We start from the raw sequence: 54,441 nt of genomic DNA, 5'->3' as shown, positions 1-54,441 counted from the left end.
TGGCTGATAACTTTGCCATAGGATTGTCCGTACGACCCACGGATTCACAGCCATTCTGTAGCGAATTTTCCGCTTATTGTGGTCGTAACCTGCAGTTCGCGTCTTTGAGGTTCTCGGCGCACTCAACTTCTAGCGCCCCCTCAGACATCCATCTGCGCTCTCCATCGAGATTACTCGTCACACTTCAGCAGGAAGGTGAAGCAGAGGTCTCCCAAGGTGGAAGGACAAGCTATATCCAGGCCGGGCAAATTTTCATAGTGGATCCCAGCCGAGCTTTTCACATAAAAACTGGGCAAATCCATACGCGCTCAGTGTATCTGCCCATCGCACCATTACGCGCTTTAGTACCGATAATTGATGACCTTACAGCAGTTGCCATAGACGCAAGACAGGGCGTGGGAACGCTGTTCGGTAGAGTTCTCGACCAGTTGTTTGAGTTAGCACCAACACTGAGTGAAGGCGTCGCGGATCGAATTGCTGGAACCTTACCGCACCTATTATCGACAGCGTTGCTGTCACTGGAACAAAGCCATGACCTATCTCCAGATCGACTGAAGGAAATGCATCGGCAGCGTATCCATCAGTTCATCGATGCTCACGTTGATGACCCTGAATTAGACGCCGAAGCAATTGCGAGAGGAATCGGCCTGTCCACCCGGTACGTGTATGAGCTCTATTCGAAAGAACCGGAAACCCTCATGAGAACAGTTTGGCGCCTAAGACTTGATAGATGTGGAGCAGATCTGAACAACGATCAGCTCCGTAATCGATCTATCGGCGAAATCGCCTTTCGCTGGGGATTCAGCGATGTCGCACATTTTAGCCGAGCCTTTCGTGAGAAATTCAACTGCACTCCACGGGATTGGCGCAAGCGTTTCATAGCAAGCTAGGTCATCCACCGTCATTGCTGAAAATCAATGACGGTGCTTTATTACCTCAACACCTCGAGTAAAAATTCAGCGGTTTTTTCAGCGAACGCTATCGGAGTTTCGACACAACTTAGATGCGCAGAATCAGCGAGCGTCAGCAATTGGCCCCGTGGCAGCCCCTCAACCATGGTCTCCACCACCGATACGGGAACAGCAAGATCGTGCAGACCAGCGACTGCTAATACTGGCAGCTCCAAAGACTTAAGCGATTGTCGATGATCCAATGCTTGTATCGCACGAATGGCGTCGGCATACCCCTCGGTGGAAGTGTTACTTATCAGACTGCTAATCCACCGCATGCACAGTGGCGACCGGGAAGAAAATCCTGGTGTGAACCAGCGCTCCAACGTCGCTTCAACCTGTCCCTCCATACCACTGCGCTCAGCACTCGCTAAACGTTGATCCCAAAGCCGCTTCACGAGTTCGGGGGTATAGTTCGAACAGTTTGCCAAGACCACAGCCTGCAAACTCTCTGACGTAGCGGCAAAAGCTTGGGCGATCATTCCGCCTAGAGAAATTCCGAGCATCGCCTGAGGACGCAACCGCAAGGTCTCAAGTACCTCATGTACGTAATCGGCATAGTGTTTCATATCGGCGGCTACTTTGAGCCGTGGCGCGTCTCCGTGCCCCGGAATATCAATACAGACTACATGAAAAGCACTTGTATAGAGTGACGTCAGCGGCTTCCAAATCTCGCTGCTGGTAGCGATTGAATGCAGAAGAACCAATGTCGGTTTAGAAGCATCCCCCTTGATGAACACTCCCGGAAAGGGCCTACTTGTCATTGATATTCCTCGCAAGCCCACTCCATCAAGCCGATTCCTGTGTACCAATTGGCAACGGCTTGGTAGAACTTCCGCACCCCTGGTATTCCTTGCGCCGCACCGTGAGCTATAAGCCAAGTCCTGATTTCTTCAGCCCCGTTACCTGCGGTATGCACTTCTTCGGTTGCATGCTTGAGCAACGCATCATTATCGTTACCCTCTAATAATTCGAGAAACCTGCGATCAAACGCTTCGTTCACCAGGCCCATACGTGGTGTCGCGATATCGTGGCTAATGCCTCCTGTCGCTAAGATCGCCACGCGCACAGGCACTTGGTAGCTGTCGATGGACTGCCTGAGTAACCCGCCCCATTGTAAGCAACGCGTCATGGTCGGTAAGGGTGGCTGTACACAATTTACCAGTAGTGGAACGATGGAAACCTCGCCAGACAGCCCTGACAGCTCAAGCGGTGTGAGTACACCGTGATCCAGCGTGAGATCCATCGACAGAGACGGATCGAAGCCGTTTTCGAAAGCGGTCGAGATCAAATGGGCACTAAATTGAGGTGCGCCACGCAATTGGCGCTTTGGTGCCTTTAACCAATGCTCGATCGGAGTGGCGTAGCTATCCGCTGCCCCAACACAAAATGGAGGCAGGTTATCAAGAAAAAAGTTGTGAAGGTGATCGTCCGAAATGACTACCAGAATATCCGGACGAGCCTCCCGAATGCGCCGACCAAGTGACTTGAAAGCGTCGAAGATCTCCAGTCGTTGATCGTCTGGAATAGCCTCGGGAAAGTTGAGCATCACGGGTGTATGACTCGCCGCGAATATACCTACGAGCTCAGCCATTGTTGACTTCCCCTTTGATTTTTCGCAGTGATGCCAGAAATTCATGCTCTGGAATATGTAAGCCCAGGCAATGGGCACGCAACAGATAAGGGTTGACGCCCGCGAGATACATTGCTCCGATATCGTTATCACGAATTGCGTCGCGTTGCTCCACGCCAAGATTGATATCGGCCATGTACAAGTCAGGACTCTGTAAATAACGCTCCAAATGATCGGGCTTGTGATGCACGTCGAACAACACTCGGTTCATCCAGTAAGCTTCGGGGGTTGGCATATTTTGTTGCCAGTTGCTCGCGCTCATTTCGTCACCCCCAGGTGCTTTACGACCCAGTCCACAATGGTTGGCAATGTCTGCGGTGTATTGCCCATATGTCCGCCAGGAAACAGACGAACGCTTTTTGGTGAACCATGTTCGAGGAGCAGTTGGATATCTTCAATTGGGCATTGACGGTCATGTTTCCCGTTGACCAGCAACAAAGGAGCACTCGAAAGATCGAGGAGGCCTTGATCTAGAAGTGACAGTTGCTTGAAACCTGCGATGTACTCTTCATCACTATTGGCTCCCAGCATGCGGCAGCGGGTCTCAACCAGCTCCATCAAATAGCTGTCTGGGTATCGCGAAGCTTCAACCCATGAGCGCTCGAACATATGATGCGCACCACCTCCCCAGTTTACGGCAGCCGCTATTTTGGAGGCGGCAGTGTGCGCGAGCTTCGTGGCCCAATATCCACCAAACGAACGACCCAGCAAGGCAACTCGATCACCTTGCAAATCTTCCTGCTCTGCAGCCCAATCCAATGCCGCTATAAATTGTCGCTCAGCATCGACAACACCTTTTACGGGGGACTCGCCAGTACCCGCATTATCGAGCGCCAGAGTGGCCACGCCTCGTGCGAGAAAGGCGTTACAAGCGGCTGTCATTTGCTCTTTCCATGCATCGACACCTCCCCACATCACAATCAAGGGTGGTGACTTGATACCTAGAGGTTTTCTCAGATAGCCAATGACTTCCGCTCCTTCCTCCGCTCGACCTGCAAATGGAATAGCGATTCGTTGAATCGGCTCTTTCCAACTACGACTGGCCGCCAGATAAGTCTCACGCTCCAGGCTAGCGCAGCGTTCTTTATCAGGATGGTTTGGGCATGGGAAGCGACCGAGGAAATACAAACCGCTGGCCTTCATGTAAAGAGCACTTGCCAGCTCTGTATCGCCCGAAGCTTCTGCACGCTTGGCTTGTTCACCGACAGTATTGCCCGCCCCTAACCAGACGGCAGCCCAAGCGGCGCCATCAAGCCCAGTGAGGCTATCGATCAATAGCGGCCCTTCATCGGAGTCGAGCATGTTCATGGGGTGCACGCGTTTTTGAAGGCGATCCTTCATCCAAAGTTTGACTTCGGCCAATGTCTTCGGACGCCCTTGTACATCGAAGTCAGTAAGCGGCAGGTTGCTCATTACTATCTTTCCAATTCAAAAGTGAGCCCCCATGGTATTAACTGTGATACACGTAATCTTTGCCCTGACCGCATTGCTTTTTGACTCGATCAGCGCAATTCGACTCCGCGCATGCCGAAACAATTTCGACTGCTAAGTGAATCAATTTGCCATGACATCCTCGCGGTAATCTCGCCCTATCTTTATAGGAGCAGGTTCATGAGCGCGATACAAAAAGCACTTGTCGTAGGAGGAGGTATTGGTGGAATGGCGAGCGCAATATCGCTAGCTCGTCTTGGTATCGTAGTCGATCTGGTGGAAATAGATCCCAATTGGCGAGTCTATGGCGCGGGCATTACAATTACCGGCCCTACCCTGCGCGCTTTCCAAGAGCTAGGTATCTACGAGAAAGTGAAAGCCATTGCATACACGGGTCACGGCATTCGAGTTTGCGATATTGCAGGCAAGCAGCTAGCTGAATTGCCAACCCCAATGCCTGCGGATTCTAGCGTATGTGGAAGTGGAGGCATCATGCGTCCAGACCTACATCGAATACTTGCCGACCTCACTCTCTCCAGTGGCGTGAATGTTCAACTGGGCATCACAGTAAATTCACTCGATCAGGAGTTAAATCATGTCAATGTACTGTTTAGCGATAACCGCACTGAGCAGTACGACTTAGTCGTAGGGGCTGACGGCATCAATTCCAAAGTCAGAAAGTTGATTTTCCCGCAAGCACCCGAAGTATTTTTCACGGGGCAGAATGCGTGGCGACTTGTAGCACCTCGCCCCTCAGAGATTGACTGCAGACATTATTTTCTTGGGGGCCCCGTAAAAGTTGGACTGAGTCCAGTTTCCGACAAGAACATGTACATGTTCCTCTTGGAGAACTCGTCCTCTGCAAATCGATTTAGCGAACCAGAACTTCACTCTCGACTACGTGAATTGTTAATCCCCTATGGTGGGGTGATAGGCGCCTTACGCGAAGAACTTAGTGTCGAGTCTGCAATCATTATGCGACCACTGCAGGGATTAGTCTTGCCGGCGCCTTGGTATCTTGGAAGAGTCCTGTTGATCGGTGATGCTGCACATCCAACTACACCTCAACTGGCCTCTGGCGCAGGCATGGCGGTTGAAGATGGAATCGTTTTGAGCCAGGAAATAGCCAAAGGCGACGCCATTGAGCTCGTGTTGCAGCGCTACATGGAGCGCCGTTATCCACGTTGCCGGCTAGTCGTGGATAACTCCTTGGAAATTGGCCGCCGAGAGCAAGCTGGTGCACCCATCAGCGCGCAAACCGAACTGGTAGAAAGCACCCTCAGAATGCTGGCAGAACCTGCCTGAAAATCACCCGGAGGAAAGTATGAGTAATGGATCTAGGCTGCCCGTCCTGCCTGAGGCAGACCTCAACGAAAAGCAAAAGCAGATATTGCAAGAAATCCTGCAAGGGCCCAGGGGGAACCTTGACGGGCCGTTTTTAGCCTGGATTCATAGCCCTGAACTGGCAAATCGAGCACAACATTTAGGTGCCTTTTGTCGCTACGACACGCAATTACCCACGCGCTTGACAGAACTTGCAATATTAACGACCGCGGCGTGGTGGCGATCGCAGGCGGAATGGCAGATTCATGAGCCCATCGCCAGAGAAAATGGTATTTCCAGTGATGTGATCGATGCGATCCTAGCCGGGACACCACCTCCTTTCGTGGAGCCGGATGAAGAGCTGGTGTACCGCTTCACTCAACGCCTGTACAGCACCCGCAGAGTTGATGCCGCGCTTTATAGGGATGTGGAAATGCGCTTTGGCACGGCAGGAGTCGTCGAGCTAACGGGGCTATTAGGTTATTACGCTTTGGTGGCAATGACCCTGAACGTATTTAATATTCATCTTGATCATAATTACGATAAACGCCCATTTGAAGAGATTGTCGATACCAATTAAAAAGAAAATAGTCACAAGCAATCCTTAGTAAATTACAAGCTATCGACCCCCGATATCTGCCATCCACCAAGCGTGCCCGCATTAACTACTTGCAAACTATAAAAACAATAGGAATTTTAAGGTGAAAACCAATCCTGCGACAAGACCACAAAAAATACAGCTAATCAATAGCGCCGTAGTACTTGGAATGTTGTCGTTGATTCAATCTTCGTATGCAACCGAAGGAGGAGGCACGGTCTATCCCCTGGGGGTTAACACAGTGCTCGCCGGCAGAATGCCACCGCCGGGCCTGACCGGGTTTCTATACTTATCCGATTATCAAGCTAACAAGACCATGGATGATTCGGGTAATCGCAAAGCCGGCGTTCATGATTTTGAAATCAATGTTCAAGCCATTTCTGCTCGGTTGGACTACGTTTATACAGACTACACACTCCTGGGAGCGAAGCTTGCCAGTCGCATTGCCCTGCCCATGATTAAAGGCGACATCAGCTTCGATGTGAATACCTCAGCGGGCAGAGTGCATCGTAGTGATAATCAACAAGGAATCGGCGATTTGACAATCGTACCGATAATTCTGGGTTGGAGCTCACCCCTTGTCCAACAAATGACGGGAGTTGAGATCTATGCTCCGATAGGCGCTTACGATAAGGAGCATCTATTCAATCCGGGCCGAAACACATGGTCATATGCACCGTGGTACTCATTTACAGCCTATCCTGTCGAGGATATTGAAATCAGCTCGAAGATTGCATACGTCGTCAACACTGAAAACTCGGCCACCCATTACAAATCTGGCCAGGAATTTATTGCTGACTACAATATTGGTTACAATATCGACAAGCAATGGCAGATTGGCTTGAACGGCTACATTTATAAGCAGCTGACTGACGATGAGCAACATGGTGAGTCCGTCTCTCCAAATGGAAACCGCGGCCAGGTGCTCGCCGTGGGCCCGTCGGTCAAATACCAGAGCTCGGGAGTCGGTTTCGTTCTGAAATGGCAACACGAAACTAAAGTCGAAAATCGAGCCGCAGGTGATCGCCTCTGGTTGCAAGCTGCCTATCATTTTTAAGCTCCTAATAAATTAGCGCAGAGCACTAAGCTTACTTATCAGGCCTCCGACTCAAGCCCAAAACAATAAAGAGATAAACACCATGGCTAAAATTTCAAAATGGCACGTACTGATCGGTGGTTTCATTGCCTATCTGTTCGATGCCATGGAAATTATTTTATTATCACTCTCATTGTCCGTCATCAGCAAAGACCTTGGTTTTAGTATCAACGAAGCAGCGATGCTCGCCACAGCAACACTACTAGGCATTGGCGTGAGCAGCATCACCACTGGTTGGTATTCTGACAACTTCGGACGACGTAACGCTTTACTCGCCTCGTTGATCACGTTTGGTGTTCTTACCGCGGTGATCAGCAACATGCACAATCTCTACGTATTGATCGCTCTGCGGTTTCTTTCAGGATTAGGACTAGGTGGGGTATGGAGCATCGTATCCACTTACGTAGTGGAAACTTGGCCACCGTACCAGCGCGCACGCGCTACCTCTTTTGTTGTCAGCGCATTTCCGATTGGGGCTATGGTTGCAGCTTTCGGCGCCAAATTCCTACTACCCGAATGGAGAACGATGTTCTTATGGTCGGGTGTAGCGGTAATTTTGCCGGTGTTGTACATCTATTTCTGGGTACCTGAATCTCCGACCTGGATCGCTCAGAAAGCACAACGCTGCGAGAAAACCGAAAGAGTATCGATAAAGGAAATTTTTGTCGGAGAACTTCGACACTCGACAATATTTGGTACGTTGGCTGCGAGCCTTGCTCTGATCGGTTACTGGGGCAGTAGTACATGGCTTCCTACTTATCTTGTTCAAGACCGTGGTTTGAGTCTGAGCGCAATGGCAGGCTTTATGGCAATGCTGAATCTCGGAAATTTCTTTGGTCTGAATTTTTTTGGGTACGTTGGAGATAAGCTTGGTAAGCGCAGGAGCATTATACTTTCATTGCTACTTACAGCGATGCTAGTGCCTATCTACCTCTTCACCTCAAACAGCGAATACCTTTTCTGGATTGGGCCAGTGTACGCTTTCTTCCTAGCCTTCCCCGGTATTTTCGGTGCCTATTTCAGCGAGCTCTATCCCACTCGAGTCCGCACCATGGGTGCAGGCTTCTGCTTTAACGCCGGAAGAGGGGTCGCAGCACTCGCTCCTATCCTGCTCAGCGGCATTGCAACTTATTACAGCCTGGCAGCAGGGCTTCTTGTTTGCGCGGGCTTTTTCGTCCTATCGGCTCTGGTCATATTGACTCTGCCTGAAAGCGGTAAAACTCAGCAGCAATTCAAAAAACCGGTCGCTCTGTGACGTTATAGGTTCTGTACGAAAAGTCGGTGCGGGTTGGATTGTTGCCGTGACTGGCTGCAGGCCCGCATGGCAAAGCGTTACGAAGTCTCCGACGCACCGTAGGAATTGATCAAGGATCTGGTCTCTCCAGAGCAGAAATGGGTCGCCCCCGCAGAGATGATCGCCTGGTTTTCCATGGAATCCTGTGCTCGGGAGCCGCCTGGTGTGCTCTGCCGATCGCTTTCGGAGCGTCTGCACATTCGACTGAACCGGGAAGGTCTGATCGATCTAGACACATGGATGATCGATTGCACTGCGGTACGTGCAACACGAGCCTCTTCAGGTGCCGGGAAAAAAGGGAGCCTGCAGTTTTCCTCCTTCCTCACCTTCACCGAGGGCGGAAAGGGTGTGACTGATACACACCGTTTCTTGCAGGTAGCTCTCGCGCTCCCCCAGTGTCAGTACATCCTGGGCCGTCGGGTAGTGTTCCAACAGCCGCAGCACGGTCTCCCTGAAATCATCAGGAACACGCGAGTCTCGGGTAAGGTTTTTCAGTAACTGGCGAGTAGCAACTGTGGCGATTGGACGGTGTATAGGCATGACGCGCTCCAGTAGCCAGAGGGCGCGACCCCGCATGCCACCCTCTGCTGACGGGGCGCTATCTACCCGACCTTCACGATGACAACGTTGCACTCAAGCATGATAAGCGCACCACCTTCAATCTTGCAGGGCACGCTTTCGAGACGCGCCCCGGCGCAGGGGCCATCCACACACAGGCCATCCTCGAATCGGAACATCGCCGAGTGGTGCGCGCACATGATGAACTGGTTCTTGTAGGTGCAAAACTCACCAGGATTGTAATCCAGCGGCACAGAGAAATGAGGGCAGCAGTTGCGGTACAGCCAAACCTGCTCACCTCGCCTCATCGCTACCAGGGGCTGCTGCTTTCCATTGATAACTGCCCCCAACGCTTTCGCCCCACCCTCAGGAATTTCATCCAGCCGGCAGAGAATCATCTGAACGTCCGTCATCAAGATAACTCCGGGTTGCCCAGACCCCAGCTCCAGGGTCTCACCACCACCTGTTCAAAGATGCCAGCCTGCATGTAGGGATCATCCGCCAGGAAGGCTTGAACATCCTCAACCGAGTTGGCTTCGACTACCAGCAGCGTGCCATTCATCTTCCCGCCCGTGCATTCCAAGGTTGGCCCGCCAAGCCTGACCACGACAAAATGCGGTGAAGGGTTGCGCAGGTAGTGCCGATGGGCTGCACGTACGCGCTCTCGAACTTGCCGCTGTTCAGGTTTGTCAGTGGCGAAAACGGCGAAGTACTGACTCACGATGACACCCGGGGCAAGATAAAATCATAGGTGGCGTGTTGGAACGCCTCTTTGAAGCCAAACGTCTTGGCCAGGGGGTTGTTGTACTCGCACGGCTGATAGGCCACCCGCAGCGAATCTTTAACGCCGAACACGGCATCGGAATCCAAATAAGGGTCGTCGTGATTAAACAGGTGCGTCACCAAGGTTCGATACCCCGGTGCCTCAATCATGAAGTGCAGGTGAGCAGGACGCCATGGATGCCGGCCAGTGGCCGACAACAGTTGCCCCACCGGGCCATCGGTGGGAATCGGGTAACTCACCGGTACTACGGTACGGATGGCGTAACGACCTTGCTCATCGGTGTGGTAGCGCCCGCGCAGATTTCCCACCGGCTGCTCGATGTCCTGACCGGAGTACATACCATTGGTAGCGGTCTGCCAGATATCGAGGGTCGCATTCGCCAAAGGGCATCCGTCAGCGTCGGTGACCTTGCCCGTCACCAGTGCGGGAACACCTGGTGTGAAGGCCATGTTCTCGCCAAACTCACGATCAGGCATGCCCTCGATGTAGAACGGCCCGAACACGGTACTTTCAGTAACCGTGTGCTGAGCTCGGTGGTTGATAGCGTCGACCAGCATCGACACCCCGAGCACATCCGACAGGAGAATGAATTCTTGGCGCACCAGGCCATCGCACATCTGGCCAGTTGCGGTTAGAAAGCGAACACCCGCCAGCCACTCCTCCTCGCTCAGTTCCACCTCTTGGGTAAACGCATGAACGTGGCGAACGAGACTTTGCACTATTTCGCGGAGCCTGGCATCTGGTGTCGTACTGAAGCTGGCGACCGCCTTTTCGGTGATCGTCGCTTCTGCAGGGGTCTGTTTCATTGTTATTGGCTCCCTGATAAAAAAGACGCAGGCTCTCCGCATGGAAGCCTGCGCCAAAAGGTGAATACGTTAGGCTGGTGCCATACCCAACCTTGCCCGCTGCAGCATCTGCTCAATCGCCGCACGCTCAAATGGTCGAGGGTTGTAGTAAGGACTTTCGCACGCAATCCGCGCCGTTTCAGCCGGCCCCTCGACTGGGAAGCCAACGGCCTCCAATGCCAATAGGATTCCCAGCTTGCGGTTCAGCTCGTAGATCAGAGGCCCGACCTCCTCCGCCTCCACGCCGCCCAATGCGCGGGCAGCGCGCCTGAGCTGGGAGGCTGCTGCATCTCGGTTGTAGTGGGCCGAGTGCGGCAACATGATCGCGTGAGCTTGGGCATGGGGCAGATTGAAGGTGCCACCCAGGGTATGGCAGAGCTTGTGGTGGATCGCCATCCCAACCGCCCCCAGGCAGATGCCCGCCAGCCAAGCGCCGTAAAGTGCCTCCTCGCGCGCCGATGCATCATGAGGATTAGCCACTACCGCAGGTAGCGCATTGGCCAGGGCCCGAATGGACTCTTCAGCCATCAGACTGATCACAGGATTCGCATCCTGGGCATACAGTGCCTCCACTGCATGGGCCATCGCATTCATGCCCGAGCAGGCTGAGATTTCAGCCGGCAAGGTGTGGGTGAGTCGAGGATCGTAAATCACCGTCTTTGGCAGGACGCGGCTGTCGCGCCCGGTTTTCTTCAGGCGGTTTTCCGTCAGGCCCCAGATGGGCGTCATTTCCGAGCCAGCGTACGTCGTGGGCACCGCGACAATCGGCAGACCGGAGTCCAGCGCGATGGCTTTGCCCAGGCCAATGGTGGAGCCGCCACCGACCGCCACGCAGCAATCTGCTCCATGCTTGGCAGCTTCCGCGCGAGCCGCTTGTGCAACCTCCAATGGCACATGCATGACCGCTTCTGCATATACACCAGCACTGCGTTGACCAATCAGTTCGGCAATTTCCTCGCCCAAGTCCCGTTGCTCTGGAGTGGTGAGAATGAGTGCGCGCTCAGCACCCAGGCGCTCGATTTCTTCCGCCAATTTCTCCAGCGCACCCGTGCCAAACACAACGCGACTGGGGTTACCTTGATACGTGAAAGACTTCATGGCGACCTCAGCGTTTAAAATGCGGCGGGATGGTGGCATCCACGTTGACCCAGACCGAGTGCGCCTCGGTGTAGTCATGGATGGCCTCAAAGCCCATCTCACGGCCATAGCCGGATTGCCCCACGCCGCCGAATGGGCTACCTGGGCTAACACGCTTGTAGCAATTGATCCAGCACATGCCGGCGCGGATCTTGGACGCCATCTTGTGGGCGCGCTGCAGGTTCTGCGTCCACAGACCGCTGCCCAAGCCGTAGGCAGTGCCGTTGGCAATGGCCAGTGCTTCTTCGTCAGTGGAGAACCGCATCACCGTCACGAACGGCCCGAACACTTCCTCCTGCGATACACGGTGGTGCGGCAGGGCCTCAACGACAGTCGGTTCGACATAGTATCCATCTACCAGACCAGGTGCGGTTGGCGCGCGGCCTCCGGTGAGGATCTTCCCGCCTTCCTCCTGGGCTACAGCCACAAAGGAAAGGACGCGATCACGGTGCAGGGCCGACGTCAGCGGGCCCATCTCGGTGTTCGGATCCATAGGGTCACCCAAGCGGATGGATTCGGCCAGCTTGATGAATTTTGCCAGGAACTCATCGGCGATGCTTTCGTGCAGCATCAGACGAGAACCCGCAATACAGGCTTGGCCCTGGTTGTGGAAAATGGCCCAGGCTGCCCCGTTCACTGCCGCGTCGATATTGGCATCTTCGAAGACGATATTTGCGCCTTTGCCGCCCAGTTCGAGCTGAACACGCTTGAGGTTTGCCTTGGACGCCTCAACGATCCTTTTACCAGTGGCCGTCGAACCGGTGAAGGCAATCTTGCCCACGTCGGGATGATCAGCCAGCCGTTGGCCAGCTGTATGACCGAAACCCGGCACCACGTTAACGACACCGTCTGGGAAGCCGACTTCTTTCATGAGCTCGGCGATGCGAAGCGTGGACAGCGGTGTGATCTCGGACGGCTTGATTACAACGGTATTACCCGCTGCCAAGGCCGGGCCCATTTTCCAGCTGGTGAACATAAGCGGGAAGTTCCAAGGCACGATCTGCCCCACCACCCCGATCGGTTTACGCTGGACATAGTTTAGGAAGCCCGCCTCGACAGGAATCACCGAACCTTCGATCTTGTCCGCCATGCCGCCGAAGTAACGGAAGCATGCGGCAGTGCGTGGCACATCCAGGTTACGCGAGTCGCGGATAGGGTGACCGGTGTCACGCGACTCAAGCTGTGCCAGCTCTTCGGCATTAGCTTCAATGGCATCAGCTAGCTTGAGCAGCAAACGACCGCGTTCAGCCGGCGAGAGCGCTGCCCAGGCAGGGAAGGCACGCTGCGCAGCAGCAACAGCCAGATCAACATCTTCCGCTTCGGCGGCAGCGATCCGAGTGAGCAGCGAGCCGTCGACGGGGCTCATCACATCGATTTCGCCGCCTTTGATGGCAGGTACAAAACGTCCATCGATGAAAAGTTGGTTTTGCATGGCAATAACTCTCCCTACGCCGCAAGGGCTGCGGCGTGGTTCAAAAAGTTCGGCGGAACGAAAAAATCAGAAGTCGACGGGATATGGCTTGAGCTCGCCACTCTCGTAGCGCTGAGGCAGATTCGGGGTGGCGTTCTCCCACACCATCAACATCGAACGTTTGGTGGAGTAGCCTTGGTGACGGATGTCGGCAGGCATGGCGGCGATGTCGCCGGCTCGCATGGTCAAACGAGCGCGCGGATTACCATCGTCCTTGTCACACACATCCCAGATGATTTCGTCCGACATCTGCAGGAACCACTCAACGCGGTCGTTACCGTGGAAGATCGGCAGGATGTATTCCTCGGTGGTTGGACAGAACAAGCTGGCCTTGCAGACCGAGCTGACCGATGGGTTCCAAGTAACGTCTGAGCGCGACAGGTATTTGAACAGGTTGAAGGCATGCAGCTGGCCTTCAAAACCGGCGGCGACGTGCACCTCAGGTTCATCTTGGACGACATCTTCAAAATGGCGGTTGACCGGCAGGTCGTTACGCAGCGGCGAATCGCCGGGCAGACCAGGCATGCGCTTGGTAGCAATGCGGAAGCGCTCGATGGCCTCAATGTTGTCGCCGTGCTTACGCCCGAATGCACTACCGGTTTCCTCCGGCGCGGCAAATGGATCGAAGCCTTCGTTCGTCCAGTCACGCAGGATAGCCTTGAAGGTTGCCATGATCTTCGGCGTTTCGAACTGCTCGACGTAGTCAACGCCGGCATCGCGCAGCACGCCGTTGAAGGTGCCGGCGTACAGGTCGACTTTGCCGTAGTGGTTCTGGGTGCCAATCACGGAGTCAAAGTTGACCCAGCCGTAGAAGAAGCCCCAAGCAACGTCACGCATCAGCGCACGCAGGAATGCATCTGCCGGGATCAAGTGCGAACGGGCTTGGCCCTTAGCCGGCCACTCGATACGCGCGAAGTATTCATCGCGGGAGATGGTGAAAGCGCCCAGGCGGAAGGTTCGATAGCCGGTAACAGCGTCGGGCGCACTGGCATCAACTTCTTCGAGCAGTGGAAGCGTGTGTTCTGCAGTCTCAAGCATGGCCATGTTGCGTTCTCCTTAGTCATTAAAAGTCGGATTACTTCAGGCAGATTTCTGCCCACTTCTCGACGGAGAGAGAGCCTTGAATAGTCTGCTGGAGGATCACGCCTGGGCGTGGACTTTCAAAACGGTAGGCACAGCCTGCTGGCAGCAGGGCTTGGTGGCCACGGCGCAGAATGACGTAGCCCATGGGGCGACCTTTGGGCTCACTACCCGCCAGTTGAGTGCCTTCGGCACCTTCGAATGGCTGATCAAGTTTGAGGAAGTCGATGCGCACATCGCCGTCCATGCAGATCGCGAATTCATCATGTGCACAGGTGAACCACGGCGAGCGCCCCTCTGCCCGGAGCACCTCCATCACATAGCCAAGGTTCAGGCCAACGATGACTTTTTCATATGGGGCCGACTTATCGGCGACCTCAAAGACGTTGGAAAATGCGTAATGACGGGCATCACCCTTAATCAGTTCGATGGTGCCCTTGCGGTAGTTCGCCAGAGAACCGAAGACAGTGCGATAGGCAGCACTCATGTCGGATTACCTTTGTTGTTGTATTCGTGAGTCAAAGGTAAATCCCATAAGGATCACCAACAATCCCATATCCACCGACCTCAGTGTTTGCGAAATCCAAACAACCGAGACGCGCGCGCATCAGGCCTAATGGCTGGCCCTAAGTCCTAGCGAATCCAGCCTTTTTCAAGCAAAGGCTTATCCCAGAAAGGTTCGTCCGCCATGCGCTCAAGCAAAAAATCAATGAGCGTGCGCACCTTTAGAGCGTTGCGCTGGGTTGCCGGGAACACCGCCGAGAAGTTGAAAGACGTAAGCGGGTAATCCGTGAGCAAGGGCACCATGCGCTCGCTGAGCAAATCGGGGCTGGCAACCAGCGTGGGCAGGCAAACCAGCGCCTCGCCGGTTAGGGCGTAATCCCTGAGCAGGTGCACGGAATTGGAACGGATGTGGCCAGGCAGGCTGAGTTCGATCACGCCCGTGCTGTGATGGAAGTGCCAGCGGTTGCGGGTCGGGTAACCCTCATACAACGCGATACAGTGATTCAAAAGGTCTTCGGGGTGCTTTGGAACACCGTTCAGCTCAAGGTAGCCAGGTGTGGCGAGGAACAATCTGCGTACGCTGAAGAGCTTACGCTCGATGAGTGTTTCGGATTGGGGCGGGAACATCTGGAAGGCGACATCAACCCCCTCCTCGATCGGGTCTACGACGCGGTCATTGACGATGACGTCGAGTTCGATATCGGGATAGAGCTTAGTGAACTCCGCAAGCAATTTGCCGAAATGGTTAATGGCAAAACCGGGCAGCATCTGCACCCGAAGTTTGCCGGTAGGCTTGGCGCGCTGATCGCGCATCTGCTCGGTCAGGGCATTGAACCCTGCAACCATATCCGCACATTCGCGGTAGTAATTGGTACCAATCTCGGACAACCGGACATGGCGTGTGCTGCGGTGAAACAGCGGAGCTTTTATGAACGCTTCCAGCTGTTGAATACGGTGCGTGACCACGGAGCGGGTCACACCAAGCTGCTGCGCAGCACGGGCGAAATTGCCGGTCTCAGCGACACGAACAAATGCCTCAATGCTCAGTAGTCGATCCATTGGACAACTCCATGCTTTTATTCTTATGAGTGCAGCGAAGCCAGCGAGACCGTATGCATGTATAAGCCAAGGCCGATCAGACCTAATATCATGACGGCGATAGTCCGTTGCAAGGCGTTAGCAGTTTTCGTGTAATGCGTGTTCACGGTACAGGCTCTCTCTACAGCCGAGCTTTACAGCTGTCGATTCAGGAGCCACTCTACCGCCAATGATTGGTGCTAAAAAGTAGACAATGCGGAAATGTCTGTTCACTTCGGAGTAAACAATGAACCGCATTGAGGCCATGAATGTCTTTGCCCGGGTAGCCGAACTCGGAAGCTTCTCTGCTGCTGCTTCGCAGCTCGGCATTGCACGCTCTATGGTCACTCGCCAAATCGCCAACTTAGAGAAATTCCTCAGTGCCAAACTCTTGGTGCGTACGACCCGACACGTCTCGCTCACCTCTGCGGGACTGGTTTACCTGGAGAAATGTCGGGAGATTCTGTCGTTGCTGGAAGAGGCAGAATCCGGGGTTATGGAAGAGCGGCACACACCCAGTGGACGCCTGCGAATCAGCCTGCCATTGAGCTTCGGCCTCAGTACGTTGCTACCGCTGCTGATGGATTTTCAACGGGAGTATCCCGACATCCGTCTTGCCTTGGACTTCAGCGATCGGACGGTCAATCTGGCTGAAGAAGGCATCGACCTTTCGATCCGGATCACCAGCTACCTCGATCCCATTATGATCGTTCGCAAGCTCGGTGAAGCGCGTCTGCTCACTGTCGCCTCGCCCTCCTACCTGCTTGAGCACGGAGCACCCGAGCACCCGGCCGACTTGAGCCGTCATGCGTGCCTGGGTTATTCCCCCCAAGTGAACAATCGCCCGTGGGCGTATTCCATAGATGGCAAGCCGGAGCTGTTCTACCCCACCTTCGTGCTGCAGGCGAACAATGGCGATGCCATGGCCCAGGCAGCGGTAAAAGGCTTGGGTATCACACTGCTCCCGGATTTCATCGTCGCACCACACATCCTGAACCAGGAACTCAAGGCCGTGCTGGAAGCCTTCGAGCCCTCGCCTCTTGGAATTTATGCTGTACTGCCCAGCAACAGTTACGTGCCATTGCGTGTGCGAGTGCTAGTGGAGTACATGTCGGAGAAAATAGGCAAAATTATGCCTGCACTGAACCGCTCAGTCAGTGGATGAACGGCGGCACACCTGTCGGGCGCCGCCGAGGATCAAGCTCTGATCGGCGTGGCCTGATAGGCGGCCAACTTCCAATGCCCGTCCAGCTTCACCCATACGGCAAGACTTTTGTTGCGCATCGAACGCGCCGCACCGTTGATGATCATCTCGGTGTTCATTTCCCCGATGACCAGCACGGATTCGCCATACACGCGGATTTCATCGACTGGGTGATCGATGGACTTGTACACATACCAGCCGCTGTGGCATTTTTTCAGGTAACTACTCAGCGTGTCGACTGTGCCGCTCGAATGCACGTAGGCGAGCTCTGGGTGCGCTAGAGCCGCAAATTGATCAAAGTCGCCGTCAATGACCGCCTGGAACCGCTGATTCTCAAGACTGCGGATGAGCTGCCCGCAGGTTTGTTCTTTGTCTTGTTGCACTATTGCCTTCCTCTTACAGTGTGGGATCAATGGGCTCGTGGCCCGGCAGCCAGATACCTCTCTGGGGCGCGCTTGCCGTCCTTGTTCTTGGTCGAACTGGGCGCATGAGTCAACGTGGCATCGACGATGGTGCCCTAGCGCAGCGACAGACCCCGGTCGCCCAGGTAACCGTTCATCACGCCAAAGTTCCCGCCCCGCCAGTTCATGTATTTCCTGTAGGCGACGGAAGTTGAGCATGGTGGATTCGTCAGGGCTTCGTTCCAGGCTCAAACCTGCAAACTGACGCAGGATCGTCGTCTCATACTGCGCTTCTCCCATTGCAAGATCGATGTCATCGACCTGAATGTGTGGTTAGATGCCCTTGAGCCCGAATGGGCTCATGACGTCGACGTTTCAGCTCGTCCCGAATGGCCAGCAGCGTCGCACACATTCACTTCTTGACCGTCAGTCGCAGTATTTGAAAGCCCCCCGTTTCTGTTGGTACTACACGGTGTGTGAAGCCCAGGAAGTCAAAGGCGGTTTACCAAAACCTCGCTTCCTACGATTTCTCGCAGCAAACCGAGCGAACTCGATCAGTCGTGTTTTCGAGGCATTGAGCGATGAACCGAACCTGGCTAACCGTTCCTGCACCAGAAACTGCTAAGCCTGCACTTTTGTCCTGAAACCCACCACGCTGTCGTCCGCGTAACGCACAATTACATCACCACAGGCTTGCCGCTGGCGCTATTCCGAAGGATATGCAATCGAAGCGTACGTGCCTTCGGGAATAGGTGCCGTTACACCTGCCAGACCAATCCATAAAAAATGCTACTCAGCTCGTAACGCTCGATGGGCCAGCCGCGTCAAAGATCGACGCGGCCTCTAGGTGTTTTGGATAAAGAACAGGCAAATATCACCGCACTTTTAGACAAAAACATATCTCAGGCTCAACTATTATCATGTAGAAACTGACAATAGGAAGATATCGTGAAAACTACAAAATCCGATTTGCTCTTCGAAACGCCTACCCAAAATCAGCAGCGTCATATGGAAAGCTCTGCCAAAGAGACAGCTTTGCCTACGGCAATGAGCACTGATTCTGAAAATAACGGACACGTAGCTAGTTCGAGACCACTCAAGGTCATCTTGTCTTCGACCAAGCACCCATCTATGTCCCGGGCACAGTTTTTCAACCACCTCTCTAACGTCCATGCTCCCCTGGTGCAAAGTATTCCTGGAATCAAACAATATGTCCGTAAGTACGTTCAGAATCACACTCGCTTAAAAGAAGATCTCGCCCCAAACAATACCGTTTATCCGCACCTCGAGACACGTGATTCAGTAATCGAACTGTGGTTTGATAGTAATGAAATGTTTTGGAATCTAATGTCTGCACCCAGCTATGCGGACGTAGTTCGTCCTGACGAAGCGCGTTTCAACGATTTGAGCAAGCTTATCATTCTAGCAACTCATGAAGGGCACAAACACCTTAATGCATTGATTGCAGTTACCAACGAACCAGCGAAGGTCAAAACGTTCGACTTTGTAAAACGCAAACAGGGGATATCTCCGGAAGAGTTCTCATCAGGATTACAAAATTACGAAAAAGCACTCGTCGCCAGCCAAGCTTATGAAAAAAATGTCACAGCTCATGTGTGGAATGGTGCGTTGCCTACGGGCAGCAACCCTTTTGGAGTCGCGTCGGACTACGATGGTGTCGTCGAAACTTGGTTCCAGAGCTACGAGGCTTTAGTAAAATTCCAGCGAGAATACTCTGCGACAGAGAATATTTTAGAATTCGGATTACAGTTCGTGGATCGAATTAATTCGTTTTCAGTTATCGCTGAAGAAAAGCCTATATACGACGACTTTCAGCAATAGCTCATTACGCGCCTGAACCATTAATGAAAGTTATTTAGCGAGAAGTCCCTCTTCGCTGGTAAAAATAGATGCAACAAGTCCGTGACTTCGACCGCATTGTGCTGGTTAAGCAAATGTTGGAGGTCACCGCACGCCCTGTTTGATACCGCGGCGGTGCGCCGAGCCTTTGGCGCACCCGTTCGCAAACCAACACTGACCTAAAAAAACAATAATGAGGTGACTTAAATGCTTTCTCGCAAGCGCGCACCCACTCGACCGTTTCCACCACTCAAACCTCTTGCATTCGCTATTACTATGTTAGCGATCACCGCAGGATTACCTGATGCTCACGCATTCGAATTCGATACGGGGAGTCCCGATCTTCGAGCGCGCTGGGATAACACCCTGAAATACAGCGCGGCGTGGCGCACAACAGGTCAGAGTGACAAGTTGATCAAAGGCCAAACAGCGCTCAATCTGGATGACGGTGATCGTAACTTCGATAAGGGGCTTATATCCAATCGTCTGGATTTGCTCTCGGAAATGGACATCTCGTACAAAAACGTCGGAGCTCGCCTGAGCGGTGCCGCATGGTACGACGACGTCTACAATCGCGGAACGGACAATAACGATCCAACCCGTGCTAACAGCTACTCCGTAAGTTATGACGAGTTCACCGATGATACCCGCACTCTGCATGGCAGTAAGGGTGAACTGCTGGATGCATTTCTTTTCGGCAAAACCGATATCGGGGACATGCAAGCCTCAGGTCGTGTTGGTCAGTACGCAATGCAGTGGGGTGAAAGTCTCTTCTACGGGATGAATGGTATCGCCGGTGGCATGGCGCCCATCGATGTAGTCAAGGCCTTGTCGGTACCCAATACCCAGTTCAAGGAACTGATCCGTCCAGTCCAACAGATCTCGGGCCAGCTCCAACTGACGCCGGATGTATCCATCGGCGCGTATTACCAATTCGAGTGGGAAGCTAACCGCCTGCCGGCCGCCGGCAGCTACTTCTCAACCATTGACACTTTCGGAGACGGCAACGAACGTCTGTTCATTGGCGCACCGCTGTTTCCGGGTGCCCAACCGCTGGCTCTCTATCACGGCAACGACAAAGAGGCGAAAGACTCCGGACAAGGCGGCGTTCAACTTCGCTGGCGTACCGAATCGGTGGACTGGGGCCTCTATGCCATCCGCTTCCATGATAAGAACCCTCAGCTAAACGTCCGTCCGGATTTCGCTAATCTGAACCCTCAGTCGGGTAAAGCCGGCGAGTACTACTGGGTCTATCCGGAAGGTATTGAGTCTCTGGGCGCAAGCTTCTCGACCACTGTTGGCAACTATAACATTGCTGGCGAAGTCTCCACGCGCTGGAACCAGCCTCTGGCATCAACCAATCAACACGCCCTTGCCCCAGGCGAGTCGATCAACAACGACGATGCCCCCCTGTATGCGACAGGGAAAACTTTGCACGCGAACATATCCTGGCTGTCCAGCCTCGAGCCAAACTTCATCGTCCCGGAAGCCAACTTCCTCGGTGAAATTGCTTGGAACAGGGTCATGAGCGTCAGCAAAAATAGCGACGCTATTGACCCGAATGCAGACCGCGATGCAACCAGTCTTCGTCTCGTTTACGAGCCTATGTATCGCCAGTTCCTGCCAGGTCTGGATTTGTCTGTTCCGATCGGAGCTAGCTACACAAACGGCGCTTCCGAAGCCTTAGGTTCCGGTTTCGGTGCTGATCATGGCGGTGACCTCAATATCGGACTTAAAGGCAATTACCTGAATACTTGGAATTTGGGACTGACATACACGCATTACTACGGCCCAGAAAATACCTTCCTGGACGCCAACAATAACTACACCTTCGAACAGTCGCTTAAAGACCGCGACTTCCTTGCCTTCACTGTCGGCCGCACCTTCTGACTGAGGATTATTCGATGATAAACAATAAGAAATTTGTATCCCTGCTTACTACCTTGAGTGCCTCGCTGTTTTTTGCACACGGGGTAATGGCTGCAGTCTCCGCCGATGAAGCGGCAAAATTGAAGTCGACGCTAACTCCGTTCGGCGCGGAACGCGCAGGAAATGCCGACGGTAGCATTCCCGAGTGGAAAGGCGGCCTCACTAAAGCCGATCCCTCATTCAAGGATGGCGGTAAACGCAGCGATCCATTCGCGGCCGACCAGGCACAGCTGACCATTACGGCCCAGAATATGGCTCAGCACGCAGATAAGTTGTCGCCCGGCATCCAGGCCATGCTGAAAAAGTACCCGGACAGCTACAAAGTCGTGGTGTACCCCACCCACCGAAGTGCCGCTGCCCCACAGTCGGTTTACGATGCAACTTTCGCGAATGCCACCGGCGGTAAGCTGGTGAATGGCACGGCTGGGGCCATGCCAGAAGGCGCTGCCGGCGGTATTCCGTTCCCGATTCCCCAGAATGGTGAAGAAGCCATCTGGAACCATCTCCTGCGGTGGCGCGGAGCTTCGTGGCACACCAATTTCACTCAGTACCTCACCACTGCAGATGGAAAGCATGTACTGACTAACGACTCCCGGGCAGACCAGCAAATGCCTTGGTACCTTCCCGACTTCAGCAGTAGCAAAGGTGTGTACTGGGCAATCCGGATGACAAACGACGGCCCTCCACTGCGCGCCGGAGAGGCAATTACAGGTCTACAGAATATCAACGCCGAAAACTCCTCAGGCTGGACTTACTTGCCTGGCCAGCGTCGAGTGCGCCGTCTTCCTAACGCCTGCTGCGACACCCCTACCCCTGCGACCGCTGGGGTGATGAGTTTCGACGAACTGACTGTGTACGACGGCCGAATTGACCGCTTCGACTGGAAGCTGGTTGGCAAGAAAGAAATGTATATCCCATACAACTCGAACCGGGTATTCACCGCCTCCAGTCCCGAAGCACTTTTCGATGAGCACCACATGAAATCCGACGCCGTGCGTTGGGAACTGCACCGTGTTTGGGTAGTTGAGGCCACCCTGAAGAACGGAGCACGGCACGTTATGCCAAAGAGCACCTATTACCTCGACGAGGATACTTGGACTGCGGTTTTGGGTGATCGCTACGACGCCAGGGGGCAGCTCGCAAAAGTGTTGTGGACTTCGCCAGTTGCTCTGCCTGACCTCCCAGGCACCGCATCAGTCACTACCGGGTTTTACGACCTGCTCTCCGGTGCATGGTTTGTCGGTGACGTTTTTGCGGGGAAGAGCGAGCAATACCGCATCGTCCCACCCTATAAGGAGTCGGTTTTCACCGCCGACGCGATGGCTGGCGAAGGCGTCCGGTGATCTTGGCGGGGCGTAAGCCCCGCCTGCTTCAAATAAGAACAGAAAAGGTTGTGTGCGATGAAGAAGATAATCTCCAGTTTGCTAATGGCAGTAAGCTGCGCCTGGCTGCCAGTTTGGGCAGCAGATACGGTAGATGTCCTTTCCCAAAAGGCCGTGCTGGGATCTCAAGCACTCCATGCGGTGCTCCTGGACATTAATCAAGCCGGTTCGCGGCTGGTTGCAGTTGGCGAGCGCGGAGTTGTGCTGCTGTCAGATGATGATGGCCAGCATTGGCGACAATCTGCCAGTCCCGTCAGCACCACGTTGACCAGCGTGCAATTCGTCGACGCTAGGAATGGCTGGGCAGTAGGGCACTCCGGTGTCGTGCTGTATAGCGGCGATGGCGGTGAAAGCTGGCAACTACAGCTAAACGGAAAGCAAGCGGCTGCCATTGAGTTGCATGCCGCGGAAAGCTCGGGGGATGCAAAGCGGATCGCTTCAGCGCAAAGATTGTCAGCCGACGGTGCGGACAAACCTCTACTGGTAGTGAACTTTGTTGATGCAACGCATGGTGTTGTCCTTGGGGCATACGGCCTTGCTCTAATTACCAAGGATGGAGGCAAAACCTGGCAGTCCTGGATGAGCAATCTTCCAAATCCACGAGGCTTGCATCTTTATTCGCTGGCTCGTAATGGCGATGAAATAATCATTGCTGGGGAACAAGGTTTGCTGCTGCGTTCCATCGATAGCGGCGTCAATTTCGAAGCCCTGCAAGGGCCCTATGAAGGTAGTTATTTTGCCGCTGCGATACTTCCAAACAAGCGGATCCTGGTCGGCGGTCTGAGGGGTAAGCTTTTCTCCTCAGATGACGGCGGCATGAGCTTCCAGCCTGTCGACAACCCTATTCCAGCCTCCCTCAATGCAATTCGCATCGCGGGGCAAAACCTGCTGTTGGTCAATCAGGCCGGCATCCTCTTGAGAAGCGGACTTACAGACCTGCGCTTCCAATCAATCGCGGTATCCGAAGGACTTCCTTTGACCGCCGCTACTAACACAGCCGATGGTGCCCTGGTCGCTGTTGGTGTAGCCGGCGCGCGGCGCCTAGCACCATCCTCCCTCACCAAGATCGCGGACTGAGCCATGCACGTACAGACCTCCCCTACTCCGTCGACAGGCAGTCTCAACGATTTTGACAGCGCCTCTGGTTCCCTACTGGAGCGCGCGCTGTTTAACCATCGCGCCTTGTTTATGCTGCTATGCCTGGCCGCGACACTTCTGCTGGCATGGCAGGCGACACATGTGACGCTCAATGCCAGTTTCGAGAAGATGATCCCGCGTGAGCATCCTTACATCGCCAATTATCTTGAGCATCGCCAGGAACTGGCCGGTCTCGGAAATGCTGTACGCATTGCCGTAGTGAATCCAGCGGGAAGCATCTACGACAAAAATTATTTGCACACACTCCAGCAACTCAACGATGAAGTATATCTGCTTCCAGGGGTTGACCGTGCAACGATGAAGTCGCTGTGGACTCCTTCTACTCGTTGGACGGGTGTCACCGAGGAGGGGCTGGAAGGAGGCCCGGTGATACCAGATGGGTACGACGGCGGCACTGCAAGCTTGGAATCCCTTAAGCGGAACGTCGAGCGCTCCAACGAAATTGGACAATTGGTGGCCTTCGACCAACGCTCAAGCATTGTTTACGTGCCTCTGCTGGAGCGGACTCCAGATGGTCAGCCGCTGGACTACACAGTCTTCGCTCACGAGATTGAAAAGCTGCGTAGCAAGTACCAAGCGCAAGGTGTTGAGATCCATATCACCGGTTTTGCGAAAGTCGTCGGTGACCTGATCGACGGCCTCAAGCAGATTCTGATTTTCTTCGCGGCGGCCATCCTGATCACCGCGGCAGTGCTCTATTGGTACACCCGTTGCGTACGAAGCACGCTCCTAGTGGTGACATGCTCTTTGGTTGCAGTGATTTGGCAATTGGGTTTACTGCCGTTGCTCGGGTACGAGCTCGATCCGTACTCTGTTCTAGTGCCGTTCCTGGTGTTCGCAATTGGCATGAGCCATGGCGCGCAGAAAATGAACGGCATCATGCAAGACATGGGGCGCGGGATGCACCGCTTGGTTGCTGCGCGTTTTACATTCCGCCGACTGTTCTTGGCCGGGCTGACCGCCTTGCTGTGCGACGCGGTGGGGTTTGCGGTTCTGATGATCATCAAGATCCAGGTCATCCAAGATCTGGCAGTAATCGCCAGTCTTGGTGTAGCCGTCCTCATTTTCACGAACTTAATTCTGCTTCCGATACTGCTCTCCTATATCGGCGTTAGCCCGAAAGCGGCTCGACGCAGCCTTCGCGGCGAGGAAGCCGAGGCGAGTGGCGCGGAGAAGCATGTTGTATGGCGCTTTCTTGACCTTTTCACCACCAAGCGTTGGGCAACTGTATGCGTGATTGTAGCGGCGCTCATGGCCTGCGGCGGGTATGCGGTAAGCCTGAAGCTTAAGGTCGGAGATCTCGATGCCGGCGCTCCAGAACTTCGCCCCGACTCTCGTTACAACCGTGACAACGCGTTCATAACACAGCACTACGGTGCAAGTAGCGATGTATTCGCCGTGATGGTGAAGACAGCTGCGGGTGAGTGCTCGTCGTACAGCACACTAAAGCGAGTTGACGACTTGGATTGGCAGCTTCGCGGACTAGAGGGTGTCGATTCGACAAACTCTTTGGCCTTATTGAATCGCCGTGTGCTGGTTGGGCTCTCGGAGGGCAACCCAAAGTGGTATGAGATTGTGAACAACCAGGCGACCTTGAACATGGTCACCGCGGGGGCTCCACGCGGGCTGTATAACGATGACTGCAGCCTTTTGACACTCTATGCCTACCTCAAAGACCACAAGGCTGACACGCTCACCAACGTAGTCGAGAATGTTGAAAGCTTTGCCAAGAGCAATACGTCTCAAGACGCCACGTTCCTTCTGGCCGCTGGCAGCGCGGGTATTGAAGCGGCCACCAATATAGTCGTGAAACAAGCGAACCACGACATGCTGTGGTGGGTGTACGGAGCAGTCATTCTGCTATGCCTTGTGACTTTCCGCTCGTGGAGAGCAGTGCTCTGTGCGGTACTACCCCTGATGCTCACCTCTATTCTCTGTGAGGCGTTGATGGTCGCGTTAGGCATGGGCGTCAAGGTTGCCACCCTGCCAGTCATCGCCCTCGGTGTAGGCATCGGCGTCGACTATGCGCTGTATGTCATGAGCATCGTGCTGGCACAGCTTCGCCAAGGTGAAAGTCTGTCCAGAGCCTATTACCAATCGCTTCTGTTCACCGGCAAGGTTGTCATGCTGACCGGTGTGACTCTCGCGATCGGCGTAGGCACATGGATCTTTTCCCCAATCAAGTTCCAGGCAGACATGGGTGTACTGCTTGCCTTTATGTTCGTTTGGAACATGGTCGGCGCTCTGGTGCTACTGCCCGCATTGGCTTACTTCCTTCTTCCACAGCGTGTGGGCGAAGCAAAAGAAGTAGCGAACTCTGAGCCATCCAACCTTGAAGAGGAGAATCAGGACGCCGTCAGTTACAAAGCACATGCTTCCGTCCCCTGGGTGTGAACGCACTACAAGAGCGAGGACGTATAGATGGCCCATTTTATGCGCCTCTTTCCTGAATTGAATGCTGAACCGAAACGCCCTTTTGCAATAGGTGCTGTATGAGCGAATTGTTCTCTCTCGCCGGTAAAACAGCACTTATCACTGGCGCAACGCGAGGAATCGGGCTGGCGACTGCTTGGGAGCTAGGACGTGCAGGCGCCAAGTTGATTGTCAGCATCGAAGACATACATGAGTCCGCGGACATAGCGGCCACGTTGTCCGGCGCAGGAACAGTGTAGAGGTCAACTAATCCCGGACACCTGAGGGCCAAGTTATTTGAGGCGACCAGAGGGTTCACTCCCCATTTCTATTTTTTGCTGCATCCTTCCCCCATTTCTGCTCTTTGCTGCATCCTTTCTCCATTTCTACTCTTTACTGACGGAAAAATGGTCAACAAACACACATTCTGATCTCCAACGAGATGTAGGACATAGCTGCGGTTGGTTGATTTTATTAGATTTGACGTTCGCAAGCTGTGTCTGAAGATTTACTTCCGCGTACTGTAAATTCGCGGCAATAGCTTCTGGATGTTCGAGGCACCTTATGCTTTCGATTACGTTAATCAATACGCTGGTGGTGATTGTCACAGTGGTGATCCACTACGAATGCCTGTTGCGCCTGAACGATTGGCTGCCCAGGCTTAAACTCTGGAGCCGCTTCAGGATCGTCGTCGGGGTGTTTGGCGCGATGCTGGCCATGCGCTAGAAGGCGGCCTCGACACCTTGCCTGCATCAACCCCTTCCATGAGGTAAAACTTAAGTTCCTGCATCATGACATCCCTCCGCCAAGGCCTCGGATAAACCAGGGGAACATGCGTAGATTCTGGAAGTCTGCACCGCGCAAGCGTTGATCTACATCAAGTTCTTACGCCGCCCATCCGGCTCTATGCTGGCTTGAACAACGGCCAAGCCCTTCCCCACTCGTCGATTCTTCCGATAGAGCCCCGAGTGAGCCCATGATCCGAACTATGCTTAAACCCTCTGTTAAGGGCCTTTTGACATGCCTGAAATCCGGCCATACCAACATCATTATCTGAAGGCCGCATGCTCCAATTGCAGCGTCCTGGAGTTGTGCTTGCCGATCGGCTTGACCGGCCAGGAGGTCGAACGGCTGGATACCCTGATCGCTCAGCGGGTAAAGGTTAAAAAAGGCGCAACCTTGTACCGGGCTGGCGATCCGTTGCGCTCGCTTTACGCGGTACGGATCGGCTCATTCAAGACCAGCATGCTGTCGGTCGACGGTCGCGAGCAGGTCACCGGTTTTCAGATACCCGGCGAAATGCTTGGTCTGGACGCCATCAGCGACGATCGGCACGCTTGCAGTGCCTTTGCCCTGGAGGACAGCGAAGTCTGCCCTTTCAACTTCGCCCAGCTGGAGAAGCTCGCTCTGCAACTGCCCTCGTTGCAGCACAACATGAACAAGATATTGAGCCGGGAAATCGTGCGTGAACACAACCTGCTCATGATGATGGGCAACATGAACTCCGATGAACGCCTGGCCGCCTTCCTGCTGAACCTGTCGCAACGGCTGAGCGTGCGGGGTTACTCGTCCAGAGACTTTGTGCTGAAGATGCGTCGCGAAGAGATCGGCTCCTATCTGGGCCTGCGCCTGGAAACCATCTGCCGCGGCATCGCTCATCTGCGCGATCTTGCCCTGGTCGAGATTTCCGGGCGTAACGTCAAAGTCCTGAATCTTGACGGTCTCAAGCAGCTGGTCGCCGGCTGTCACCGGGAGCCGCCCCTCTGACACGTTGGGACTGACGTCGCATCCGACTGGGTTGGTAAGCGTGTCGGCGTTCCCTGGCTCGGCTGGACCTGTGGTGAATGCACCTTCTACCGCTCCGCATGCCTTGGCGAGGGCGACGGCGCGCAGCAAGGCCGGGGATTGGTACAGGGTCTGGTCGGCGATCTGCAACACACGTTGATATTGACCCATCACACACCTCGATTCGGCGCCGGTCCAAAGCGTCAGCATGTTCCCAAACTGTACCCGTTGCCTCCTCCCCAGGTTGATTTACACATCAGATTCGGGTTCTTGGGACCTGTCACGAGAGTCTGATCCAGATCAGATTCAAGTGCCGCCAGTGGCGTAAAAAGGGAATGAACCGCGTGATTCGTTGCTACGCGCAAGCCTTTCAATCCAGATGGAGAATTGCACCATGCTCACTGTTAAAGATCATAACGACAGAGCCGCAGCCGCTTACGCCGCCGTAACCGGACAGTACTGGATTGAAGCGCTCAGGGACGGGCGCCATGTGCTGATCCGACCGTTGGCGGAGAAAGACCGCGAACGTGAATACGCCTTTATCAAGCGCCTGTCCCCAGAGTCGCGGCACATGCGCTTTCTGGCGCAAGTCAATGAGCCCGGCAAGGCCATGCTCGACCAGTTGATGGATGTCGACGGCAAGAAGCGAATGGCCTACATCGCCCTGATTCACAACAACGGCCAGTTGATTGAAATCGGTGTCAGCCGCTATGCCGCCACCGGCGACCATGAGTGTGAATGCGCCGTGACGGTTGCTGACGAGTACCAGCATCTGGGCCTGGGAACGGCGCTGATGGAGCACTTGATCAAGGCCGCGCGCAAGAACGGTTTTCGCCAGATGTATTCCGTCGACGCCGCCAGCAATGCCCCCATGCGTGATCTGGCCCATGCCCTGGGCTTCGAGACCCGCCACGATCCCGATGACAGCCGTCAGGTCATTCACTCTCTCTATCTGTAAAAAATGCCCCTCGCCGTCATTGACTCTCCGAGGGGCGTTTCAACTCAGGGCTGCAACAGCTGGCACCGGTGGCTATTCGGTATTCTTCACACACTGTCCACCAGCAAAATACGAGGCTTACGAATAAATGTGGTGATCATTCGCCATTTGCAGGTAACGCAAAAATGGCCTGCCTTACTAAAGAGAACTCGTCAGCTCCACGCTATCACGGTACTCCGGTACCGAGACCGACCAGCCTAGCTCCAGGCTGATGCGCCGGCGCAACACATCCGAGGCGTTGGGTTCGCCATGCACTACATAGGTGTGTTTTGGTGGCCGCTTGAAGCCGCGCAACCACGCCATGATTTCATCGGCGTCGGCGTGCGCGGACAGGGTTTCCATCGGCACCACTTCGGCGCGGATTGGCACGTCTTTACCGTGAATACGTACCGACGGGGCGCCTGCGATGATCTGCGCGCCGCGGGTGCCGCCCGCCTGAAAACCCGGCACCAGCAGCGTATTGATCGGGTTGGGCGCCAGCGCCTTGAGGTGGTGCAGCACCCGCCCGCCAGTGGCCATGCCGCTGGCGGCGATGATCACCGCCGGTGTGCGCTGCTGGTCCAGTTCGATGGAGTCCCTGGCGGAACGCACAAAACGCGTGACATGGCACATGCCTTCGCACTCTTGCGGGGATAACCGGTGTTCACTGCGAAAGCGCTGATACAAACGCGTAACGTCGGTGGCCATGGGGCTGTTGAGGTAAATCGGCAGGTCGGGAATCGCGTGTTTCTGTTGCAAGCGATACAGGTGGTACATCAGCAACTGCGCGCGACCGACCGCAAACGATGGCACCAGCGTGATGCCATGGCGCAGCGCGGTACGGGTGATGACCTCGGCCAGTTGATCCTCCGGGGATTCGTCGGGATGCCGACGGTCACCGTAAGTCGACTCCACCAGCAGATAATCGGCCTGCTCGATCGTCTCCGGGGCAAACATCAACGGATCGTTCGGCCGCCCCAGATCCCCGGAGAACACAAGCGTGACGCCATCGGCGACGACTTCCACCGTCGCTGCGCCCAGAATATGCCCGGCACCGCGCAACAGAATGCTCATCCCCGGAACAATATCGACCCGGTGGTGCAACAGCACCGGCCGCAGCAATTTCAATGCCCGCTCAGCGTCTTGTTCGGTGTACAGCGGCAAGGCCGGAGAGTGTTTGGAGAAACCATGGCGATTGGCGAACTCGGCTTCTTCTTCCTGCAAGCGGCCGCTGTCGCGCAGCAGGATTTTCACCAGCTCACAGGTGGCAGGCGTGGCATACACCGGACCGCGATAACCGTTGCGCACCAACACCGGCAGGTAGCCGCTGTGATCCAGGTGAGCGTGGGTCAGCACAATGGCTTCGAGGTCGCGAACCGGCAGCTGGAACGGGTCCCAGTTGTGCAAGCGCAGTTGTTTATAGCCCTGGAACAGGCCGCAATCGATCAGCACATGTTGGTCGCGATGTTCCAGCAGGTACTTGCTGCCAGTAACCGTGCCCGCAGCTCCGAGAAATGTCATTTGCATGGCCGTTTCCTTGCGCATTCATGGAGTGCTATTGATCGCTCCTTTACGCCCATGGGCAGTTGATTTTTATCAACCCAGGCCGCACGGGTTCATCTTTTCAGTCGAGCCGGGGCAATGGCTTGACGATCGTCAGGCTGCAGGGTGACCGGTTCAATACACTTTCGGCCGTACTGCCGATGAATAGATCGATCCCGCGATGGTAGGTCGTTCCCAGGACTACCATGTCAAAGGCATGTCGTTGTGCGAAATGTGCGATCACCTCAGCGGGGATGCCAAGCAGCAGATGCCGCTGTTGTTTCTCGATTCCGTAGCGTTCGGCAAGCGCCTCAAATGACTCCAACTGAGCATCGCTGACCGCGTCTCTCAAACTGCTGTCCAGTGTCGCTGTCGGCACGTTCATCTCGGACTCCCCTAACTCCGACCAGCCGTCGACGTTGAGCAGGTGCACGGTGGCGCCACAAGGTTCGGCCAGGCTCGAAGCCAGGTCAAGAATCCGGTCATTGAGCCCTTGGGTCAGCTCCTCCAGATGGGACAAGTCGATGGTCGCGAGTATGCTCAACGGCTTGGGGTTTGTGGCATCGATGACCAGGTGCAAGGGGGCCGGACAGTCGCGCAGCAACTGCCAGTCCAGCGGCCGATGGAAGGCGCGATCGAGCGCCGATACGTGGTGTGTGTCCTTGATCACCAGGTCTGCATGGAAGTCATTCACGTACTCCAGCAGATGCGCCAGGGTCGGTCTGGCCCACACCACTTCAGTGCTCACCTGCACGCCTTCGCATCGTTGAAACCGGGCCTGCTGCTCCAGCCAGTGACGATGAACCTGCAAGTAACCTTCCCGCGCCTGGGCCATGGCGTCATGGTCAAACAGGCCGGCCGCCGCCAGCGCCTGGACATAATCGAAAGCGACAATGTGCAGCATCGCACCGGTTGCACAGGCCAAGGCTCGCGCTCGTTCGAACGCCGGGGTGCGGACCATTTCGGTCGGGGCAATCAATAGCAAACGTTGAATTTTCACCCTCACCCACCTCATCTGGATAGCTTCAGGTTTGACTCAAGTATCGGGGGACTCTCGCCGTGAGGCTCTGATTTTTATCAACTAATGGCCGACTAGCCATCGGCTCGCCGCCTGACGCTCGAGCCCGGCTGCCTGACCGCCAGAATGCTGCCCGGCACCGAGTACAGCGCACGCTCGGTGTTGCTGCCGATCAGGCGGTCGATCCCCACGCGATGCACCGTGCCCATCACCACCACATCCGCCAGGTACTGCTCGACAAACTCACTGATGACCGGCACCGGCAGGCCCATGACAAAGTGCCGACGCTCGGGAGGAACACCGTAGCGGTCCGCCAGGGTGATAAACGCCCGGTGCAGGGACTCGCGCAGTTCCTCGACGAAGTCCACACTCCAGCCACCGGCGATCAGCGGCGCATCGCCGTTGAATGCAGGCGACAAGTCGTAGGCGTACAGCAGGTGCAGCGGTGCGTCGCATTGCAGCGCCAGTGCGTTGGCCGTCTGGATGATGGTGTCGTTCAGGCCACTGATTTGCGTCGCCGGATCGAACGGGTCCACGGCGGCCACCACCCGGTGCGGCAGCCCGTAACGGACCTGGTTGACCAAGTGCACGGGGATCGGGCATTCGCGAAGCAAATGGCAATCGAGGGGGGTGATGAACACCCGTTTGAGCGCTGGTTCCAGGGTGACGTCCTTGATCAGCAGGTCGGGCTTGAGGTCTTCGACGGTCTTCAAAATATCCAGCAGCGGATGGGTGGTGAAGATGGCTTCAACCGTCACTGCCACACCCTGCCCGCTGAGCCGCTCGACCTCGTCGGCCACCCATCGATGACAATGGCGCAGATAGCGCTGATACCCTGCCTCATCGATTTTTTCATCCCACAGGTGAACAATCGGTGCCGGATCGACAAAGGCCCGCACATCCAGCGCGGCCCCGCTCGCCTTGGCCAGCGCGACGGCACGGAGCAAGGCAGGGGACGGATGCAGGGTTCGGTCGGCGATCAGCAACAAACGTTGATATTGACCCATCACACACCTCCGCTCTAAGCCGGTCCTTATCCGCCGGCATTGCCCAAGACTGCGCTCATGGCCCCCTCCCCCAGGTTGATTTACATCAAATACCCGCCAATGAACGCCCTCGTGACGGGTGTCCGATCCAGATCAGTCCAGCGACGTAGACCTGTCGGGTTTGATCGCCAGCACACTGCAAGGGGCTCGGTGCAAGAGCTGTTCGGCAGTCGTCCCCAATAGCTTGTTCAACCCCGAGTGCTGCACCGTCCCCATCACAATGACATCGGTGCGATGGTCCTCGGCGAACTTGCAAATACTCGGCACTGGCGCACCTTCGATGAAGTGCCGACGCTCCGACGGCACGCCGTGACGCTCGGCCAACGCCGTGAACGCCTGGTGTTGCGCCGTGCCCATGGCTTCGTAAAGACCGGAGGCCAATGGCAGTGCGCCAACGCCCATGTCCAGGGCATACACGGCTGTCCAGTCATACGCATGCGCCAACTCGATCTGCGCCTCACACTGTTCAGCCAGCTTGGTGGCGGCGTCGATAATCTGGTCATTGAATACCAGGTCCTGCTCTTCGCTACGCAACACATCGACGATGGCCAGCACGTTGCGTGGCCGCGCATTCAGCGCGTTGGTCACCAGATGCACCGGCACCGGACAATCGCGCAACAACTGCCAGTCCAGCGGTGTGAAAAACACCCGCTTCAACGCCGACTCTTCCTGGGCGTCCTTGATGATCAGGCTCAGCGACATCTCATTGACGAATTGCAGGATTTCCTCGTAAGGGTGCTGTACCCACACCACCTCGCTGGTGACCTCGACGCCGTGTTTTTTCATCAATTCGGCCTGCTCGGCCAGCCATTGCCGATGGGTTTGCAAATAACCGTCCCGGGCCTGGGCGATCTGCTCGGGGGCAAACAGGCCGGCGACGGCCAGGGCCTGCAAGTAATCGAATGCCACGATGTGCAGCGGCGCTTGCATCGCGCGAGCCAACGCGGCGGCCCGGTCGAACGCCGGAGTACGGGTCATGGATTGGGGGGCGATCAACAGTAAACGCTGAGTCTGCGACATGGGACACCTCGGCACGCGGCCATCTCGATGAAGTGAGTAGAACCCTAGAATGATCGCAGCAGAATCGGACGACTTGATCTTTGTCAGCTACAGCGCGCGGAAGCACGTTAATGCAGCAACATGCCCGCCCACATCGCCAACGTCAGCAAGACCTGGCCGGGAATGACATACGCGGCGAACCGTCGCCCGCCGCTGACCCAGGCCACCAGGCATTTGCTCAGGGAGTTACTGCTGACGGCAACCAGTGTGGGCGCGGCAATGGCGTCGAACGGCAACAGCCCAGCCTTGGCCAGGGCGCCAATGGACGCCGTCGAAGAATGTGCATCGGCGAAACCGGTGAGCGTCGTCGTGACCATCACGCCCACTTCTCCAAAGTGGCTGAGCACCATCGAAGACACAAACGTGATGCCGGTCATGGTCAGTGCGATGACCAACGCCAGCTTGAGGTTGAACGCCCCACCGACCTTGACCGGCTGATTGGCGCCACTCTCGGGTTTGCGCAACATCAGGCTCAAGCCATACAGCGCCGTGGCAGCGGCCCCCAACAACAGCGGCCCCCACATGTGCCGCAATAGACCGGCGTCGACCGCCCCCAGGATCAGGCCGACCTGAATGATGGTCGCCAGGTTGGACAGCATCGCTGCCGCGCTCAGGACTTTGATGTTGCCTGGCTCCTTGGCGACAAGGTGACCCATCGCGGCGATGGTCGCGATGCTGGAAGCAAACCCGGAGGCGATGGCGCTGACCACATAGCCGTAACGGGCACCCAAGGTACGAACGGCAATATGCCCTATTGCCCCGACGGCCATCAGCAACACCGTCAGGGTGCAAATGGTGCGCAGATTGATGGCGGCATAGGGGCCGATAAAGCGATCCGGCGCCAAGGGCAACACCACCAGGGCGGCGACCAACAGCACCAGACCGTCGCGCATCTCCCCTTCAGTCAATTGGCTGCGCGCAAAATGATGCAGTTTCTGGCGATACGTCAGCAGCCCCGCCACCACCACGCCAATGGCGATGGCCAGTTCGGGCGCGCTGTTACACAACGCCCCCAGAGCCAATACCGTGAATAACGCCACTTCACTGGTGACACCAGGGTCAGTGCCCAGGCTTCGCCAGTAAGCCACGGTGACCAGCAAGGCCACAGAAATCGCCATGATGCCCACCAGCAAACCACCGCCGATCTGCATCGCCACATAACCCAGCAATGCGGTAATCGCGAACGTGCGCAATCCGGCACAGGCACGACTGTCCCCCCGCCCCTTGTGCCGTTCACGTTCAAGGCCGATGAGCATGCCAATCCCCAGCGCAGCCGCCGCGCCTGCCAGGCCCAAGGTGTCGTTCATGCGATTGCGTCCGGGTTAGCCATAAGCCCCAGACTGCGCCGGCGTGACGCAAGAGAGGTTGATAATGGTCAATGTTTTGTAGATGGACGCGCGACTCACCACACGTCGGACCGCCCGCTGCATCACTCGCCTGGTTGATAAAGATCAATCCCTCTCCCCCGGTCGGCGGCAGGATAAAAGCCAGCTCCTGCGCAAACGCAGGGGGCCAGTGAGCACTGGAATTTCTACGGTTATTGACGGGAGTTTGGTCATGTCTGAGCAATCACGCTTCATGCTGGTCGTCTCGCCCCTCATGGAAAACAGCCCCGCGTTCGACCGCGCCGCCGCGTTGGCCAAGGCCGCGGGCGCAGCCCTGCACATCGTCGCCTTCGATTACCTGGAAGGCCTGGCAACGGCGAGCATGGTCAACGAACAAGCGTTGGAGCAGCTGCGGCTGGGGTATGTCGAGCGCCATCGGCAATGGCTCGAAGAACAGGCCCGCCCCTTGCGTAAAATCGGGGTGCCCGTCACCACGGAGGTGATCTGGGTTGAACGACCTTTGCAGGAAATCCTCATTCATCTCAAAGAACAGCCCATGGCGGTACTGATCAAGGCACTGGAATACGAGTCGCTGCTGTCACGAATCATGTTCACGCCCCTGGACATCCATTTACTGCGCGAATGCCCGGTGCCGCTGCATTTTGTCAGCCACGTGAAGCACGCGCTGCCGCGCAAGATCGTCGCCGCGGTCGATCCCTTCCATAGCAACACTCAGTACAAGGATTTCAACGACAGGATTTTGCGCGAGGCCTCGAAACTGGCCAGCACCTGTAACGCTCAGCTCGACGTGATCTACGCCCACGATCTTTCATCCCTCAGTGCGGACGAGTTCGATTTCGACAGTAGCTCAGCGCTGTTTGCCCCAGGCAAAGCCAAGACGTTATTTGATGCTCAGGCCGATGCCTTCCGCGAACTGGCCGAGCGCAACGGTATTGCGCCAGAGCAACAGCACATGATCATGGGCAACCCGACCAAGGTTCTTACCCAATACGCCGACGCCTACGACATCGACGTGATTGTCATGGGCCGGGTCGGCCACCGAGGCGTGGGCCGACTGGTGGGCAGCACGGTGGAGCATCTGCTGTACAAGATGCCGTGCAGTGTCTGGGTGGTTTCACCTGAAGTACTGTAGAGCGCTGTTTCGCACAGCCACCACCACATAACTTGCGCCAGCGCTCGGTCACTACTGATGTACTGCCGGGCGCTGAACAGCAACATGATGCTCAGGGTTCCTCGAACGCATAACCAGTTTGCGCAGCTCACTGAACCAGAAAACAGCACTGGCCATGGCAAAACAGCCCCCCCACTGGCTCAGTGTCAATGCACTCGTGCTGAACGCCTTATTGAGTGGCGACCAGTGCACCACGGCAACCTGCAACGTCAGCGCCAGCGCAATTGCCCCCCAGAGCCACCGATTGGAGAACAACCCGATAAATGCACTGGCCGACTCTGAGCGAGCACTCAGCGCATTGAACAGCTGCGCCAATACAAGGACGGTAAAACCGGCAGTGCGTGCCTGAACCAGCGATTCATGCCCCGGTATCAAACCATCGGGCAGCATCCAGTCGACCGTCAGCAAACTCGCCAACGCCATCACCAGACCGACCTGGAGCACACCACGCCACATGTTTGCATCGATGATTCGATCCGTGGACTTGCGTGGGCTACGCCTCATCACACCCTCATCATGCGGATCAAGCCCCATGGCGATGGCTGGTGCCGCATCAGTAATCAGATTGATCCACAGAATCTGGGTGGCCAGCAGCGGCAGGACGATCCCGCCCCGTTCATCAACCAGGCCGATGACGCCCGCACCGATGACAGCAAAAAAGACCGTCAGTACTTCCCCCATGTTGGAAGACAGCAAGTAACGGAGAAACTTGCGGATATTGTCCAGAATCCCGCGCCCTTCACGAACAGCCGACACGATGGTTGCGAAGTTATCGTCAGCCAGAATCATTTTTCCAGCTTGCTTGCTCACTTCCGTGCCGGTGATGCCCATGGCAATGCCGATATCGGCCGACTTCAGTGCCGGAGCATCGTTCACGCCATCCCCGGTCATTGCCACCACATGCCCCTGGGCCTGAAGCGCATCGACGATCCGCAGCTTATGCGAGGGCGCCACGCGTGCATAAACCGATGTCGATTTGACGGCCTCGGCCAGTGCCGCATCGTCCAGCTTATCCAGATCGGCACCGGTCAACGCCCCGGCACCGGCCTGAATGATGCCCAGATCCTCGGCGATGCGGGTGGCCGTTCGCGGATGGTCGCCAGTGATCATAATGATGCGGATACCAGCACGATGGGCCTGGGCGATAGCCGGCGCGACTTCTTCACGCGGTGGATCACTGATGCCCACCGTACCGATGAAAACGAGCGCTGCCTCAAGGGCTTCACCGGCCGTGACATCCTCGCCAGGCGCCAAAGAACGGTACGCCACGGAAAGCGTACGTAATGCCTCACCCGACAACTCATTTACATCAGCCACGGCTTGTGCACGCAAATCGTCGGTGAGAGGCACCACATCCATGCCGACTTGAATATGTTTGCAATGTTGAAGCAGCACATCGGGCGCGCCCTTGCTGATCAGCAAGCGCTCATCGTTATGCTCATGATCGATGACCACGGCCGACATCATTTTTCGAGCGGAGGTAAACGGTATTTCAGCCACGCGCTCGAAGCGCTCCAGGCGGCGTGCGGGTGCATCCAGCTTGCGCTCCGCCACCAGAAAGGCGCCCTCCGTCGGATCGCCTTGAATCACCCAGGTGCCATCTTCCTGCTGTGCAAGCGTGGCATTGCCGGCCAGGCTTCCGCCGCGCAATAACAGCACGTTTTCGCTGTACACCGGACCACCGCTCAGGGGCACGTCCTGATGATGAATCTGCCCCTGCGGGGCGTAACCGACACCGCTGACCACCCCTTTGCCTGAGGCGGTCATGGTTTGCTGGATGGTCATTTCAGAACGGGTCAACGTGCCGGTCTTGTCGGTGCAGATGACCGATGCAGAGCCCAAGGTCTCCACTGAAGACAGTCGCTTGATGATGGCTTTGTTGCGGGCCATCCGCAGCATGCCGAACGCGAGCACCAGTGACAGAACGGCGGGCAGTCCCTCTGGCACCGCAGCCACCGCCAGGGACACACCCAGCAGGAGAACCCGCAATACATCGTCGACACCCTGAATATCAGTGAGCATCAGCACGGTCGCGACGACGACCGAGGCGATAACCAGCACCGCGAGGCCAATCATCTTGCCTATCTCACGCACCTCCTTTTGCAAAGGTGTCACCTCTTCGGGTGTGACATCCATCAGGTGCGCTATCGCCCCGACTTCCGTCGCCATGCCGACCGCCGTGACAATGCCGAGCCCCGAACCCTGAACGATAGCCGTGCCTTTGAAAACCATGTTGGCGCGCTCTGGCAAGGGCACTTCGCTGTCCAGACGGAGCGTGTTTTTGCAAACTGATTCACTTTCGCCGGTCAACGAAGCTTCCATTACCTGCAAGGCATTGGCCTGAATGAGGCGAGCATCGGCGCCTACCGAGTCGCCTTCGGACAACACCAGCAGATCCCCGATCACCAGGTGATAACTGGGGATACGCGCCACGGTGCCGTCGCGGATGATTGAAGAAGAGGTTTGAGTCAGTTTGGCCAGCGCCGCAACAGCTCGTTGTGAACGGGTTTCCTGGAAAAACCCCAGGAACGCATTAACCAGCACAATCAGCACGATGACCAACGCATCGACAGGCCAATCGCGGCCATCCATCAGGAACCAGGTGGCCAAAGTGATGGCCACCGCGGCGAACAGCAGATACACCAGCGGATCGCGAAACTGCGCCAGAAGATAATGCCAGGCAGGTTTGACCGGTTGGGTCCGTAACTCATTGGGCCCGTCACGGTTCAACCGGGCCTGGGCTTGCGCGCTGGATAAGCCCACGCCGATGTCTGTGTCCAGCTCACGGGCAATCGTCTCCACGTCTTTAAGGTACGGGGGCGCGATACGGGGGCTGCCAGACTCAACTGTTCTGCTCATCTCTCGGAAGCCTTGTTGATTTAGCTCAATGTCCTTGCGCTGTTCAAGTGTAGAAAAAACTGAGCGGACCGGGCTTGCGGTCCATTGCCATCAACGCATCAGACAGAGGACATCACCATGAACGACTTGAGTCTGCGCCAGAGCATTATGGACGAGCTTGAGTTCCAGCCTGAGATCGATGCCGCCAACATCGGGGTAACCGTGGACAATGGCGTCGTCACGCTCACTGGGCACGTTAAAAGCTACGCGCAAAAAATCAGGGCGGAACGCGCGGTAAAAAGCATAAAAGGGGTACGCGCCGTGGCCGAAGAAATTCAGGTCAGGCCGATGAAAAGCGCCGGCACGGCAGACGACGCCATTGCCTCCCGCGCCTTGAATATCCTCACCTGGAGCTCCGACATTCCCGAGCAGGACATCAAAGTCATTGTGCAGAAGGGGTGGATCACCCTTGAGGGCGAAGTGGACTGGCAGTACCAGAAAGAAACCGCCGAGATGGCTGTGCGCAAGCTGTCGGGAGTGGTAGGCGTGGACAATCGGCTCGTCCTTCGTCCGCAGGTGAACGTGGACGATATCCAGCGTCGTATCGAAGAAGCCCTCAAACGCAATGCCGAAGTCGATGCCAAGGCAATTCACATCAAAGTCGAAGGCGATGTGGTGAAGCTTGAAGGCAAAGTTCATTTGTGGCGTGAGCGTCAGATCGCCGAACGTGCCGCCTGGTCAGTACCGGGTGTGAGGCAAGTTGATGATCATCTGCGCATCGCCTGAGTCAACGAGCCCGGGGAAACCATCATTTCCCCGGGCATCAAGGACTGCGGCGGTTCAACGGGCTTTACCCGTTCGTCAATTGCTCCCGGCGATCTTCCGAACGGAATCGGTGCCCACGTGCACAACACCTATGCTTTATATATAAATCCCCAAGGCGCCATTGACATGACTGAAGTCCGCCTGCTTCAGGGTCAACACCTCAAGGCTGCCTGTTCCAATTGCAGTGTATTAGAGTTTTGCTTGCCTTTTGGTCTCGACAAACAGGAACTCGAGCGGCTGGACAAGCTGATTTTGCAACGGTTCAAGGTCAGGAAAGGCGCCCCCCTCTACCGCGCAGGCGATCCCTTGCGTTTGCTGTATGCGATCCGTATTGGCTCATTCAAGACCAGCGTGCTGTCGCTCGATGGCCGCGAGCAGGTCACCGGGTTCCAGTTGCCCGGCGAGATGCTCGGCCTGGACGCCATCAGCGCCGATGAGCACACCTGTAATGCATTTGCCCTGGAGGACAGTGAAGTCTGCCCCATCCATTTTTCTCAGCTGGAAAAACTCGCCCGGGAGCTGCCGGCACTGCAACACAACCTGAACAGGTTTCTGAGCCGTGAAATCGTCCGCGATCACGATCTGCTGATGATGTTGGGCAACATGAACTCGGATGAGCGTCTGGCCGCCTTTCTGCTGAACCTGTCGCAGCGCTTGAGCATGCGTGGCTACTCATCCAGCGAATTCATACTCAAGATGCGGCGCGACGAAATAGGCTCCTACCTGGGGTTGCGCCTGGAAACCATCTGCCGGGGTATCGCCCATCTGCGGGAACAGGAACTGGTGGAAATAGTCGGTCGTGAAGTCAAGGTGCTTAACATGCACGGGCTCAAGCAACTGGTCGTAGGTTGCCATTCGGCGGTCCTCCACTGACACTGCATGGCTTTTCAACGCTTATCAAGGTAACGAAAAAGCTCCTCCTCCTGATCAAAGTGCAGCCGCACGAGGGTATCCAGGCGAATCAACTGATGCTGTATCTCATCGACAGAAGCTGTTGCAGGGTCGGCACTGAAATCCGTGCTCATGCGCGCCAGTAAATGGATCAGACGGAAGATCTCGCGGTGGACGTGGCTCATCGCCGACATGGGGTCCTCGCCGGGCAGGCTTTGCGTCAACAGCGGGTACAGGGTGTTTTCGTCGTCCCGTTCATGGCGGACCAGCGATTCTTGCAGGTTTTTTACCAGCGCCAGCAAGTCGCTCTGCGCTTGCTCGAGGGGGCGCTGGGCGAAGTCGCTTGCCAGTTGGTGCAGATCGCAGAGTACCGAAGCGAGCTGGTCGTGTTCGTCTTGCAGGTGATCGATATGCTCGGCGGCCAGCTTGCGTTGGCGCAGACCTGGCAAAGGCCCCAATGCACGCAAGGCATTGAAGATGATCACCACGTCGATGCCCTCCTGCACCACGGCACCGACCAGCGGCGGCAGGTAGCCGAAGGCGGCTACCCCCATGGCCAGCACCGACATGCCCATGCCGGCCAATACGCCTTGACGGGCGATGTGGCGAGTCTGACGGGCGATGTCCAACGCCTCGACCAGACGATCCAGACGATCCACCAGCAACACCACACCCGCTGCTTGCGCGGACGCCGTGGCACCGCTCGCCCCCATGGCCACCCCGACATTCGCTGCCGCCAGTGCGGGAGCATCGTTGATGCCATCACCGACCATCAGCGTGCTGGCGTGCAGGCAGGCATCCTGTACCGCACGCACCTTGTCCCCAGGACTCAACCCGGCGCGCAACTCGTCGATCCCGGCCGACAAGGCAATCATCTCGGCGGTTTCCACACGATCACCCGTGAGCATGACGATCCGCTCGATGCCTCTGTTGCGCAGTCGGCGCAGGGTCAGCGGGGTTTCCCGACGCAGTTTGTCCGAGAAAATCAGCAGCCCCGCGAGCGCCCCGTCCACTTCAACGAAGCTGCCGCTGCACGCCAGGTAATCCATGCGGCGCAGCATGGTGGCGGCCCAGTCGCCAACCGGTGACTCATTTTGAACAAAGGACAACGTGCCGAAACGCACCCGCAGGCCATCGATCAACCCGCAAAGACCAGCGCCCGGGCTTTCCTCGACCGCCTGCGGCACGCTGAGCGGCAATCCACGCTGACAGGCGGCCTCGACAATGGCCTGGGAGATGGGGTGCGTCGAGGCCTGCGCCAGCGAAGCGGCCAGGCCCAGCAGACGCTGCGGATCGAGCGCTCCGTTGGTCTCGATCGATTGCAGACGGGCGTGGCCGCTGGTCAACGTGCCGGTCTTGTCGAGAAACACTTGCTTGACCTCGGCCAGCGCTTCCAGGGTGACGCCGTCCTTGATCAGGATCCCGCGCCGCGCCGCCCTGGAAATCCCTGACATGATCGAAATCGGCACGGCCAGGATCAGCGGGCAAGGCGTGGCCACCACCAGAACCGCCAGCGCGCGCAACGAGTCGCCACTCATGTACCAGGCGATGCCGGCAATCAGCAAAGTCAGCGGAATGAAGAACAACGCGTAACGGTCGGCCAAACGCACAAACGGCGCGCGCGATTGCCGTGCGGCTTCAGCCAGGCGTACTACGCCAGCGTAGGTGCTCTGCGCTGCGGTTCGAGTGGCTGTCAGCAGCACTGGCGCGCCGACATTGGTCACCCCACTGGGCAGCAGCTCTCCTTCCCGGCGGGTGACCGGCAATGACTCGCCGGTGAGCGCCGACTCGTCGAGAATCGCCGTGGGGCTGAGTAGACGGCCGTCGACCGGCACCACCTCTCCCAGGCGCACAAGCAGTGTCTGATGCGGCTGGATCTGCTCGACCGGAACCTGCCGTAAATTGCCGTTCTCCTGCAGCCAGGCAACGCGTGGCGCCCGGTCGACCAGCGCACGCAGTTCGCGTTCGGCGCGTTGTTGGGTGAAGAACTCCAGGATGCGTCCCGACGCCAGCATCAAGGCAATCACCGCCGCCACCAGCGTCTGCTGAAAAAACAACGCGGCGGCGATCGACAGCAGAGCGATCAGATCCACCCCGGCCTCGCGCCGGGCCAGGCGCCTGACAATCTCGACGAGCAGCACCAGGGCCATCACCAGACTGCCCGCGGCCCAGCAAATCGATGCCCAGTCAGACTTTTGAGCCACCTGCGCAATGCCCCCGGCCAGCAGGGTCAGGGTGGTGAGCAGCAATAAAACCGGGTCCAGCCACTTGCTGAGCATCGATGCAGATTCCTCAAAAAGCGCTCCGCAGCCTCGTTGTACAAACGCCTGCGACTCATCGCCGTGATGGGTAAAGCTTAGGTCTCGAATGCCTGGCATGTTCGCTGCGCGTTATCAATTGAAGCTTCGCCCGGCGTTAGCGCAATGGTTGCTGCGGGAGAAAATCGCCGTCTGCTTTCTTTCTGATCTAAATCAAACAGGCATTGGCCGATTACGTAGACATTGAGAGTCAGCGTTAACGCCGCCGTATCTGCGGTCGGCACCCACGCTTTCGTTTCCGGCTGGATGTTGCGGTCCGGGAACACTGCCCTTGCAAGGGCGAGTGTCGGGTTCTTGTTTTGTCGTGGTGGGCCGCAAACCCCATGTTCGCGGTTCACCTTATTCGCCAAGAGGAGAAATGAAATGGCCAGCTCCGTGAAAAAAATGCCGACGCAAACCGAAAAAAAAACCGCTGTGCAGCCAATGTCGACCGAGCTGTGGCGTCCCTTTGAAAACCTTCGCCAACAGATCGATCACGTGTTCGAAGACTTCAGCCGCGGTACAGGGCTGTCGCTATTCGGTCGCGGACTGTTTGATGTCGAGCCGCTCTGGCGCAAGGAACTGACAGGCTATGCCGTGCCTGCCGTGGACATCACCGAGAAAGACAAGAGCTTCGAAATCACTGCCGAACTGCCTGGCATGGATCAGAAGAACATCGAGCTCAAACTGTCCAACGGTTGCCTGATCATTAAAGGAGAAAAGAAAGAGGACAAGGAAGAAAAGAGAAAGGGCTATCACCTCAGCGAGCGTCACTATGGCTCCTTCGAACGGGTGTTCAACCTGCCCCAAGGGGTCGATGCCGAGAAGATCGAAGCAAGCTTCAGCAAAGGCGTATTGAGCATCTCGCTGCCGAAAAAAACCGAAGCCATGAAAGCGGACAAAGTCGTGCCGATCAAAGCCGACTGACCACTGGCCCGGCCCCTTGCCGGGCAACCGGCAGGGGGCTTTTTTCTGAGAGGGACCGGATCCGCCTATAGGGGGATGACGTTCATGAACACACCTTCCCAAAACATGCTGGACCACCTGTATGGCACGCATACCCACATAGACGAGGCCTCGATCGTTCCGCTCTTGCGTCAATACGCCGAACCCCTGCCGGAACTGAACTCTCCAGCCTTGGGTGAGATGTTCGACCGCTACGCGGATGCACGCGTGGTGATGATCGGGGAAGCCAGCCATGGCACCAGTGATTTCTATCGGACCCGGGCGGCGATTACCCAACGGCTGATCGAGCAGCACGGGTTCAATATCGTGGCCGTTGAAGCAGACTGGCCAGACGCCGGTCATGTGGACCGTTATGCCCGGGGGCTGGCGCGCTCGGCCTGGGCACGACACATTTTCAGCCGGTTCCCGACCTGGATGTGGCGCAACACCGATGTGAGAGCGTTCACCCACTGGCTGCATCAGTACAACCACCAACACGAGGCTGAACATCGCGTCGAGTTTCGCGGTCTGGACGTTTACAGTTTGCGCAATTCCATCCACGAGGTGCTGAGCTATCTGGACCGTGTCGACCCGCAGCTGGCACACGAAGCACGGCGTCGTTATGGCTGTTTAACCCCGTGGCAGGATGATCCTGCGCTGTACGGCCACTTTGTCGAACGCGACGGCATCATGCCCTGCGAACATGCGGTGGTCGAACAGCTCAATGCCATGCTGGCCGAGCAACTGGCCGGGGCGATCAAGGATGATGAAGCGTTCTTCGATGCGACCCAGAACGCCCGGGTCATCCAGGCGGCGGAACAATATTACCGAGCGATTTATCGAGGTTCGACGGCCTCCTGGAACCTGCGCGACAGGCACATGTTCGACACATTACGTGCGCTGCTCGAACACCGTGGCCCGCAAGCCAGGGCCGTGGTGTGGGCGCACAACTCCCATATCGGCAATGCGGCCGCCACGGAAATGGGCTGGAAGGGTCAGTTCAATATCGGTCAGCTGTGCCGCCATGCCTATGGGCGCGATGTGGTGCTGATCGGCATGAGCACCGACCGTGGCCAAGTGGCCGCGGCCGATGACTGGGATGGCGAGATGCTTATCAAGGATATCCGGCCGTCCCGGCCAGACAGTTGGGAGCGCCAGTTCCTCAACGCCGGCGTCCCGGCTTCATTGACCGACTGGCGGGATCCGCAGCGAAAAGAGCTACGCCAGGCCCTGTCCAAACCGCTGCTGGAGCGGGCCATCGGTGTGATCTATCGACCCGCCAGCGAGCGCAGCAGCCACTACTTCGAGTCAGTGCTGACCGAACAATTCGACGCCATGGTCTGGATTGAACAGACGCAACCGGTCACCGCGTTGCCCCTGCCGAAAAGCCAGGCGCTGGAACCGGAAGACGAAACCTTTCCATTTGGCGTATGACAGGCCAGACGGTGGTTGTCCGCGCCGGATGACTACCGTCGCAAATACGTCTCGAACCAGTCGCCGGCCAGTCTGGCGACTTCTTCGAGGGTTCCCGGTTCTTCAAAAAGATGTGTCGCGCCCGCCACCACTTCCAGGCGCTGTTCGCACTGCAGGGCGCGACCACTTTGCACATTGAGATCGAGCACCACCGGATCCAGCTCACCGACAATCTGCAAGGTCGGCGCCTTCACGCGAGGCAGCGCCGCACCCGCAAGATCGGTCCGCCCTCCCCGACTCACCACCGCATGCACCACGTCCACCCGCTCGGCCGCGGCCAATAGTGCCGCCGCAGCACCGGTGCTTGCGCCGAACAATCCGATCGGTAGTGGTTGCAGTTCGGCGTCCCGACCAATCCAGTCGATCACCTTCACCAGTCGGTTGGACAGCAGCGCAATATTGAAACGCAACTCCCGGGTCTGGTTGTCCAGGTACTGCTCCGGCTCCGTGAGCAGATCGAACAGCAACGTGCCCAACCCCCGCTGAGCCAGAGACAGCGCAACTTGTTGATTACGCGGGCTTGAACGACCACTGCCGCTGCCATGAACGAACACCACCAGACCACCAGCGTGCGCCGGCAGACGCAGGTCGGCAGACAGCTCCACGTTCCCCAGGTCCAGCTTTCGATAGCGAAGCTCAAACATTGGAGTTCTCCTGACCGGAAACACGCGTACCGGATGCTCTGCGCCAGCGCGTTGCAAAAGATCGGGCTCAATGATGACCCGAACCTAGACCGCCAGAACGCTGCAGGGCACCTGATACAGAATATGCTCGGTCGTGCTGCCGATAAGCTTATGCAGCCCACGGGACTGGACCCTGCCCATCACGATCACATCCACTTGATGCTCGTTGGCAAACTCACTCAGCGCCGAGACCGGTTGCCCCTTTACGAAATGTCGACGGTCAGAAGGCACACCGTAGCGCTCAGCCCATTCAAGAAAAGATTTTTCCAGGTCCCTGCGCAATTCCCGGGTAAGCTCTGACAGCGTCAGACCGCCACCCAGATCAGCCAGCCAGGCTACCGAAATGTCACATGCATACAGCAGATGCAGCTCGGCGTCACACTGCAGGGCGAGGCCGAGAGCCTGTTGGATGATCCGGTCGTTCAGCTCGCTGTCTGAATCGGTACCCGAAGCATCAACCGCCGCCACTACCTTGCGCGGCAAGGCATGGCCACTGCCCCCCACCAGATAGACCGGCACCGGACAGTGACGCAACAAGTGCCAATCCATAGGGGTGATGAACGCGCGTTTGAGCACAGGTTCATGCTGTACTTCCTTGATCAGCAGATCGGGCTGCATTTCCGTGACGTGCTGAAGGATTTCCTGCTGCACGTCATCGGCCCACGCCACCTCGGTTGTCACATTGATACCCTTGCGATGGATATTTTTTGCCCGGTCCTTGAGCCAATCGCGATGGTCCTGCAGGTAACTCTCCCGAGCCTTATGCCGGTCGCCTTGTTCGAGCAGTGAGAGAACATCCAGCGATGGTAATAACGCCGCAATGTGTAAACTCGCCCCGGTGACCTTGGCCAGCTCAGTAGCATGGTGTATCGCAGGAGAATGGCGCAGGACCGGGTTGATGATCAGCAATAATCGTTGATACTGGCTCATGATCCGACTCCAGAAAGGTTGGGCTTCGACGCCTGCCGATGCCCCTTGCCGATGGTCAGTCGTCGCGTCCTCGCTGGGTTGAGCACCAGCGTTGACCCAGACTCCTCCCTTGGAATCTCCTTGGCGTTGATCCATATCAAACCCTTGTAAAGGATTTTCAAGATGTCCAGCGCCACTGCAGAACCTCGGGCATATCCTGCCCATGCTCGATGATGTAGAGCTTGTGTTTCTCCATCGTTTCCCAATACCGCGCCGTGGCTGTTGCAACCAGGCCTTGCAGGCGGGGAACCCGTTGAATGACGTCCAGTGCCAGCTGATAACGATCAAGGTTATTGATCACCACCATGTCGAACGGTGTCGTGGTGGCGCCCTCCTCCTTGAATCCTCGGACATGAAAGTTAGCGTGGTTATTTCGTTTGTAGACCAGTTTGTGAATGAGCGCCGGATATCCGTGGTACGCGAAAATCACTGGTTTATCGACGGTGAACAGTTCATCGAACGCTCGGTCCTGGAGCCCATGAGGATGCTGAAATGAAGGCTGCAACACCATCAAGTCCACGACGTTGACAACCCGAATCCGGATATCCGGCACGTACTCGCGCAGCAATGTCACGGCGGCGAGTGTTTCCAGCGTCGGAACATCCCCCGCGCACGCCATCACCACGTCCGGGTCCTCATCGTTATGGCAGGCCCAGTCCCAACGGCCAATCCCGGCCATACAGTGACGAATGGCCGAATCGATATCCAGCCACTGCCATTCGGGCTGTTTGCCGGCGACAATGACATTGATGTAGCCGCGACTTCTCAAGCAATGGTCAGTCACTGACAGCAGGCAATTGGCATCAGGGGGCAGATAGATCCGAACCACGTCGGATTTCTTGTTCGCAACATGGTCGATGAACCCTGGATCCTGATGGGAAAAACCATTGTGGTCCTGTCGCCAGACATGGGACGTGAGCAAATAGTTGAGTGAGGCAATCGGTTTGCGCCATGGGACTTCAGCGGCGATTTTCAGCCATTTGGCATGCTGATTGAACATCGAATCAATGATGTGAATGAAAGCTTCATAGCAGGAAAACAGCCCGTGACGACCGGTCAACAAATAGCCTTCCAGCCAGCCCTCACACACCTGTTCACTGAGAATTTCCATCACCCGACCGTCAGCGGTCAGATTGACATCTTCACTTTCCCGGGCGCCCATCCATTCTTTTGCGCTGACCTCATAGATGGCATCGAGACGGTTGGAGGCGGTTTCGTCCGGACCAAAGACGCGAAAATTGCGCTGTTGCAGGTTGTTCTTCATGACATCCCTGAGCCAACCGCCTAATACCCGGGTTGCCTCCGCACGCAGGCAACCCGGTGCGGGGAGTTCCACTGCGTAATCGGCAAACCTGGGGAGGTCCAGCGGCTGCAACAGCAGACCACCGTTGCCATGGGGGTTAGCGCCCATACGCCGATGCCCGGTTGGCGCCAGCGCAGCAATGGTGGGGAGCAAAGCGCCATTGGCGTCGAACAGCTCCTGAGGCCGGTAGCTGTTGAGCCATTGTTCCAACTGCAACAGGTGAAACGGTTGCTGGAAGTCGCCGAGGGGTACCTGATGCGCACGCCAGGTACCTTCAACCTGTTTGCCATCAACGAATTTCGGGCCCGTCCAGCCCTTTGGCGTACGCAGTATCAGCATCGGCCAAAGTGGACGCTCCAGCTCATGGGTCTGTGAACGGTTTCGCGCGACGCGCTGAATCTCGCGAATCTCCAACAGCATCGTATCCAGGGTTTTGGCCAGCAGTTGATGGACCTGCTCGGGATCGTCTCCCTCGACAAAATACGGGTCGTACCCATAACCATACATCAGCGCCGACAGCTCATCTTCGCTGATTCTGGACAGCACCGTCGGATTGGCGATCTTGTAACCGTTAAGATGGAGAATGGGCAGCACGGCCCCATCACGTTCCGGATTGAGAAATTTGTTGGAGTGCCAGCTGGCGGCCAATGTGCCTGTTTCGGCCTCGCCGTCGCCGATCACACAGGCAACGATCAGATCCGGGTTATCGAACGCCGCCCCATAGGCATGGGCCAATGAATATCCCAGCTCACCACCTTCGTGTATCGACCCGGGAATCTGCGCCGATACGTGGCTGGAGAGCCCGTAAGGCCAGGAAAACTGCCGAAAGAGCCGGGTCAGCCCATTCACGTTCTGCTCCACGGAAGGATCGAATTGCGTGTAAGTCCCTTCCAGGTAGCTCTGGGCAACAATCGCCGGACCACCATGGCCAGGACCGGTGATGAAGAGCATGTTCAGGTCATAGGTTTTGATCAGCCGATTGAGGTGAACGTAAATCAGGTTCAGCCCCGGTGTCGTACCCCAATGGCCCAGCAGCCGCGGCTTTATGTGCTCCAGTTTGAGGGGCGTACACAGCAATGGGTTTTCCTTGAGATAAATCTGGCCCACGGCCAGGTAATTGGAAGCCCGCCAGTAGGCATCGATACCTTTCAACTGCTCAGCACTCAGAAAATCACTCATGAAATCCTCCAGAATAGATCCGGAACCTTGGCTACCGGGCAACGGTCCCCCGATCAGAGGTGTTCAAAGTCATTGATTGCGTGGACTGTTTTGCCGCACGCGTCCCTGAACAGTTTCAGGGAATTGGCAACAGCCGACCTGANACAGTTTCAGGGAATTGGCAACAGCCGACCTGACCCACTGCTTAGCTTCATGGCATGACTCATATACGACGAATCGCTTATACAGGGCGATCGGGATATTTCGCCTTGTTATCGGGTAAACCATCATGCTCCTGACGGGTGTGCTGATGGTCACAGCAACTGCCATGTTCACCACGTTCACCGTGTTCATGTCCGCCATGCCCATGCCCACGATGCATGAAAAAATGCATCAGTGGACAGGCCAGTAGTAGCAGGAATGGCAGATACGGAATGACGTGGGCCCTGTGCTCGGTGAATAGGAAATAACCAACGATGGCAAGGAAGCCTAAAAAGTACCCGTTGGTGCCCCTTGCGCGGTGTTGGGGCAAGTTATGTTGATTCATGACAGTACTCCTTGGAGGTCGGATTAAGTGTCAAGGCAGTTTCTTCCTTTTGAGTTGGCGATGAGCCTCGGCCATGTCCTTATCGAATTGGCGGACTCCGCGAAAAAGTTGCACCCCGACCAAGACCGGGCACACGAGGAAAATCGCGGCGATGGCCAACGATTTGCCCGTCAGCCCCAACAGGTAAACCACCGTTGCGATACCCACAACACTCACCAGGAGGCAGATAATCAGAACTTCGCGCTTCATGATTTGGCCTCCTGACTTAAGCCAATACGGGCACGTTTCAGCAACGCGGAGTTGGCGATCACAGACAATGAACTCAGTGCCATGGCGGCGGCAGCGATGATGGGGTTAAGCAGTCCAAAGGCCGCGATTGGAATGCCGATACTGTTGTAGATGAATGCCCAGAACAGGTTTTGTTTAATCTTGACCATGGTTGCGCGTGACAGCTTGATCGCGGTCACCACGTCACGCACATCGTTCTTGAGCAGGATGATGCCGCCGGTTTCCTTGGCGACATCGGAACCCGAGCCGATGGCGATGCCGATGTCCGCGGTGGCCAGGGCAGGCGCATCGTTGACACCATCACCCACCATGGCCACGACCTGCCCTTCGCTTTGCAATTGACGGATCACTGCGACCTTGTCGTTCGGTAAAACCTCGGCAATCACTCGCTCGATGCCCACCTGGCGTGCGACCGCTTCGGCGGTACGGTGGTTGTCACCGCTCAGCAGCACAATCTTGATGCCGCTGGCCTGCAACGCCGCAACGGCCTCGGCCGCTTCAGGTTTTATGGTATCGGCCACAGCAATCACACCGAGCAAACGGTCATCGACTCCGACCAGCATGGCGGTCTTGCCATCAGCCTCCAGACGGATGAGGTGCTCCTCGGCAGCCTCGGTCGAAATGCCTTGGCGGGCGAATAAACGCCGGTTGCCCAGCCAGAGGGTGCGATCATCGACCTTGCCTTCGATGCCGTGACCGGCGATCCCATTGATGTCGCTCGCTTTCGGCAGGCTGATATCGCGATGCCGGGCGGCGCGCACTATCGCGGCACCAAGCGGATGTTCCGAACCGGACTCCACGGCGGCGGCGAGCATCAACACCTCGTGTTCCGACGCGGTGCCTAGCGAAATCACATCGGTTACATTGGGTTCGCCCCGGGTAATCGTGCCGGTTTTGTCGAACACCACCGTACTCAGTTTTTCTGCCCGCTCCAGCACTTCGCCGCCGCGAATGAGGATGCCGTTATCGGCCCCCTTGCCAACACCGACCATTAACGCGGCGGGCGTCGCCACGCCCAGGGCGCAGGGGCAGGAAATGATCAGCACCGCGATAAAGGCCAACAACCCCTGCGCAAAACTCCCCGCAACAGACCAGCCGATCAGGGCCAGTATCGCGACCGCCACCACCGCCGGCACAAAGTAGCCCGTGACCTGATCGGCCAACCGCTGGATCTGTGCCGTGCTGGTCTGTGCCTCCTCAACCATCTTGATGATCTGCGCCAGTGCGGTATCGGCACCGATCCTGCTCGCCTTGAAAGTGAGCACCCCACTGCCATTGAGCGTCCCTCCGATCACCGGACTGCCCGGGTGTTTGTCGACCGGCATCGACTCACCGGTCAGCATGGACTCATCCACCGTTGACTGACCTTCACTGACATCGCCATCGGTGGGGATTTTCTCGCCAGGCTTGACCACCAGAAACTCCCCGGCCATGACGTTTTCAGCGGGCAAGTCGACCTCTTGCCCGTCACGAATCACATGCGCGATCGCAGGCTTGAGATCAAGTAAGCGCCGTACCGCCGCTGAGGATTTTCTCTTGATGATCTCCTCCATGTACCTGCCAAGCAGTACGAAGGCGATGATCACCGCCGACACCTCGAAATAGACGTCGCGCTCGGCCACCTTGACCGGCAGCACGTCCGGGAAGAACAACACCGCGACACTATAGAAATAGGCGACCGACGTGCCGAGGGCGATCAGAAAATCCATGTTGATGCTACGGGTGCGAATGGCGTTCCACGCCCCCTTGTAGAAACTCCAGCCACCGATGAACTGCACCGGCGTTACCAGCAGAAATAGCCAGATACCCCACGTGAACCAAGGGAGCGCCGGGATCGGCACCCACGTCAGCAAGGTGGCACCCGCGGCCAGCGCGATGAAGGCGCCCGCACGCAGCAGTGCCAAGGCCAGTACACCGGTCAGGGCGATAGTCACGCGGGTTTTCATCGCCTTCAGTTCATTTTCTGGCGACTCGAAGATGCGCAGGCAACTATCGCTGCAAAAGTAATAGGTGCGCCCGCCACGTTCTCGTGACAACGCCATGGTCGTATCAACCATCATCCCGCAGATCGGATCTTTCGCCATTTTCCCTGATGCAAGCGCCTGCTGGTGCTGGCTGTGCTGCATGTGTGATTCGCTCATCGCGGCCTCCTGCTCGAAGCGGTTATCAAGGCCTGCCATGGAGCTTGGCGGACAGCCACGCAAACAAGGTACCGACCACCGCGCCCCATACACTCAAGACCAGCAGTGGTCCGACGAAAGTCGTCACACTGTAGTCTTGCGGAGCTTGAAGACGACCGAAGTCGAGTCCATGAAACAAGGCGTTGAGAAAGGCAATACCCTGCGCCGGCCATAGCGCATAGAGCAACGCACAGATGGTGTAGGAAATGGCCATGGTCAAGGCCAGAGAAATGCCGGTTTTCCAGGGAGCGTTCATGGTTGTTTTCCTGAGCTTGGAGGGACACCAGTAGGCGTGTTGGGGCTGTGGGGGGTTGACCAGGGCAGGAATGCCGGAGTCTGTTCACAGTAAGTTCGGTAGGCATCACCGAAGTGCACAAGCATCTCCCGCTCTTCGCGCTTCGCCAGCCTGGCGTAGACCAACAGGAGAATTGGAAACATTGCCAGGGTGATCAATGTCGGCCATTGCAGCAAAAAGCCAAACATGATCAGCACGAAGCCGACGTACTGCGGGTGACGGATCCGGGCATAGGGTCCGTCGAGTGCCAGTTGGCCAGTGCTTTGGGCCTTGTAGAGCACACGCCAGGCGGCCGCTAATAACCAGAAGCCGCCGGCGATCAGCAGGTTGCTGACAATGTGGAATGGACCCCAGTGTGGATTGACCTCCCACCCCATCACTGTTTCGAGCAAATGCCCAGCGTCGTGCGAGAGGAAGTCGATGCCTGGGAAGTAACGAGTGAGCCAGGGCATCAACAGGTAGATCGTCAGCGGGAAACCGTACATCTCGGTAAACAGCGCCACCAGGAATGCCGAGAACATACCGAATGAGCGCCAATCGCGGCTCGTCCTGGGCCGGGTGAAGCTGAAGGCGAACAAGATAAACACCAATGAGTTGATGATAACCAGCGACCAGAGACCGTAGGCCGATTCAGTATGGTTCATGGTGGGTGCTCCTTAACAACACACACATCGGACGGGTGCGGTCTGCAGTCACCAGAACCAGGTAATTTGCAGCAGCGCTACCGCACATTTATTGTTTCATTGGCATTTCCATCATGGACGACTGCTGCTCCATCATTTGCATCATCATGCCCATCATCCCTTTGCCTGCGCCGTCCTTGGCACCAGGCATACCCATGCAACCCATTGCACTCTGCTCGTTGCTCATCATGGCCATGCTGTCCTTCATCGCTTTCATGCCTTCTTGCAAGGCGGACTGGCGCTCGGCGGGAGTTTTAGCCGCTGCCGCTTTGTCATGTGCAGCCTGCATTTTCTCCATTTGCTCGGTCATGGCTTTAGTCACGGCCGTCGACGTTGGGGCTGTACTCACGGTTGAGTCGGCCGGCGCGTCGGCCGGGTGATGCGCATCTTCGGCAGAGGCCATGAATGCACCGCTAGCCAAGACGGCAGCCAGAACGAATTTGGAATGCTTATGCATGATGAACTCCTGAGATGGTGAGGGGATAAGCAGGAATAACTGAGGCGCGAAAAAGCGGCGCAGCAGGACGGAGCAACCAGTGCTCTGCCACTCTGAGATAGGGGTTAATCGTTGAAACGGACGAAAGTCAGCCGTAACGGGCTTTCCGGCGGCGCGGGACGTTTCAGTACAAGAGTGGCGAGAGAGGATTTTTGCTCAGGATCAAGCACCATAATCAGGACTGCCGCAGTGAGCAGTAACAGGGCGGCCCAGTGGACAGGATCCGCTGCTGGCGTCTGCAATGCAGGTTTTATCGCCGTGACAGTGTCCTCACAGCTTTGAAGGCAACCACTGGTATGGAGAGCATGCCCATCCACCACGTACTGCTCGGCATGGTGTGGCCCGGCTATATTGTGATTCGGTTGCACCAAACAACCCTGGATTGCCATCACGGCCACAGTTAACACCCATACCACGAGGGTGAGGTGCAATAGGCTTCGACGGTAACGGCGGAACCAGTACATGAAGTACAACCTCGACTTATTACGTCGTATTGATTT

General features: G+C 56.5%; 51 protein-coding genes and 4 pseudogenes. 21 read left to right on the top strand and 34 right to left on the bottom strand.

Annotated elements, in window-relative coordinates:
• Nucleotides 1-890 (top strand): AraC-like ligand-binding domain-containing protein (locus HCU66_RS21990; protein ID WP_205890553.1); only part of this gene is annotated, 890 nt, incomplete at its 5' end.
• A gap of 41 nt (nt 891-931) precedes the next feature.
• Here HCU66_RS21990 and HCU66_RS21985 read toward each other — a convergent pair.
• Genes HCU66_RS21985 through HCU66_RS21970 form a run of 4 tightly spaced genes read right to left on the bottom strand, consistent with a single transcriptional unit; the run spans nt 932 to nt 3,996 of the window.
• Entirely contained in the window at nt 932-1,714 is a 783-nt protein-coding gene (locus HCU66_RS21985; RefSeq protein WP_205890552.1) for an alpha/beta fold hydrolase, read from the bottom strand.
• The gene (locus HCU66_RS21980) at nt 1,711-2,544 is read right to left on the bottom strand and encodes a DODA-type extradiol aromatic ring-opening family dioxygenase (protein WP_205890551.1); all 834 of its coding nucleotides are present in this window, start codon (nt 2,542-2,544) and stop codon (nt 1,711-1,713) included. Before HCU66_RS21980 ends, HCU66_RS21985 begins: the two co-directional genes overlap by 4 nt.
• Complete coding sequence (locus tag HCU66_RS21975) at nt 2,537-2,845, bottom strand: hypothetical protein (RefSeq protein ID WP_205890550.1); 309 nt, start codon at nt 2,843-2,845, stop codon at nt 2,537-2,539. Before HCU66_RS21975 ends, HCU66_RS21980 begins: the two co-directional genes overlap by 8 nt.
• A complete protein-coding gene (locus HCU66_RS21970) occupies nt 2,842-3,996 on the bottom strand; it encodes an alpha/beta hydrolase family protein (RefSeq protein ID WP_205890549.1) in 1,155 nt (384 codons plus the stop codon). Before HCU66_RS21970 ends, HCU66_RS21975 begins: the two co-directional genes overlap by 4 nt.
• A 198-nt stretch (nt 3,997-4,194) precedes the next feature.
• Here HCU66_RS21970 and HCU66_RS21965 point away from each other — a divergent pair, with 198 nt between their 5' ends.
• The 5 genes and pseudogenes from HCU66_RS21965 to HCU66_RS21945 form a co-directional block, all read left to right on the top strand.
• Nucleotides 4,195-5,319 carry an FAD-dependent oxidoreductase gene (locus HCU66_RS21965; RefSeq protein WP_205890548.1) on the top strand — a complete coding sequence of 375 codons (1,125 nt, stop codon included), beginning with the start codon at nt 4,195-4,197 and terminating at the stop codon, nt 5,317-5,319.
• A gap of 19 nt (nt 5,320-5,338) precedes the next feature.
• Nucleotides 5,339-5,917 carry a carboxymuconolactone decarboxylase family protein gene (locus HCU66_RS21960; protein WP_205890547.1) on the top strand — a complete coding sequence of 193 codons (579 nt, stop codon included), beginning with the start codon at nt 5,339-5,341 and terminating at the stop codon, nt 5,915-5,917.
• A 121-nt stretch (nt 5,918-6,038) separates the two neighbouring features.
• Entirely contained in the window at nt 6,039-6,992 is a 954-nt protein-coding gene (locus HCU66_RS21955; RefSeq protein ID WP_338136459.1) for a SphA family protein, read from the top strand.
• An 82-nt stretch (nt 6,993-7,074) separates the two neighbouring features.
• Nucleotides 7,075-8,286 carry an MFS transporter gene (locus tag HCU66_RS21950; RefSeq protein ID WP_205890546.1) on the top strand — a complete coding sequence of 404 codons (1,212 nt, stop codon included), beginning with the start codon at nt 7,075-7,077 and terminating at the stop codon, nt 8,284-8,286.
• 105 nt (nt 8,287-8,391) lie between these two features.
• Nucleotides 8,392-8,625 (top strand): annotated as a pseudogene (locus tag HCU66_RS21945) (IS5/IS1182 family transposase); the annotation flags it as partial.
• Here the strand turns inward: HCU66_RS21945 and HCU66_RS21940 are convergent.
• The 9 genes from HCU66_RS21940 to HCU66_RS21900 all read right to left on the bottom strand — a co-directional run bounded on the left by HCU66_RS21940 (nt 8,605) and on the right by HCU66_RS21900 (nt 15,763).
• Nucleotides 8,605-8,865 carry a BPSL0761 family protein gene (locus tag HCU66_RS21940; RefSeq protein ID WP_205890556.1) on the bottom strand — a complete coding sequence of 87 codons (261 nt, stop codon included), beginning with the start codon at nt 8,863-8,865 and terminating at the stop codon, nt 8,605-8,607. The pseudogene HCU66_RS21945 and the gene HCU66_RS21940 sit on opposite strands and share 21 nt — an antisense overlap.
• A 62-nt stretch (nt 8,866-8,927) precedes the next feature.
• Nucleotides 8,928-9,296 (bottom strand): Rieske (2Fe-2S) protein, encoded by a 369-nt coding sequence (locus HCU66_RS21935; protein ID WP_205890545.1) that lies wholly within the window; start codon nt 9,294-9,296, stop codon nt 8,928-8,930.
• Nucleotides 9,296-9,604 (bottom strand): YciI family protein, encoded by a 309-nt coding sequence (locus HCU66_RS21930; protein ID WP_205890544.1) that lies wholly within the window; start codon nt 9,602-9,604, stop codon nt 9,296-9,298. Before HCU66_RS21930 ends, HCU66_RS21935 begins: the two co-directional genes overlap by 1 nt.
• Complete coding sequence (locus HCU66_RS21925) at nt 9,601-10,473, bottom strand: intradiol ring-cleavage dioxygenase (protein WP_205890543.1); 873 nt, start codon at nt 10,471-10,473, stop codon at nt 9,601-9,603. Before HCU66_RS21925 ends, HCU66_RS21930 begins: the two co-directional genes overlap by 4 nt.
• Before the next feature lie 69 nt (nt 10,474-10,542).
• A complete protein-coding gene (locus HCU66_RS21920; protein WP_205890542.1) occupies nt 10,543-11,610 on the bottom strand; it encodes a maleylacetate reductase in 1,068 nt (355 codons plus the stop codon).
• Between the two features lie 7 nt (nt 11,611-11,617).
• On the bottom strand, nt 11,618-13,081 hold the full coding sequence (locus HCU66_RS21915) for an aldehyde dehydrogenase family protein (RefSeq protein WP_205890541.1): 1,464 nt from the start codon (nt 13,079-13,081) through the stop codon (nt 11,618-11,620).
• Between the two features lie 66 nt (nt 13,082-13,147).
• Nucleotides 13,148-14,164, bottom strand: coding sequence for a hydroxyquinol 1,2-dioxygenase (locus HCU66_RS21910; RefSeq protein ID WP_205890540.1), 1,017 nt, complete (start codon nt 14,162-14,164; stop codon nt 13,148-13,150).
• A 31-nt stretch (nt 14,165-14,195) separates the two neighbouring features.
• Complete coding sequence (locus tag HCU66_RS21905) at nt 14,196-14,687, bottom strand: cupin domain-containing protein (protein WP_205890539.1); 492 nt, start codon at nt 14,685-14,687, stop codon at nt 14,196-14,198.
• 146 nt (nt 14,688-14,833) lie between these two features.
• Nucleotides 14,834-15,763, bottom strand: a complete 930-nt coding sequence (locus HCU66_RS21900) for a LysR family transcriptional regulator (protein WP_205890538.1) — start codon at nt 15,761-15,763, stop codon at nt 14,834-14,836.
• Between the two features lie 265 nt (nt 15,764-16,028).
• Between HCU66_RS21900 and HCU66_RS21895 the strand changes: the two genes are divergently transcribed.
• The gene (locus HCU66_RS21895; protein ID WP_205890537.1) at nt 16,029-16,946 is read left to right on the top strand and encodes a LysR family transcriptional regulator; all 918 of its coding nucleotides are present in this window, start codon (nt 16,029-16,031) and stop codon (nt 16,944-16,946) included.
• Between the two features lie 32 nt (nt 16,947-16,978).
• On the opposite strand, the gene HCU66_RS21890 is transcribed toward HCU66_RS21895, so the two are convergent.
• The gene (locus tag HCU66_RS21890) at nt 16,979-17,368 is read right to left on the bottom strand and encodes a DUF4440 domain-containing protein (protein WP_205890536.1); all 390 of its coding nucleotides are present in this window, start codon (nt 17,366-17,368) and stop codon (nt 16,979-16,981) included.
• 53 nt (nt 17,369-17,421) lie between these two features.
• Nucleotides 17,422-17,695: pseudogene (locus tag HCU66_RS21885) on the bottom strand (IS5/IS1182 family transposase); the annotation flags it as partial.
• Nucleotides 17,696-18,334: 639 nt separating this feature from the next.
• Here HCU66_RS21885 and HCU66_RS21880 point away from each other — a divergent pair.
• The 8 genes and pseudogenes from HCU66_RS21880 to HCU66_RS21845 all read left to right on the top strand — a co-directional run bounded on the left by HCU66_RS21880 (nt 18,335) and on the right by HCU66_RS21845 (nt 27,894).
• A complete protein-coding gene (locus tag HCU66_RS21880) occupies nt 18,335-19,228 on the top strand; it encodes an EthD domain-containing protein (protein WP_205890535.1) in 894 nt (297 codons plus the stop codon).
• 225 nt (nt 19,229-19,453) lie between these two features.
• Nucleotides 19,454-21,136, top strand: a complete 1,683-nt coding sequence (locus tag HCU66_RS21875) for a DUF1302 domain-containing protein (protein WP_205890534.1) — start codon at nt 19,454-19,456, stop codon at nt 21,134-21,136.
• Nucleotides 21,137-21,150: 14 nt separating this feature from the next.
• Nucleotides 21,151-22,518: a DUF1329 domain-containing protein gene (locus HCU66_RS21870; protein ID WP_205890533.1), complete on the top strand. Its 1,368-nt coding sequence runs from the start codon at nt 21,151-21,153 to the stop codon at nt 22,516-22,518.
• A gap of 57 nt (nt 22,519-22,575) precedes the next feature.
• Nucleotides 22,576-23,634 (top strand): WD40/YVTN/BNR-like repeat-containing protein, encoded by a 1,059-nt coding sequence (locus HCU66_RS21865; RefSeq protein WP_205890532.1) that lies wholly within the window; start codon nt 22,576-22,578, stop codon nt 23,632-23,634.
• A gap of 3 nt (nt 23,635-23,637) precedes the next feature.
• On the top strand, nt 23,638-26,109 hold the full coding sequence (locus tag HCU66_RS21860) for an efflux RND transporter permease subunit (protein WP_205890531.1): 2,472 nt from the start codon (nt 23,638-23,640) through the stop codon (nt 26,107-26,109).
• Nucleotides 26,110-26,207: 98 nt separating this feature from the next.
• The gene (locus HCU66_RS21855) at nt 26,208-26,387 is read left to right on the top strand and encodes an SDR family NAD(P)-dependent oxidoreductase (protein WP_205890530.1); all 180 of its coding nucleotides are present in this window, start codon (nt 26,208-26,210) and stop codon (nt 26,385-26,387) included.
• A 304-nt stretch (nt 26,388-26,691) separates the two neighbouring features.
• Nucleotides 26,692-26,844 (top strand): annotated as a pseudogene (locus HCU66_RS21850) (two pore domain potassium channel family protein); the annotation flags it as partial.
• Between the two features lie 303 nt (nt 26,845-27,147).
• Nucleotides 27,148-27,894, top strand: a complete 747-nt coding sequence (locus HCU66_RS21845) for a cyclic nucleotide-binding domain-containing protein (protein WP_205890529.1) — start codon at nt 27,148-27,150, stop codon at nt 27,892-27,894.
• A 90-nt stretch (nt 27,895-27,984) separates the two neighbouring features.
• On the opposite strand, the pseudogene HCU66_RS27195 reads toward HCU66_RS21845, so the two are convergent.
• Nucleotides 27,985-28,083 (bottom strand): annotated as a pseudogene (locus tag HCU66_RS27195) (universal stress protein); the annotation flags it as partial.
• Between the two features lie 223 nt (nt 28,084-28,306).
• On the opposite strand from HCU66_RS27195, the gene HCU66_RS21840 reads away from it, so the two are divergent.
• Nucleotides 28,307-28,870 (top strand): GNAT family N-acetyltransferase, encoded by a 564-nt coding sequence (locus HCU66_RS21840; protein WP_205890528.1) that lies wholly within the window; start codon nt 28,307-28,309, stop codon nt 28,868-28,870.
• 177 nt (nt 28,871-29,047) lie between these two features.
• Here HCU66_RS21840 and HCU66_RS21835 read toward each other — a convergent pair whose 3' ends face one another.
• The 5 genes from HCU66_RS21835 to HCU66_RS21815 form a co-directional block, all read right to left on the bottom strand.
• A complete protein-coding gene (locus HCU66_RS21835) occupies nt 29,048-30,415 on the bottom strand; it encodes an MBL fold metallo-hydrolase RNA specificity domain-containing protein (RefSeq protein WP_241015616.1) in 1,368 nt (455 codons plus the stop codon).
• Between the two features lie 97 nt (nt 30,416-30,512).
• A complete protein-coding gene (locus HCU66_RS21830) occupies nt 30,513-31,430 on the bottom strand; it encodes a universal stress protein (RefSeq protein WP_205890526.1) in 918 nt (305 codons plus the stop codon).
• Between the two features lie 92 nt (nt 31,431-31,522).
• Nucleotides 31,523-32,455 carry a universal stress protein gene (locus tag HCU66_RS21825; protein ID WP_205890525.1) on the bottom strand — a complete coding sequence of 311 codons (933 nt, stop codon included), beginning with the start codon at nt 32,453-32,455 and terminating at the stop codon, nt 31,523-31,525.
• A 132-nt stretch (nt 32,456-32,587) separates the two neighbouring features.
• On the bottom strand, nt 32,588-33,514 hold the full coding sequence (locus tag HCU66_RS21820) for a universal stress protein (protein ID WP_205890524.1): 927 nt from the start codon (nt 33,512-33,514) through the stop codon (nt 32,588-32,590).
• A gap of 107 nt (nt 33,515-33,621) precedes the next feature.
• The gene (locus HCU66_RS21815) at nt 33,622-34,860 is read right to left on the bottom strand and encodes an MgtC/SapB family protein (protein ID WP_205890523.1); all 1,239 of its coding nucleotides are present in this window, start codon (nt 34,858-34,860) and stop codon (nt 33,622-33,624) included.
• A gap of 250 nt (nt 34,861-35,110) precedes the next feature.
• Between HCU66_RS21815 and HCU66_RS21810 the strand changes: the two genes are divergently transcribed.
• Nucleotides 35,111-36,031 carry a universal stress protein gene (locus HCU66_RS21810; protein WP_205890522.1) on the top strand — a complete coding sequence of 307 codons (921 nt, stop codon included), beginning with the start codon at nt 35,111-35,113 and terminating at the stop codon, nt 36,029-36,031.
• A 51-nt stretch (nt 36,032-36,082) separates the two neighbouring features.
• Here HCU66_RS21810 and HCU66_RS21805 read toward each other — a convergent pair whose 3' ends face one another.
• A complete protein-coding gene (locus tag HCU66_RS21805; RefSeq protein WP_205890521.1) occupies nt 36,083-38,929 on the bottom strand; it encodes a cation-translocating P-type ATPase in 2,847 nt (948 codons plus the stop codon).
• Nucleotides 38,930-39,046: 117 nt separating this feature from the next.
• Between HCU66_RS21805 and HCU66_RS21800 the strand changes: the two genes are divergently transcribed.
• Both HCU66_RS21800 and fnr read left to right on the top strand, forming a co-directional pair.
• Nucleotides 39,047-39,694 carry a BON domain-containing protein gene (locus HCU66_RS21800; RefSeq protein WP_205890520.1) on the top strand — a complete coding sequence of 216 codons (648 nt, stop codon included), beginning with the start codon at nt 39,047-39,049 and terminating at the stop codon, nt 39,692-39,694.
• 165 nt (nt 39,695-39,859) lie between these two features.
• Entirely contained in the window at nt 39,860-40,606 is a 747-nt protein-coding gene (gene fnr, locus HCU66_RS21795) for a fumarate/nitrate reduction transcriptional regulator Fnr (protein WP_205890519.1), read from the top strand.
• Between the two features lie 14 nt (nt 40,607-40,620).
• On the opposite strand, the gene HCU66_RS21790 is transcribed toward fnr, so the two are convergent.
• Both HCU66_RS21790 and HCU66_RS21785 read right to left on the bottom strand, forming a co-directional pair.
• Complete coding sequence (locus HCU66_RS21790; RefSeq protein ID WP_205890518.1) at nt 40,621-42,903, bottom strand: heavy metal translocating P-type ATPase; 2,283 nt, start codon at nt 42,901-42,903, stop codon at nt 40,621-40,623.
• Between the two features lie 77 nt (nt 42,904-42,980).
• A complete protein-coding gene (locus HCU66_RS21785; RefSeq protein ID WP_205890517.1) occupies nt 42,981-43,280 on the bottom strand; it encodes a hypothetical protein in 300 nt (99 codons plus the stop codon).
• A gap of 25 nt (nt 43,281-43,305) precedes the next feature.
• Here HCU66_RS21785 and HCU66_RS21780 point away from each other — a divergent pair, with 25 nt between their 5' ends.
• Both HCU66_RS21780 and HCU66_RS21775 read left to right on the top strand, forming a co-directional pair.
• Nucleotides 43,306-43,848: an Hsp20/alpha crystallin family protein gene (locus HCU66_RS21780; RefSeq protein WP_205890516.1), complete on the top strand. Its 543-nt coding sequence runs from the start codon at nt 43,306-43,308 to the stop codon at nt 43,846-43,848.
• 84 nt (nt 43,849-43,932) lie between these two features.
• A complete protein-coding gene (locus tag HCU66_RS21775; protein ID WP_205890515.1) occupies nt 43,933-45,300 on the top strand; it encodes an erythromycin esterase family protein in 1,368 nt (455 codons plus the stop codon).
• Between the two features lie 32 nt (nt 45,301-45,332).
• On the opposite strand, the gene HCU66_RS21770 is transcribed toward HCU66_RS21775, so the two are convergent.
• The 10 genes from HCU66_RS21770 to HCU66_RS21725 all read right to left on the bottom strand — a co-directional run.
• Entirely contained in the window at nt 45,333-45,983 is a 651-nt protein-coding gene (locus HCU66_RS21770; RefSeq protein WP_205890514.1) for a dienelactone hydrolase family protein, read from the bottom strand.
• A gap of 84 nt (nt 45,984-46,067) precedes the next feature.
• The gene (locus HCU66_RS21765; protein WP_205890513.1) at nt 46,068-46,952 is read right to left on the bottom strand and encodes a universal stress protein; all 885 of its coding nucleotides are present in this window, start codon (nt 46,950-46,952) and stop codon (nt 46,068-46,070) included.
• Nucleotides 46,953-47,109: 157 nt separating this feature from the next.
• Nucleotides 47,110-49,473 (bottom strand): phosphoketolase family protein, encoded by a 2,364-nt coding sequence (locus HCU66_RS21760; RefSeq protein ID WP_205890512.1) that lies wholly within the window; start codon nt 49,471-49,473, stop codon nt 47,110-47,112.
• A gap of 220 nt (nt 49,474-49,693) precedes the next feature.
• Complete coding sequence (locus tag HCU66_RS21755; protein WP_205890511.1) at nt 49,694-49,999, bottom strand: DUF2933 domain-containing protein; 306 nt, start codon at nt 49,997-49,999, stop codon at nt 49,694-49,696.
• Nucleotides 50,000-50,029: 30 nt separating this feature from the next.
• Entirely contained in the window at nt 50,030-50,248 is a 219-nt protein-coding gene (locus tag HCU66_RS21750) for a hypothetical protein (RefSeq protein ID WP_205890510.1), read from the bottom strand.
• Nucleotides 50,245-52,428: a heavy metal translocating P-type ATPase gene (locus tag HCU66_RS21745; protein ID WP_205890509.1), complete on the bottom strand. Its 2,184-nt coding sequence runs from the start codon at nt 52,426-52,428 to the stop codon at nt 50,245-50,247. Before HCU66_RS21745 ends, HCU66_RS21750 begins: the two co-directional genes overlap by 4 nt.
• A 25-nt stretch (nt 52,429-52,453) precedes the next feature.
• Nucleotides 52,454-52,723: a DUF5676 family membrane protein gene (locus HCU66_RS21740; RefSeq protein ID WP_205890508.1), complete on the bottom strand. Its 270-nt coding sequence runs from the start codon at nt 52,721-52,723 to the stop codon at nt 52,454-52,456.
• Nucleotides 52,720-53,406, bottom strand: a complete 687-nt coding sequence (locus tag HCU66_RS21735) for a methyltransferase family protein (protein WP_205890507.1) — start codon at nt 53,404-53,406, stop codon at nt 52,720-52,722. The genes HCU66_RS21740 and HCU66_RS21735 overlap by 4 nt, the downstream gene beginning before the upstream one ends.
• Nucleotides 53,407-53,494: 88 nt before the next feature.
• Nucleotides 53,495-53,902, bottom strand: a complete 408-nt coding sequence (locus HCU66_RS21730) for a hypothetical protein (protein ID WP_205890506.1) — start codon at nt 53,900-53,902, stop codon at nt 53,495-53,497.
• Between the two features lie 104 nt (nt 53,903-54,006).
• Nucleotides 54,007-54,441, bottom strand: a 435-nt coding sequence (locus HCU66_RS21725) for a hypothetical protein (protein ID WP_241015614.1), incomplete at its 5' end; no start/stop codon positions are given.

This window comes from Pseudomonas frederiksbergensis (assembly GCF_017114915.1).
Taxonomy (GTDB): domain Bacteria; phylum Pseudomonadota; class Gammaproteobacteria; order Pseudomonadales; family Pseudomonadaceae; genus Aquipseudomonas; species Aquipseudomonas frederiksbergensis_I.
This window is presented reverse-complemented; position numbering and strand designations above follow the sequence as displayed.

Bases quoted from the DNA above. Each gene is read 5' to 3' on its own strand.
- HCU66_RS21775 (WP_205890515.1), top strand. From the start codon at position 43,933: ATGAACACACCTTCCCAAAACATGCTGGACCACCTGTATGGCACGCAT.
- HCU66_RS21875 (WP_205890534.1), top strand. From the start codon at position 19,454: ATGCTTTCTCGCAAGCGCGCACCCACTCGACCGTTTCCACCACTCAAA.
- HCU66_RS21760 (WP_205890512.1), bottom strand. From the start codon at position 49,473: ATGAGTGATTTTCTGAGTGCTGAGCAGTTGAAAGGTATCGATGCCTAC.
- HCU66_RS21860 (WP_205890531.1), top strand. From the start codon at position 23,638: ATGCACGTACAGACCTCCCCTACTCCGTCGACAGGCAGTCTCAACGAT.
- HCU66_RS21895 (WP_205890537.1), top strand. From the start codon at position 16,029: ATGAACCGCATTGAGGCCATGAATGTCTTTGCCCGGGTAGCCGAACTC.
- HCU66_RS21980 (WP_205890551.1), bottom strand. From the start codon at position 2,544: ATGGCTGAGCTCGTAGGTATATTCGCGGCGAGTCATACACCCGTGATG.
- HCU66_RS21855 (WP_205890530.1), top strand. From the start codon at position 26,208: ATGAGCGAATTGTTCTCTCTCGCCGGTAAAACAGCACTTATCACTGGC.
- HCU66_RS21935 (WP_205890545.1), bottom strand. From the start codon at position 9,296: ATGACGGACGTTCAGATGATTCTCTGCCGGCTGGATGAAATTCCTGAG.
- HCU66_RS21865 (WP_205890532.1), top strand. From the start codon at position 22,576: ATGAAGAAGATAATCTCCAGTTTGCTAATGGCAGTAAGCTGCGCCTGG.
- HCU66_RS21740 (WP_205890508.1), bottom strand. From the start codon at position 52,723: ATGAACGCTCCCTGGAAAACCGGCATTTCTCTGGCCTTGACCATGGCC.
- HCU66_RS21925 (WP_205890543.1), bottom strand. From the start codon at position 10,473: ATGAAACAGACCCCTGCAGAAGCGACGATCACCGAAAAGGCGGTCGCC.
- HCU66_RS21770 (WP_205890514.1), bottom strand. From the start codon at position 45,983: ATGTTTGAGCTTCGCTATCGAAAGCTGGACCTGGGGAACGTGGAGCTG.
- HCU66_RS21810 (WP_205890522.1), top strand. From the start codon at position 35,111: ATGTCTGAGCAATCACGCTTCATGCTGGTCGTCTCGCCCCTCATGGAA.
- HCU66_RS21840 (WP_205890528.1), top strand. From the start codon at position 28,307: ATGCTCACTGTTAAAGATCATAACGACAGAGCCGCAGCCGCTTACGCC.
- HCU66_RS21920 (WP_205890542.1), bottom strand. From the start codon at position 11,610: ATGAAGTCTTTCACGTATCAAGGTAACCCCAGTCGCGTTGTGTTTGGC.
- HCU66_RS21915 (WP_205890541.1), bottom strand. From the start codon at position 13,081: ATGCAAAACCAACTTTTCATCGATGGACGTTTTGTACCTGCCATCAAA.
- HCU66_RS21985 (WP_205890552.1), bottom strand. From the start codon at position 1,714: ATGACAAGTAGGCCCTTTCCGGGAGTGTTCATCAAGGGGGATGCTTCT.
- HCU66_RS21800 (WP_205890520.1), top strand. From the start codon at position 39,047: ATGAACGACTTGAGTCTGCGCCAGAGCATTATGGACGAGCTTGAGTTC.
- HCU66_RS21845 (WP_205890529.1), top strand. From the start codon at position 27,148: ATGCCTGAAATCCGGCCATACCAACATCATTATCTGAAGGCCGCATGC.
- HCU66_RS21970 (WP_205890549.1), bottom strand. From the start codon at position 3,996: ATGAGCAACCTGCCGCTTACTGACTTCGATGTACAAGGGCGTCCGAAG.
- HCU66_RS21950 (WP_205890546.1), top strand. From the start codon at position 7,075: ATGGCTAAAATTTCAAAATGGCACGTACTGATCGGTGGTTTCATTGCC.
- HCU66_RS21965 (WP_205890548.1), top strand. From the start codon at position 4,195: ATGAGCGCGATACAAAAAGCACTTGTCGTAGGAGGAGGTATTGGTGGA.
- HCU66_RS21900 (WP_205890538.1), bottom strand. From the start codon at position 15,763: ATGGATCGACTACTGAGCATTGAGGCATTTGTTCGTGTCGCTGAGACC.
- HCU66_RS21805 (WP_205890521.1), bottom strand. From the start codon at position 38,929: ATGAGCAGAACAGTTGAGTCTGGCAGCCCCCGTATCGCGCCCCCGTAC.
- HCU66_RS21735 (WP_205890507.1), bottom strand. From the start codon at position 53,406: ATGAACCATACTGAATCGGCCTACGGTCTCTGGTCGCTGGTTATCATC.
- fnr (WP_205890519.1), top strand. From the start codon at position 39,860: ATGACTGAAGTCCGCCTGCTTCAGGGTCAACACCTCAAGGCTGCCTGT.
- HCU66_RS21910 (WP_205890540.1), bottom strand. From the start codon at position 14,164: ATGGCCATGCTTGAGACTGCAGAACACACGCTTCCACTGCTCGAAGAA.
- HCU66_RS21730 (WP_205890506.1), bottom strand. From the start codon at position 53,902: ATGCATAAGCATTCCAAATTCGTTCTGGCTGCCGTCTTGGCTAGCGGT.
- HCU66_RS21765 (WP_205890513.1), bottom strand. From the start codon at position 46,952: ATGAGCCAGTATCAACGATTATTGCTGATCATCAACCCGGTCCTGCGC.
- HCU66_RS21815 (WP_205890523.1), bottom strand. From the start codon at position 34,860: ATGAACGACACCTTGGGCCTGGCAGGCGCGGCGGCTGCGCTGGGGATT.
- HCU66_RS21975 (WP_205890550.1), bottom strand. From the start codon at position 2,845: ATGAGCGCGAGCAACTGGCAACAAAATATGCCAACCCCCGAAGCTTAC.
- HCU66_RS21825 (WP_205890525.1), bottom strand. From the start codon at position 32,455: ATGGGTCAATATCAACGTTTGTTGCTGATCGCCGACCGAACCCTGCAT.
- HCU66_RS21835 (WP_241015616.1), bottom strand. From the start codon at position 30,415: ATGCAAATGACATTTCTCGGAGCTGCGGGCACGGTTACTGGCAGCAAG.
- HCU66_RS21905 (WP_205890539.1), bottom strand. From the start codon at position 14,687: ATGAGTGCTGCCTATCGCACTGTCTTCGGTTCTCTGGCGAACTACCGC.
- HCU66_RS21750 (WP_205890510.1), bottom strand. From the start codon at position 50,248: ATGAAGCGCGAAGTTCTGATTATCTGCCTCCTGGTGAGTGTTGTGGGT.
- HCU66_RS21940 (WP_205890556.1), bottom strand. From the start codon at position 8,865: ATGCCTATACACCGTCCAATCGCCACAGTTGCTACTCGCCAGTTACTG.
- HCU66_RS21780 (WP_205890516.1), top strand. From the start codon at position 43,306: ATGGCCAGCTCCGTGAAAAAAATGCCGACGCAAACCGAAAAAAAAACC.
- HCU66_RS21790 (WP_205890518.1), bottom strand. From the start codon at position 42,903: ATGCTCAGCAAGTGGCTGGACCCGGTTTTATTGCTGCTCACCACCCTG.
- HCU66_RS21755 (WP_205890511.1), bottom strand. From the start codon at position 49,999: ATGAATCAACATAACTTGCCCCAACACCGCGCAAGGGGCACCAACGGG.
- HCU66_RS21870 (WP_205890533.1), top strand. From the start codon at position 21,151: ATGATAAACAATAAGAAATTTGTATCCCTGCTTACTACCTTGAGTGCC.
- HCU66_RS21820 (WP_205890524.1), bottom strand. From the start codon at position 33,514: ATGTCGCAGACTCAGCGTTTACTGTTGATCGCCCCCCAATCCATGACC.
- HCU66_RS21745 (WP_205890509.1), bottom strand. From the start codon at position 52,428: ATGAGCGAATCACACATGCAGCACAGCCAGCACCAGCAGGCGCTTGCA.
- HCU66_RS21960 (WP_205890547.1), top strand. From the start codon at position 5,339: ATGAGTAATGGATCTAGGCTGCCCGTCCTGCCTGAGGCAGACCTCAAC.